35 protein-coding genes, 1 tRNA gene and 1 riboswitch are annotated in these 45,305 nt (G+C 38.6%); of the genes, 3 read left to right on the top strand and 33 right to left on the bottom strand.

Going from position 1 to position 45,305, the window contains the following annotated elements:
- Nucleotides 1-149 precede the first annotated feature (149 nt).
- From typA to moaC, 6 genes are all read right to left on the bottom strand, one after another.
- Entirely contained in the window at nt 150-1,961 is a 1,812-nt protein-coding gene (gene typA / locus EO120_RS06750; protein ID WP_127134725.1) for a translational GTPase TypA, read from the bottom strand.
- Between the two features lie 213 nt (nt 1,962-2,174).
- A complete protein-coding gene (locus EO120_RS06745) occupies nt 2,175-3,143 on the bottom strand; it encodes an epoxyqueuosine reductase (RefSeq protein ID WP_127134724.1) in 969 nt (322 codons plus the stop codon).
- 136 nt (nt 3,144-3,279) lie between these two features.
- Nucleotides 3,280-4,212, bottom strand: a complete 933-nt coding sequence (murB, locus tag EO120_RS06740; protein WP_127134723.1) for a UDP-N-acetylmuramate dehydrogenase — start codon at nt 4,210-4,212, stop codon at nt 3,280-3,282.
- Complete coding sequence (locus tag EO120_RS06735) at nt 4,184-4,552, bottom strand: YlbF/YmcA family competence regulator (protein WP_127134722.1); 369 nt, start codon at nt 4,550-4,552, stop codon at nt 4,184-4,186. Before EO120_RS06735 ends, murB begins: the two co-directional genes overlap by 29 nt.
- A 66-nt stretch (nt 4,553-4,618) precedes the next feature.
- A complete protein-coding gene (gene trmL, locus EO120_RS06730) occupies nt 4,619-5,104 on the bottom strand; it encodes a tRNA (uridine(34)/cytosine(34)/5-carboxymethylaminomethyluridine(34)-2'-O)-methyltransferase TrmL (protein WP_127134721.1) in 486 nt (161 codons plus the stop codon).
- 110 nt (nt 5,105-5,214) lie between these two features.
- On the bottom strand, nt 5,215-5,793 hold the full coding sequence (gene moaC / locus EO120_RS06725; protein ID WP_127134720.1) for a cyclic pyranopterin monophosphate synthase MoaC: 579 nt from the start codon (nt 5,791-5,793) through the stop codon (nt 5,215-5,217).
- A 181-nt stretch (nt 5,794-5,974) separates the two neighbouring features.
- Between moaC and EO120_RS06720 the strand changes: the two genes are divergently transcribed.
- A complete protein-coding gene (locus EO120_RS06720; protein WP_127134719.1) occupies nt 5,975-6,652 on the top strand; it encodes a metal-dependent hydrolase in 678 nt (225 codons plus the stop codon).
- A 117-nt stretch (nt 6,653-6,769) separates the two neighbouring features.
- Here the strand turns inward: EO120_RS06720 and EO120_RS06715 are convergent, their stop codons facing one another.
- From EO120_RS06715 to EO120_RS06620, 21 genes are all read right to left on the bottom strand, one after another.
- A complete protein-coding gene (locus tag EO120_RS06715) occupies nt 6,770-8,407 on the bottom strand; it encodes a vWA domain-containing protein (protein WP_127134718.1) in 1,638 nt (545 codons plus the stop codon).
- A 31-nt stretch (nt 8,408-8,438) separates the two neighbouring features.
- On the bottom strand, nt 8,439-9,530 hold the full coding sequence (locus EO120_RS06710; protein WP_127134717.1) for an AAA family ATPase: 1,092 nt from the start codon (nt 9,528-9,530) through the stop codon (nt 8,439-8,441).
- A 15-nt stretch (nt 9,531-9,545) separates the two neighbouring features.
- Complete coding sequence (locus EO120_RS06705; protein WP_127134716.1) at nt 9,546-10,352, bottom strand: hypothetical protein; 807 nt, start codon at nt 10,350-10,352, stop codon at nt 9,546-9,548.
- A gap of 112 nt (nt 10,353-10,464) precedes the next feature.
- Nucleotides 10,465-11,115, bottom strand: coding sequence for a potassium channel family protein (locus tag EO120_RS06700; RefSeq protein ID WP_127134715.1), 651 nt, complete (start codon nt 11,113-11,115; stop codon nt 10,465-10,467).
- Between the two features lie 34 nt (nt 11,116-11,149).
- A complete protein-coding gene (locus tag EO120_RS06695) occupies nt 11,150-12,511 on the bottom strand; it encodes a TrkH family potassium uptake protein (RefSeq protein ID WP_127134714.1) in 1,362 nt (453 codons plus the stop codon).
- A gap of 4 nt (nt 12,512-12,515) precedes the next feature.
- Nucleotides 12,516-13,514, bottom strand: coding sequence for a carbohydrate kinase family protein (locus tag EO120_RS06690; protein ID WP_127134713.1), 999 nt, complete (start codon nt 13,512-13,514; stop codon nt 12,516-12,518).
- 200 nt (nt 13,515-13,714) lie between these two features.
- Complete coding sequence (gene hutW / locus EO120_RS06685) at nt 13,715-15,355, bottom strand: heme anaerobic degradation radical SAM methyltransferase ChuW/HutW (RefSeq protein WP_127134712.1); 1,641 nt, start codon at nt 15,353-15,355, stop codon at nt 13,715-13,717.
- 19 nt (nt 15,356-15,374) lie between these two features.
- On the bottom strand, nt 15,375-15,893 hold the full coding sequence (locus EO120_RS06680) for a flavodoxin family protein (RefSeq protein WP_127134711.1): 519 nt from the start codon (nt 15,891-15,893) through the stop codon (nt 15,375-15,377).
- Nucleotides 15,894-15,918: 25 nt separating this feature from the next.
- Nucleotides 15,919-16,716, bottom strand: a complete 798-nt coding sequence (locus tag EO120_RS06675) for an energy transducer TonB (RefSeq protein ID WP_127134710.1) — start codon at nt 16,714-16,716, stop codon at nt 15,919-15,921.
- Nucleotides 16,717-16,718: 2 nt separating this feature from the next.
- Complete coding sequence (locus tag EO120_RS06670) at nt 16,719-17,126, bottom strand: ExbD/TolR family protein (protein ID WP_127134709.1); 408 nt, start codon at nt 17,124-17,126, stop codon at nt 16,719-16,721.
- A 2-nt stretch (nt 17,127-17,128) separates the two neighbouring features.
- Nucleotides 17,129-17,746, bottom strand: a complete 618-nt coding sequence (locus tag EO120_RS06665) for a MotA/TolQ/ExbB proton channel family protein (protein ID WP_127134708.1) — start codon at nt 17,744-17,746, stop codon at nt 17,129-17,131.
- A gap of 36 nt (nt 17,747-17,782) precedes the next feature.
- Nucleotides 17,783-22,849, bottom strand: coding sequence for a TonB-dependent receptor plug domain-containing protein (locus EO120_RS06660; RefSeq protein ID WP_127134707.1), 5,067 nt, complete (start codon nt 22,847-22,849; stop codon nt 17,783-17,785).
- 184 nt (nt 22,850-23,033) lie between these two features.
- A complete protein-coding gene (locus EO120_RS06655; RefSeq protein ID WP_164725730.1) occupies nt 23,034-28,058 on the bottom strand; it encodes a TonB-dependent receptor domain-containing protein in 5,025 nt (1,674 codons plus the stop codon).
- 232 nt (nt 28,059-28,290) lie between these two features.
- Nucleotides 28,291-29,181: an AraC family transcriptional regulator gene (locus EO120_RS06650; protein ID WP_127134705.1), complete on the bottom strand. Its 891-nt coding sequence runs from the start codon at nt 29,179-29,181 to the stop codon at nt 28,291-28,293.
- Between the two features lie 257 nt (nt 29,182-29,438).
- Entirely contained in the window at nt 29,439-29,834 is a 396-nt protein-coding gene (locus EO120_RS06645; RefSeq protein WP_127134704.1) for a YbaN family protein, read from the bottom strand.
- The gene (locus EO120_RS06640) at nt 29,834-31,201 is read right to left on the bottom strand and encodes a PTS ascorbate transporter subunit IIC (protein ID WP_127134703.1); all 1,368 of its coding nucleotides are present in this window, start codon (nt 31,199-31,201) and stop codon (nt 29,834-29,836) included. Before EO120_RS06640 ends, EO120_RS06645 begins: the two co-directional genes overlap by 1 nt.
- A 20-nt stretch (nt 31,202-31,221) precedes the next feature.
- Complete coding sequence (locus EO120_RS06635) at nt 31,222-31,497, bottom strand: PTS sugar transporter subunit IIB (RefSeq protein WP_005381928.1); 276 nt, start codon at nt 31,495-31,497, stop codon at nt 31,222-31,224.
- Between the two features lie 15 nt (nt 31,498-31,512).
- Entirely contained in the window at nt 31,513-31,968 is a 456-nt protein-coding gene (locus EO120_RS06630; protein ID WP_127134702.1) for a PTS sugar transporter subunit IIA, read from the bottom strand.
- Between the two features lie 254 nt (nt 31,969-32,222).
- On the bottom strand, nt 32,223-32,399 hold the full coding sequence (locus tag EO120_RS09170) for a hypothetical protein (protein WP_164725729.1): 177 nt from the start codon (nt 32,397-32,399) through the stop codon (nt 32,223-32,225).
- 102 nt (nt 32,400-32,501) lie between these two features.
- The gene (locus EO120_RS06625; protein ID WP_127134701.1) at nt 32,502-33,968 is read right to left on the bottom strand and encodes a [FeFe] hydrogenase, group A; all 1,467 of its coding nucleotides are present in this window, start codon (nt 33,966-33,968) and stop codon (nt 32,502-32,504) included.
- Nucleotides 33,969-34,159: 191 nt separating this feature from the next.
- Entirely contained in the window at nt 34,160-36,190 is a 2,031-nt protein-coding gene (locus EO120_RS06620; protein ID WP_127134700.1) for an ABC-F family ATP-binding cassette domain-containing protein, read from the bottom strand.
- A gap of 112 nt (nt 36,191-36,302) precedes the next feature.
- Between EO120_RS06620 and EO120_RS06615 the strand changes: the two genes are divergently transcribed.
- A complete protein-coding gene (locus tag EO120_RS06615) occupies nt 36,303-36,623 on the top strand; it encodes a hypothetical protein (RefSeq protein WP_127134699.1) in 321 nt (106 codons plus the stop codon).
- A 132-nt stretch (nt 36,624-36,755) separates the two neighbouring features.
- On the opposite strand, the gene EO120_RS06610 is transcribed toward EO120_RS06615, so the two are convergent.
- The 6 genes from EO120_RS06610 to EO120_RS06585 all read right to left on the bottom strand — a co-directional run bounded on the left by EO120_RS06610 (nt 36,756) and on the right by EO120_RS06585 (nt 44,232).
- Nucleotides 36,756-37,877, bottom strand: a complete 1,122-nt coding sequence (locus EO120_RS06610) for an MGDG synthase family glycosyltransferase (RefSeq protein ID WP_127134698.1) — start codon at nt 37,875-37,877, stop codon at nt 36,756-36,758.
- A gap of 175 nt (nt 37,878-38,052) precedes the next feature.
- The gene (locus EO120_RS06605; RefSeq protein WP_127134697.1) at nt 38,053-38,352 is read right to left on the bottom strand and encodes an HU family DNA-binding protein; all 300 of its coding nucleotides are present in this window, start codon (nt 38,350-38,352) and stop codon (nt 38,053-38,055) included.
- A gap of 53 nt (nt 38,353-38,405) precedes the next feature.
- A complete protein-coding gene (gene mazG / locus EO120_RS06600) occupies nt 38,406-39,188 on the bottom strand; it encodes a nucleoside triphosphate pyrophosphohydrolase (RefSeq protein ID WP_127134696.1) in 783 nt (260 codons plus the stop codon).
- Nucleotides 39,172-40,779, bottom strand: a complete 1,608-nt coding sequence (locus EO120_RS06595; RefSeq protein ID WP_127134695.1) for a putative polysaccharide biosynthesis protein — start codon at nt 40,777-40,779, stop codon at nt 39,172-39,174. Before EO120_RS06595 ends, mazG begins: the two co-directional genes overlap by 17 nt.
- The gene (gene mfd / locus EO120_RS06590) at nt 40,776-44,066 is read right to left on the bottom strand and encodes a transcription-repair coupling factor (RefSeq protein WP_127134694.1); all 3,291 of its coding nucleotides are present in this window, start codon (nt 44,064-44,066) and stop codon (nt 40,776-40,778) included. The genes EO120_RS06595 and mfd overlap by 4 nt, the downstream gene beginning before the upstream one ends.
- Before the next feature lie 81 nt (nt 44,067-44,147).
- Nucleotides 44,148-44,232, bottom strand: a tRNA-Leu gene (locus EO120_RS06585).
- Between the two features lie 328 nt (nt 44,233-44,560).
- Nucleotides 44,561-44,731: riboswitch (cobalamin riboswitch) on the bottom strand.
- A gap of 133 nt (nt 44,732-44,864) precedes the next feature.
- Between EO120_RS06585 and EO120_RS06580 the strand changes: the two genes are divergently transcribed.
- The gene (locus tag EO120_RS06580; protein ID WP_127134693.1) at nt 44,865-45,143 is read left to right on the top strand and encodes a helix-turn-helix transcriptional regulator; all 279 of its coding nucleotides are present in this window, start codon (nt 44,865-44,867) and stop codon (nt 45,141-45,143) included.
- Nucleotides 45,144-45,305: the final 162 nt, after the last annotated feature.

Below are 45,305 nucleotides of genomic sequence, written 5' to 3'. Positions count from 1 at the left end.
AGATTAAACCCTTATAACACTAGATATTTACTAGTATTACAAGGGTTTTTACACACACTTTTTGTCCTATAAGCCTATACAAAGAAAAGGACGCCTTTCGGCGTCCTTTCAGTATCAGTAATCCATTTATAGCAAAATAGATTCCGCTATTATTTTTTATTTTTAGCAGCTTTTGCACGAGCGTTACGATCGAGGATTGTTTTACGCATACGAATGCTTTCTGGTGTTACTTCTACCAATTCATCATCATTAATCCACTCAAGAGCTTGTTCCAAGGAGAAAATGCGAGGTGGTGTTAAACGAACAGCTTCGTCAGAGGAGCTGGAGCGCATGTTTGTAACATGTTTTTTCTTACATGGATTTACATCCATATCAAGTTCACGAGTATTTTCACCGATAACTTGTCCTGTATACACGTCTTGGTTAGGGCCAACAAACAATGTACCGCGGTCTTGAACAGAGTTCAAACCATATGGTGTAGTTTCACCATTTTCAAAAGCTACTAAAGCGCCACGAGTACGAGATGGGATTTCACCTTTGTATGGTGCATAGCCATGGAATACATGGTTCATAATACCATTACCTTTTGTAGCAGTTAAGAATTGAGCACGGAAGCCAATCAAACCACGGGCAGGAACAACGAATTCCATACGAAGGTAACCAGCTAATTCTACCATATTAGTTAATTCAGCTTTACGTTGACCAAGGTTTTCCATAACAGTACCCATAAATTCTTGTGGTACGTCGATAGTCAATGCTTCTAATGGTTCGCACAATTGGTCATTAATAGTTTTGAAAATTACACGCGGTTTACCTACTTGTAATTCATAACCTTCACGACGCATTGTTTCGATTAATACCGCCAAATGTAATTCGCCACGGCCAGATACTTTGAAAGCATCTGCAGAATCAGTTTCTTCTACTTTCATAGATACGTTTGTTTCTACTTCGCGGAACAAACGATCGCGCAAATGACGAGAAGTTACAAATTCACCTTCACGGCCTGCAAATGGAGAGTTATTTACGGAGAACACCATGGACAATGTTGGCTCGTCAATAGAGATAGTTGGTAATGCTTCTGGATTTTCAGCATCTGCAATTGTTTCACCAATGTTGATGTCATCGATACCAGCAAAAGCAATGATATCACCCATTTCAGCTTCGTCAGTTTCTACACGATTCAAACCATTATACGTATAAACGCGACCGATTTTACCTTTACGAGTGCTTTCGCCATTCATGATAGCTACTTGTTGATTGGTTTTCATTTTTCCGCGTACAATACGACCTACCGCAATTTTACCAATGAAATTATCATAATCAAGAGTAGTAATCATGAATTGAAGTGGACCTTCGTTATCCCCTTCTGGTGCAGGGATTTCTTCAATCAATGTTTTGAACAATGGATCCATGTTCACTGCTTCGTCATCCCAGTTTGTTTTGGACACGCCAGCACGAGCAGATGCGTACACTACAGGGAAGTCTAATTGATCATCATCGGCCTCAAGTTCCATGAACAATTCAAGAACTTCGTCTTCTACTTCTTTTACACGTTGATCTGGACGGTCAATTTTGTTGATAACTACGATTGGTTTCAATTTTTGTTCCAACGCTTTACGCAAAACGTATTTTGTTTGTGGCATTGGGCCTTCATAAGCATCTACAAGCAATAATACGCCATCTACCATGTTAAGAACACGTTCTACTTCACCACCGAAGTCAGCATGGCCTGGTGTATCAACGATGTTGATTTTAATGCCATCGTGCATAACAGCAGTATTTTTAGAAAGAATAGTAATCCCTCTTTCACGTTCAAGGTCATTAGAGTCCATTACGCGCTCTGCTACCTTTTCATTATCACGGAACACGTGACTTTGGCGTAATAATGCGTCTACCAACGTTGTTTTACCGTGGTCAACGTGAGCGATAATCGCTACATTTCGAAGATTTTCGCGAATCATAAGATCCTCCCTTTAATTCTGTCAGTATATTCTATATCACATAGTTACGATGTTAGTTTATTCACAAAATGTCGTACTACGTAGGTATATTCCCAAAATTGGCAACAGTTAATTATACTGCAACTAAATCAATCATGTCAAAGAAAAGAGCTATTTTAATAGTGCTAATCATGCCATCATGCTATGCACCATGCGTACAACCGATTGTAATTCTCATCTATTTCCAAAATGTTTCTTTCTATAGTGTAATACTCGTTTAACAGAAGAACGTAGTAATGGAATTTGCTCATTTTTTAGATGAAAGCAAAATTTGGGAATCATCTTCTCTATAATCTCATCATCAGAGGCTTTCAAAATATATTCCGGTTGTAACAATGGCTCTAATTCAGCTAATCCAGGAAATTCCTGTCCCACATTCCAAGCATGATCTCTATTAAAAGGACACACATCTTGACAATTATCACAGCCTATAATCCACTCTTCTAGCATATCATCGGTTACACCTTCTGGTAATTGACCATTACCAAAGGTATTAATGTAGGATACACAAGTTAACGGATTCATTATGAATGGTGCAGATAAAGAGTTAGTTTTACACCCTTGCTGACATAAGTTACAAGACTCTGGGCATGGTGGAATCTCTGTATCATGAATATATTTACAAGGCTTATCTATTAAATAAGCTACCAATTCATAATTAGAGCCTTTAGGTCCATAAAAGAAATTATTTTTTCTATAAATTCCTAGTCCGGCTGCTACAGAGGCAGCACGTAGAGGAATGACTCCAGCAGGCTTTGCTGTTTCACCACCAATAAATTGGATATTCTTACTATATAACCAAGTTTCAAAAGATTGTCTCCGTTTAGTTTCAACACCATCGGGGATATTGGCTAAAGATAGTAGTAATCCTTTTGCATATCGATTTTGAAGCGATACAGGAAACTTATAGTTTCCAAAATACTCAGTACAAACCACTATGGATTGTGCCCAAGGATAGTTTTCTTTTAATGCCAAAAAAGCTTTACTATGAGCGTATACCGTTTTACTTTCAGGTACATCTTCTAAACGCTTCGTTAGCCGTTCTTTATAAAAGTCAAGTACATCAAGAGGCACTATACCACAACTATCATAACCACATGCTAGTGCTTTATCATGAATCTCCTGTGCCAACAAAGTATTCATATTGTCGCCTCCTAATATAGATAAACTATATAATGATTATACTCTTTTAAAGACCATAAAAAGATTTCTTACGAATCCGTCTCACTAAAAAAGAGTAACAGTACATAAGAAATCTTGTAGTAGTATTTAGTTCGTATTAATCTTCACCAATCATACGTACTTCTGGTTCAAGATGCACCCCATGTTGGTCATACACGTGACGTTGCACTTCAGCAATTAAATCCAGTACATCCTTCGCACTAGCACTGCCCGTATTGATAACAAAACCGGCATGCTTATGAGATACTTGCGCATCTCCTACGGATAATCCTTTGAGGCCGGTTTGTTCAATTAACGTTCCCGCAAAATACCCTGGTGGGCGTTTAAAGGTAGATCCGGCACTAGCAAATTCCAAAGGTTGTTTGGACTCACGTTTTTCTGTAAGTTCATCCATACGCGCCTTAATAGCTGCTTTGTCTCCAGGTTTAAGAGTCATAATCACTTCACCAATAACTTCATTGTTATCATGGAATATACTATGACGATATGCAAAACCTAGATGCGATGCATCGTATTCTTTGATATTGCCTTGAAAGTCTACAGCTCGAACAGCCGTAACGACATTGCTCATTTCCCCATCATAAGCACCAGCATTCATAAATACAGCCCCCCCTAATGTGCCGGGAATGCCGATAGCAAATTCAAGTCCAGTCAAACCATTTACCCAAGCAAATTCGGATGCATCTTTTAACATATATCCAGAACCGATGCACAAGACATTATCATTGCACTCCATAACTTGCGTCATATGACGAACCGATACAACAGCACCGCGAATGCCACCATCTTTCACCAGAATGTTAGAACCGCAACCAATAATGGTAACAGGCACATCAAACTCGTGAATGGTGCGAAGAGCAAAGCTTAATTCGGCCATCGTCGTAGGTTCAATAAATACATCAGCAGGACCGCCAATTTTAAACGTCGTATGATACCGTAAATATTCCTCTTCTCGTACACGTGTACTTGGTAATTTTTCTAATAAAGCCGTTTGTAACGCCTTAATGTTGTGGTTGTTGTTTTTCCCCATGATCTAAAACTTTCATCCCCTCAGTGATTGGTTCGCTAATGATTTTGTAAATATCATTAGATACTTGACTCCAACGCATTTGTGCTTGCAAATAAGTAGCTGCTGCTGTATTTGCTTGAATTTGAGGCATTAATTCCTCTTGTTTCTTTTGTAAATCATCCGCTTCTGGCGCGCCAGATAACTTAGCATATTCCCATTGCATTTGTTGAGCCATAAATGTGCGCACCAACGCAGTTGCTTCCGCATCAGCCTTAACCGCTTCTTGCGCCTTCATCAAATCTTTGTACTCTTCAGATTCACGCATTGCATGTGCTAAATCATGAGCTTTATCGTAATTCATAATATTCCCCCTATTTCATATACCATTCTTTGTGAAAGCTAACTTTCACAAACATCATACATAATTTTACTTATGGCTAATCCAATTGCCTACTTCTTTCAAATCGGGATAATCCAATTGACGCATAGCCTCATAGGCAATAATAGCCACAGAATTAGACAAGTTCAAAGACCGTGCCTCTTCCACCATAGGAATCCGAACGCAAGTCTCTTCGTTACCTTCTAATAAACTTTCAGGTAACCCTCTAGTTTCAGGACCAAACACAAGCATATCACCAATTTCAAACTTCACATCAGAATGCACATGTTTAGCCTTCGTAGTAGCATAAAAATAACGACGTTCAGGATATTTCGCATATAATTCTTCTATATTCTCATGTACCTGTACATCTACCAAATGCCAATAATCAAGGCCTGCTCGTTTAACATGCTTATCGTCAATGGAAAAGCCTAGCGGTTTGATAAGATGCAAAGTCATATGGTTTGCCGCACAGAGGCGTGCAATATTACCGGTATTACCAGGAATCTCTGGTTCATATAATACAATTTCCATAATTCACCCTCTATTCTTATATCTATATTATTCTACCTAATCTAAAGTGTGTATTCAAGTAGTGAATTCTATTTTCCTAAGTGGAACAAAATAGTGCTATGCTACCAATCTCATTTACCGCTATTGCGAATAAAATGACCGTTCTTACCACCGTCTTTTTCTACAAGATACGTAGGACCTATAACCATCGTTTTATCAATAGCTTTGCACATATCATATACTGTAAGGAGACCTACTTGCACAGCGGTAAGAGCTTCCATTTCTACCCCCGTTTGACCAGTAGTTTTAACCGTAGCTATGATTTTGACAGCCTTTGTATGGGACTCATCATAACACGGAGTATACACGATAGAGAGCGAACTATTTTCATTCGTGCCCTGTTCACAAGATGTATGATTAATAACCCTATCAACATTATCTACCAACGTGCAATGCACTTCAACTTTAGTAAGCATCAAAGGATGGCAAAGGGGTATGAGATGGCTCGTTTGTTTAGCCCCCATAATCCCCGCCAATTGTGCTACGGAGAGAACATCGCCTTTCTTCATAGTGCCAGCAATAATTTTTTCATAAATAGCATCATTAATCGTAATAAAACCTTCTGCAATAGCGATACGCTCTGTTTGAGCCTTATGCGACACATCCACCATCCACGCGTTGCCTTGTTCATCAAAATGTGTTAAATCCATATGTACATCCTATTTTCTTATTCGTTATGCTAAATGCTAAAAAAATACTATGTTTTGAGTAACAAAATAGTTTATTTTCACAATAACGAAATATGTATAAATTCTCAATAATAGTTTTACTTTTTCTAATTCTATTATACAATATAATTAAATTAGTATATATGAGGAAGGAAGTGTTCCTATGAAAACAACATTAACTTATTTCGGTCATGCATGCTTTATGCTAACAAATGGTGATGTTTCCATGATTTTTGACCCATTTTTGACAGGCAATACATGGGACGTTGCTAAAAAAGAAGATATCAAATGTCAATATATCTTTGTTAGTCACGGTCACGATGATCACTACGGAGATACTGAATTCATCGCCAAAGCTAATGATGCGCTCGTCATCTCTACAGCTGAAGTTGCAGGCAAAGCTGCCGCTGCAGGTTGCCGTACACATGCTATGCACCTTGGTGGTAAATATGACTTTGAATTCGGTTCTGTTCGTATCACACCTGCCTTCCACGGTGCTGGCGTACCAGGTGGACACGCAGCAGGTTGCATCGTCAATTTCTTCGGCGACATCGTATACTTTGCCGGCGATACTGCTCTCTTCAGCGACATGAAATTATTGAACCGCTTTGGCGATATCGACTACGCACTTCTCCCTATCGGTGATAACTACACAATGGGCATTGAAGATGCAGCCCTTGCAGCAAGTTATATAAAAGCACGCATCTCCATCCCAATTCACTACAAAACATGGCCTGTTATCGACCGCGAACCAGGTGTATTCACCAGTCTAGTAGAAGGTAAATACAACCAAACTGCGGTTATTATTGATCCAGGAGCATCTATTGTTTTAAATAACTAATTAAGACGGTACGACAAAAATAACGAAAAAACCTTCCATCGGATTATTTAGAGCAAAAGGTGCGGAAGGAAACACCAAAAGGACGCAATTGCGTCCTTTTTTATTCAAAGCGTAACATTACTCTTGATTTGCCATGGAAAACCCAGAGCGATTGCTCATTCTCACGAATTCATCGATGTCTTGTGTTTCGTCAACGGCTACATAGCCCATTTCGCGAACTATGCCGTGTGGATTATGCAAAGATAACTTAGGCTCAGCCCCCGTAAGTACCCATAATACTTTATATCCTTTTGGCGATTCACGAAGACGGTCTTCGCCTTTCCCATCCGTAAAGTATACAAGTAAATCTACGTGATGTTGATTGGCTAAGGCAAAGACTGGCGAAAAGGCTGTTGATCCACGCACATCGAGTCGTGGTTTCACATCCTTTACGGATTCCATCGTATAGATACGACGTACTTCGTTATCACATTCCACAATGGTAATACGATGATTATAAGCATGAACAATTTGTAAGACTTGTTCTAAAGCATTTGTGAATTCTACATCTGTAATACTACCACTCATATCGAGGGCTACCCACACATTCGCCTTATGCTGGCGTAATGTGCCAGATAATTCCAACCGTTCTGGCTGACGACGATTGCGACGCATCGTCGTTTTTTTATGTCCACTAGCCACCTTCCCCATCAACTTTTTAAGATAAAAATACCAAGGCAAGGAACATCGCGTCTTTTGGAATGTGTCGATAAGGCTTTTTACATAACCTTCCATATCCCCTTTTGATGCTTTGTTGATATAGCGTTCCGTAATTTTATCCATCGTCTCTGTATCAATAGTGTCAGACTCATCCCAAATATCATGGCTCGAATCAGCATTAAACTCCATTGCCACGATTTGACTGGAATCCTCAACAGATACAAAGAGATCTGGTTTTTCTTGCATTGCTTTATCAATAGCCTTTGCATAATATTCTAAAGTACGAAATCGCTTTAGTAAAAGACCATATCTTGCATTTACATTAGCGACGGTAATCGCATCTCGGTCAACATGTTCTAAATAATCGTTTACAACCATATCCATAGCCATGTGACTAGCTTTTTTATTAAACCGTTGACTAAGTTCTTTCACCCTCATCAAATGGGCTGATATAACATGCAATATTTCCCGCTTAATACCGTCTTTCATAACATCTGGCGGTTGTCGTAACATAATGAAAGGATTAACATATAACACATATCCCCCGCGTTTGAGGTTTACACCAAAAGCGCTGGTCATATCTAAACGTACACGATGCGTCATTTGTAGATAAAAATAACCAAAGAATTGATCCTCATCGAACAGTAGACTATTTACATCGTGTAAGATATGCCATAAACGCTGTTCATATCCATCAACTAACACATGTTGCGTCAATACATCGAGATTTGCGCCTGCTCCCTCATGAAGCTCCGTTAAGCCCTTGCCTATAGTACCAATATGACTATCCGACATATTGTGATTCACCATATCTACAGCAATTTCTTCCGCATGTTGCTTATATACTGGATGTTCATCTACATATGCTAAATAACGCGCGTATAGTTGCTCATACAACGCATCCGCATCACGAGCAATCCGATTACGCTTTCTATGCCATCTATCTAGCTCCTTGATAGCCGCTTCATCATAGCGCCCAGTCTTCTCCCATCCGTCGATATGAGTAAGCAGGTCAGACGCATCTCGAATATCATCTTTATCTAAATTTCGATTCATAATTTCTACCTGTCATATACGCTTTCATGAATTAACGATTGGCTTCAAAAAACGTTTCTATAAAGAGATCATCTTCGATAGCATAACTATACACATGGACATATGTGTTACGTAAATCTTTCATAACAGCAATACGCAGATCGCCTGGATACAATGCAATGAACTCGATAAAGTGATGAACTTCTTCTGCATTGCTATTGCGATTTAAGCGATATAGCATATTTTTAGCCGCTACATAGAGACGAGTTGGGCTTTCACCATTAACACGTTCTTGCAAGGACATAATGGCACCTGGCTTATGCACAGCCGCTAACACATCATCAAAAGAAATCAATGGTACTTGTTCAGTGTCAACAAAATTAACAAAGGCTTCCGCAATAAGTTTACCTACATTACCGCGAATCACATTTTGGAATACATCACGGCTGTAACCACCCGCCTTATAAATACTATAAATATGAGATATCCGTTCAAACGAACGAGGTGTAGCATCGATATCATCTTCATGACGTTGATTTAAATAATCTGGATAAGAGGAAATGAATTCCACAACCTTATCTTCAATGTCTGCGGAAATAGCCCAGTCAATCCACTGCATATAATCCGATTCCATATAGAGCCATACAAAACGGTTTTGTTGAGCTGGATCCATATCAATCGTTTGATAGTCAAAGGAATCCTCTGGATTCATAGCTGCAATGATACGCACATCATCACTTAAAGCAAATCCATTGATTTCTCGATTCAAAATCAAGTTCATTAATTCTTGTTGCACCGCATGTTCTGCACGATTGATTTCATCGATAAACAGCAATACATGACGACCTGCATTAACAGCGCGTGACACATGTTCCAAGGTATGATGTACAGCATATACAGTCGTTTTAATTTCTTTAACCGTACCGTCACTATCTTTATGTAATACGGTTTCCACCGTAGGCAAGCCTCCTATTTCCCCTTCTTTTAAAAGATTGCCATCAATGGTGACGAGTTCCCAGTCATGAACCTCTGCAACGCGTGCTGCTAACGATGTTTTACCAATCCCTGTTTCGCCGACGAGCAATGGCACTTGATTAGCGGCTAGCACTAATTCCACACTAGCCATTGTATCTGTAAAATTCATTATGACTCCTTTTTCTTAATATAGTAAATACTGATCAATAGCAATTTTCTTTGCCTGTATAGACCCATATACATCAACTAATAACAATATATCGATAGGCCATGTTGACTGGCGTCCACCAATGACAGGGTTGCTTACGAGTTCCCGTACATAACGAGCTTCTACAGCTGGATTTGCAATCATTTCAATTATAATGTTTCTAACCATATCGACAGTCAAACCCAGTTGTTTCGGTACATAACCAAGTATTAACGTAGAGACCTTCAACAGCTCTACCACTGTATCTAAATCCAAATCCGTAATTTGACGCATAGCCTGCGGATTTTGTAAGACTGCGGCTTTCAAAATATCCACTGTCGGTTGCGGGATATAACGCAATGCCAAATAGTTAGATTCTACAGCCGCCATTTTAACCCGATCTGATGGATTGGCAATATATTGCAATACATCATATTGTTTTTTTACAGCCGTTAACTGTAATTCCTCTGATGAATTCTTAATGTATCGAATGACCCACCCCGATTGTTCTAAGGCAATGCGAATCACCTCATCCGATGGATTTTGAATATACTCAAGAACCGCCCAATCTTGTTTTACCAATGCAATCAATAATTTGTCACTTGGATTCTCCACATATTGAATAGCTCGTGGCGATTGTGTTAATGCAGTTTCAATCACTCGCTCAGTAGGATTTTTAATGTACTGTAATAGCATTCCATTCTGTTCCACACAGGCTAACTGCATTCCCTCTGTAGAATTAGGGATATTGCGAATACCATGTGGATTGTTTTTGAGAGCTACTATATATTGTTCTTCTGTCATACTATCCTTCATTTCTATCTAAAAAGGCCATACAAATACGTATGACCTATACTGAATTCTATTTTATTATATCATATTTTTTCGATGTATTTATATTTCTTTCGTATACTAACTACTTAGTTAACTCATCTAAATCAGAATTATTCCCAATTACGAGTAATTTATCTTCTTCTGAAAGTATAGCCGTCGGATCTGGTGGCACATCCAACCCCGTACTTCTTCTAACGCCTACTGCATTAAGATTATATTGCTCACGCAATTTAGAATCCTTTAAACAAGTCCCTACTAAGAAGGAAGGCATACTTATTTCAATAAGGCTAATATTCTTAGATAATTGTAAATAGTCCATCACATGGTCTCGAGTCAATGATTGAACAAGTCGCAATGCCATATCATATTCAGGGTAAATAGCCTGATCTACCCCTATTTTTTGAAGCATTTTACCTTGCAAACTATTTTCGGCCTTAGCCACAACTTTAGATATATGCATTTCCTTAAGCAGCATGGAGGTCATCAAATTCGCTTGTATATTACCTCCAATAGCTACAATGACCATATCAAATTGACTTAATGCCAGTGCCTTTATCGCTTCTTCATCAGTTGTATCTGCTACAATGGCATGTGTAAGATAAGGCGATATTTTTTGTACAATATCTGGATTGATATCTACACCTAGCACTTCATGATTCATGGCTGCTAACATCTTGGCAATAATCATGCCAAATCTACCAAGACCTATAACGGCTATTGTTTTTTGTTTCATTATGTACCTCTTTTAAATTGATGGTAATTTATTATTATAACATTACATTCTCTTCTGCATAGGAAATTGGCTTATTCGGCTTCGTACGTAATGCCCAAGTTCCGATAATAGTCATAACCCCTACACGGCCTGTAAACATAACTAATATAAGAACCCATTTACTACTTTCAGATAAATCAGGTGTAATCCCCGTCGTAAGCCCCACCGTACCAAATGCGGACGTAACCTCAAACAGTAATCGAATGAAATCAAATGATTCATTCCATGCTAAATAACACGTAGCTAACAATACTAATAATATAGAAAGAAAAATAATCCCATTCGCCTTAAGAACAGTGACCATAGATATTCTCCGTCCAAATACCTCTACATCTGAGCGGTTATTAAATAATGTACACGACGCTAAAATGGCAACCATAACGGTACTGATTTTAACACCACCCCCCGTCGAGTTTGGACCAGCCCCAATAAACATGAGAATAATACTGACAAACAATGTAATCGGATGCAGTTGACTATAATCAATAGTCGCTATTCCTGCAGTACGAGGTGTAACCGATTGAAAGAAGGCCGCCATCACCTTATCCAACACTGGTAGAGGGGCTAAGGTATTTGGATTAGCCCATTCTACACCGAGGAATACAATAAAGCCTAGTGCAATCAGCACTATCGTACCTATGAGCATTAGCTTAGTATGCAGTTTTAAATCAACAAAACGTCTCACCTTGCGATGAGACCATATATCGAAAGTCGCTAAATAACCAAAGCCGCCGATAATGATAAGAACTACCGTATTTATATTAAATAATACATCACCTACCATTTTATAAGGCAAATTATTGTCAAAGAATACAAATCCTGCATTGCAAAATGTAGAAATGGCTTGCATAAAACCTATATAAAACGAATCGCCACCTATATATGGATATAGTTGGATAGCATATAAAATGCCTCCTATACATTCAATAACCAATGTATAAATAGTCAATTTTTTCGTCACCTGGAGAAGGCCCTTCATCCCATCGTGACCTACATCTTCTGAAAGTAATAATCGATTCTTAAGACCTACCCGTTTCCCCAACAATAAAGCAACAATAGTTGTAAATGATACAATGCCAAGTCCGCCTAACTGTATGAGGATTACCATGACAATCTTGCCAAACAAGGACCAATGATAATAGGTGTCCACAGTAGCGAGTCCTGTAACGGACACACAAGAAACGGCTGTAAAAGCCGCATCAACTAGCGAGGTTTCTTGTCCCTGTGCACTGGCTATAGGCAACATGAGAAAAATAGTCCCCACCGTCATGACCACTAAAAAGCTAAGTGCCAATAATCGATATGGATTCTGTTGCATATATCGTTGCACATGATGAGGTCTATGTTCTTGCCACATATATCTACTCCAATCCAGCTAGGTTAAGTACTGTTTCTAATGAGGGCAAAGCGCTCCGTCCACCTATGCCCTGTGTATTGAGAGCAGACACAGCAGATGCAAAAATGGCAGCAGACTCTAATTGTTTATAGTCTAAAGATCGTAATATATCTATAGGCTTTATAGATTCATCATTCGATGCATTTACTTGGCGAATCGACGCAGCAAGTTTCGATAAGAATGCACCATGAAAACTATCCCCTGCACCAGTCGTATCTACTACATTATCTTGTGGAAATGGTTGACATCGATATGCCGTTCCATCAGGCCATACAAAATAACTGCCATTTGCTCCATCGGTAACGCCTGCTATTAAAGCACCTCTATCATGAATGACACGACAAGCCTCTTCTAAATTAGTAGTCCCTGTATATTTTTCCGCATAGTCGCGAGCCACAATAACGACATGGGACGATTCGCTAATAGGTTTCATATCATCATCGTATCGTTGAGCACCACCATCTAAGGAAATTATAGTTCCACAGGAATTGGCTAACTCAATAGCCGTGCGCATCAATCGACGATGGCGTCCATTAATATGTAATATGGCTGACTGTTCTATTAATTCCCTATATGCTTCACAAAACTCTGGCTCAGACGCCGTAGAGCGTTCAAAAAATACAGCTCGTTCCCCTGTTGCGGCTTTTACAAGAATCGTTGCAGTTCCGCTCTTAGCATTTGCAGCAACTTGGATAGTCTCTGTATTGACATTGTATTTATGAAAGTCCTCTAAAATATAGCGTCCAACCATATCATCGCCGATACGGTCAATCATGACCGTGCTCGATCCATATTTACCTGCTGTAGCTAGTGCAGTCGCCACCGGTCCGCCTCCATCTGTCGTAGAGGATATGACTTGTTGCACCTCACGTCCTGCGGGAAAATGATGAACTACGATAAATCGATCGAGGGTACTAGCTCCAATGCCAACTATATCTATCATTTCATTAAGAAATGTATTCATACAAACCTCCTAATACCTTGTATAACTATATTTACAGAATACATTTCTACAAACAAAAAGTAAACCCTAAACCACACTATATTCCTACTAAACTAAGTAATCTAGTGTAAAGAATATATCGTAATCTAGGGTTTTAATACTAAGATAAAACGTACCTGTCAATGTTTGTAGTTATTTATATGAGAGGTTGTTAAGGATAATTAGGACATCATACGTTCCATCATGTATTCAATTTCATCAGCACTCAAATTATACATGGCTTGTATCATGCGGTTAGCTGATTCACCAGAAGCACCACTCTTAGCAATTTCCTCTTTTGCTTTTGCGATAAGCGCTTCTTTACGTTGTACCTCTGTATCTTCATCTGTTGGTACAGAAATATTAGCCTTACCTTGACCAATACCACGCACCTCTTGATTTGGATTTTCTTTTGATGTTGTTTTCGTATCTTGAGCAGCTACAGATTCTAAGGCAAAGGAGTTTTTACCAGTCATAATATATTCCATCGCCTCCAAAGTGCTTTGTGTAATATTAACCGTCCAGAATTCACCAGCTGCCGTTAATTTATATAACAAACCATTATAAGTAACTAGCCCACGTTCTTCCCATAACTTATATAGCCAATGCAATTCACCTAAACGTGAATCCATAGCCACTAGTGTATTGATATTTAAATAACCTTGTTCTAACTGACTTACAACTTGATTGACAAATGGTTGTAAATCACTTTGCTTCATAAGTGCCATAAATGGTTTTTCACCGCGACTTACCATATCTTCATATGGTTTCAGAGCGCGATGTAACATCATACCATAACAATCCACATTGCCGCCGGCACCACTGCCAAATGGGAACATCGGTACACCCGCTTTAGCCAACATATTATATAAACTACGTTCACGATTATTGGCGCTCCAGTGTGCAGAACTCAATCTACGATAGGCACGAGCCTCTAAGTAAGTGCGACCAAATTCAAACATTTCACCTTGCATAGCAGTTGTCGCAGCTGGCGGCACCTTACCACTAACAATATCACGATTCAGATCACTACCGTCGAATACATTCAATTGATACAAATCAGCCCCATCAACGCCAGAGCTGACTAAATCGGCTAAATCTTGCTCCCAAACATCCATCGTTTGACCTGGTAATCCAAAGATTAAGTCGATAACAACGGAGCATTGACCATAGGACTTTAAGGTCGCTAAACGCTCCAATACAGTCTCTTTTGTATCTAATCGTCCTACCATTTGGCGTACCTTAGTATTAAATGACTGAACACCGATGGACATACGGTTAACTCCATTACTCATCCATACTTCAAGATTCTCTGGGATTAAATCATGGATACGACCTTCTAATGTAAGCTCATAGTCATTAGCTAATGGTAAATATTCCTTAATCGCTTTTAATAAACGCTCTGAATTTGCTGGAGATAAAGAGGTCGGTGTACCACCACCAATAAATACAGCGTGGATAAGCCCCTCCTTTAAGCGTGGGCTTTCACTAGCCAACTTAAGTTCGCCAATTAATCCATCAATATATTGGTCTTCAATATTCTGACTTGTACCATTTTGAAAGAATCCACAGTACGTGCATTTTGTCTTGCAGAATGGAATATGTATATAAGCACACTGCATTTGCCCCTTCTTAGGTGTACCACTCATTACAGTGTTCCATACGGCTTGCGATTCCTTCGGTGAAATTAAAGTCCCATTAAGGCCAGCATGAACAACGCGTTTATGAGGAAAAGCGCCACTCATAGGATTGTCACATTCCAATCCTAATTGCAAATTTCTTTGTTTTTCTGGAATCGATTCAAAAAAGCTTGCTAAACTCATACGTTTCCCCTTTCACCCATTAGCCTTGCAACTTTGCAAGCACAGATTTAGCAAACTCTTTCGCATTTGCAAAATCCTGTTCATCAGGATGTGTTTCTGCGGCTTTATGCAATGCATCCCGTTCAGGACTTTGACCATGTGCCGATCCTGGTGGGAACATTTTATACATCATCTCGATAACCTTAGGATCGATTTTACCTTGGCATACAAAACCATCTACAAGAGATTCTTGATTAGGTAATAATGTAGCTGCTTTTTCAATACTTTCACGAGCATGATCAGAATCAGCATACATACCTAATGTAGCAAAGAATATTACATGTTTATTAGTAAGCGTTTCAATCAACTTAGCCGCTTCTTTATTAGCTGTGCCTCGATCCACCCAAAAACCTACAAATACAGTGTCGTAATCCACTAAATTAGCAGGTGTCTCTTTTATCGGTACACAAGGTGTACCCTCTGGCATAACAGAGGCAATCGCCTCCGCTACGCTTTTTGTATTTCCTGTGAGGGAAGAATATAAAATAATAGTACTCATAGTAATCTCCTTACATTATGTCTAATTAATCATCGTCATCTGTGCCTTCAGATAGGTCAAATCGCACAGGAACAGTTACTGGTTGTACACCACCTGTTGGATTTGAATATGGTAATGCACGGCTTACGGCAGCCATAGCTTCTTCTCTCAACAATGGATCATCACCTGAGCTAACATATTGTTCAACTGCATTACCATCTGTATCAATACGTACAAATACGTAAATTGTTTCATGAACCTCTCTATGTTGACGAATATATTGTTGAGGAATTACCTTGTGATTGTTTACAGCGTTATAAAATCCTAGCTCATCAAAAGCAACATGGGCTCTACCATATCCATTGCCAGAACCTTTGCCCGTACCTGATCCTTCACCTTCGCCTTCACCATCGCCAACACCAGTTCCTATTCCAGTGCCATAACCTCCACCTTCGCCACCACCAGAACCTGCTCCATTACCAGAACCTCCGCTTTCAGCAGATATATCTGATTTATTTTCACTACCCTTGCTTGGGACATCTACCGCATCAGGAATATCCGTCGCTGTAGATGGTTCTACATTCGCTACTACAGCCTTTGTCCTTGCCGACATTTCATCTGCAGACAATGGCTTTGGAAATAGAGATGATCTATCACCGCCGCCACCACCAGCGTGACCACTACCGCCATCATCGAGCACACTTTGGGTGAGATCGACTTCATAGGTTTCTTGCTCTTGAATAGCCGGAACAACTACGAAAAAAATAACGGTAATAAAGAGAATAATTAGATGAACTACGGCGGATATTATGGCTGCTTTTTTCCATGATATGCCTAATCCCATAGTTATCCTTTCTGTTCTGCTGCAATAGCTAAGCGTTTAATGCCCGCTTGTTTAAGCATGTCCATAATCGCTACTACTTGTCCATGTGCTGAACGTTTATCCGCTTGCAATATAACACTAGCATTTGGGTTTTGTGCAATTCGTTCTTTTACCATTACTTCTGCTGCATCAATGCTCATTGAAACATTATCAATCGTAATATGACCTTCGGCATCTAAAGTAAGCACCACCGGTAATTGAGCAGGTACAGATGCTGTTGTAGCCTGTGGCAACTGTACAGATAATGCCTTTTGAGCAACAGTTTGTAAGCTATTCATCATGAAAAATACCAATAAGAAAAATATGATATCAATCATAGGGATAATCATGAATTCAGGCTTAGATTTCATACGAAAACTTTGTAGATTCATAGTTATTTCCACCCTTCTCGTTTTGCGGTAATAATATTAACGCACATATTTTCTATTTGATTGATAATAGAATCCAAACGATGACTAAAGAATGTATACACGATAAAGGCTATGATTGCTACACATAAGCCAGATGCCGTTGCGATGAGGGCTTCCCCTACACCACCAGTAATGGCAGATGCACCAGCACCAGAATCAAGGATACTAAAGGAACCAATCATACCTGTTACAGTACCAAGTAGACCCAACAATGGAGAAATTGTAACGGTTGCACTTAAGTAGTCCATATATTTTCTGAAACCTACTGCATCAACCCCCATTTGATCAGAGAATGCCGTTTTCATACCTTCTTCAGTGTCACCATTTGCCAAACCAGCTTCAGCAATACGACTTGCAATGGATGGGTTTTCTTTAATTATCTTTTTAATTTCATCCCATTTTTGTAATTTTGCATACTCATTAACCGCATGGGTCACTAAATAGGTTTTTCCTGCATATTTACGATAGTAGAAAGCGCGTTCTACAGCGATAGCAATGACCATAAGAGACAAGAATAATAATGGATACATTACATACCCGCCACTATGAAATAAGTGAATGACATAATTTAGATTTTCCATATTAATAAACCTTTCTATCTGTTTACAGACTGCACATTAGAACCTATAGGTGCCTTGAATTCTTGCATAATCGCCTAACTTAAAGCTTTCACTACCATATAAAGTATCTCGTTTATTTGTGCCCTTCGCATCAAATGTATAGAAGGCTTCAAGGAGTAAATCCTTGCGCGGTACATATCCAGCACCGAATGTAAAGCTACGAATACCATCGAGGTAACGATCTGGTACAGCACCTGTACCATTACCACCGAGGAATGAGCCGTGAGCAAAATATTTATAATCGATGAATGCATTCCAGGATTTAGGAACATCTAGATCCGAACGACCAATATCAAGTCGTGCCATCCAGAAGTGTGGTGTACCACCCATTTGATGTCCTTTAATAGTGAAGTCTGCAGTTCCACGTTCATGATCATATACCGTATTACCATTCATGTAGCGACCAAACTTCGATCTGTTTTGACCATAATCTAAAGTAAATACTGCACTTTCACCGATTTGATATTTAGCGCCAATGCCAAATACATTTGCTATATTAGAGAAGCTTTGTTCATCATTGCCATTACCATTAGCATTTAAGAATGTACGTTTACTACCATTAAAGGAGCGTAAGTACCATGCTTGTAAGCCAAGACGATTTCCAATTTGCTTTTTCACTTGGACAAAGGCTGCCGTTTCAATAGGTGGAATTGTATCTTTTTCAAGAACAACACCTTCTGTTTCAATAATATTACCAATAATTTTACCGATGGCTTCACGAGGTAACTTATTTTCACCTTCTGCATCATGTACAACTTTTTCTAAATTATATAGATAGTTAAACATTGCAGGAGTCATGCCCCAACCATATTCTGATCCACCAGCGCCCCAGTCGCTAGAGGACAATGTAAAGTTCTTCTTATAAATATCATCTTTAGCGTTATAATCGCTAAATACATAGCTTCCGCTATCATATTTATAAGTCTTAGCACCTAGGAACCCAGTAAATTCATAATTATTTGCCGGTTGTCCGAAATAATCATACGATTGTTTAAACGTGCCGTCAGCTTGTTTAACCCAAACAACATCAAGCTCGCTATGATTATAGTTACTCCAGTTATCTGTAGCATTATATTTTGCAATAGCGGCAACAGCCTCGTTAATTTCCGCACTATGATTATCCATATACTCTTTTGGATTTAGTAGAGCCTCTTTATTATCGCTAGATATGATAAGCCCTTTTGCTTGCTCTTTTAAAGATTCAGGGTACAAGGAAGATGTCACATTGTACATTAAATCACCAGTCTTATAAAGTTTCTCCCCTGTCTGCTTATTAGTAATCTCATACATTGCATAACCACCAGAAGGTATAGCAAGAGAGAATTGTTTCTCAGCCATATCTGAAGGATATGCTTTGGTAAGAATATCTTGTAATCGACTCATGATTTGGGCTTGTTTTTGTTGAGTCTCTGCTAATTTAGTGTTAGCTTTTTCAATGTCTTGATCCCGATTTGGATTACTCCAATTTAAATTTAATGTTGCTTTATAAGCATCATATTCATCTTGTAACTCTTTAAGTTGTTGATAGAAATAAATGCTATCAGTCTTACCTTTATAAGTGGACTCATAAATACCCGTAGGACTATCTGGTGCTGCAGCATCTTTCGAACCCTTTGCCTCTCCATCAGAGCCTGCTTTAGTTGCATTATTGATATCATACGGATAATCATCGCGGTTAATACCAATTAATTCCGCTGCAGTTGGCGGTCTACTAATCGCTTTATGCACCACATGTGTATACGCAGAGTCACTAATACCAGTATTGTGTTTAAAGTTCCCTACCCCAACACGTACTTGTGTATCATTACCAGTCCATACAACACGAGCTCCATCATAGGATTGACCGAACCAATAACCGCTTACACCCATAGGTTCATTCAAGCGTCCTACAGAAATATCCCATTTTTTAACATGTCTAGTAAGATTAACCGTATCAAGACGTTGATGATTAAATCCTTTCGACTCAGATTTAGTCCAACTTGTATCGACACCGCTCATACCAGTCATGCTACCGATAACAGAGAGATTAGTGAACGGATTAAGACGAGCGTCAAAGCCAAGACGGATACGCTGTTCAAAACTATGACGATTGGCATCGTACAAATTCACTTTTGCAGAACCGATAGCTGAGTTTGCACGGAATGGAGATTGTGGACGATTTGTACCATCGTGAGACATCCAGCGTGCACGATAATCACCGATAAATGTGACACCACGTTCCTTCGTTGTATCAAAATCAGGACGAACAAAATCTGTTAGTTTAATAACGTCAGATACATTTTGTACTTCGGTTTCATTACTAGATGCACCATTCGTTCCACCACCATTTACATGAGCCCCTTGATTAGCATCTTTGCCAGTTGGCGAAGTCTTAGCATCGCCACCGCCAAATTTAAGGTTCACGCCGATACGATATACACGTTCTTGTGTTGCTCTATCATCATCTCGATGATTAAAGATATTATTAATACCAAAATACATCATCGCATTCTTATTAAATCGTTTTTGGACCATCAAGTTCCAAATGCCAAATGTTTTCTTTTGGTAAACTTGCTTTTTATATACGCCTGCATCACCGGATAAAATATCTGGCCAGTAGTTGCCACCATTGTTTAATGTATTACTATCAAGCATATTAATGTAATAATCGCCCCAGATGGAACCATTCCAACCAGTTTTTGGATTATCATAGGTAACACCAATATCTACCTTGTGTACTGGTTTATCCAATAATTGACGAGGCATAGTTGGATCGCTCTTATTAATGGCATGTAAATAGGTATATCCTAATTTACCAGACCAGTATTTACCAAACTTTTGTTGAACTTCGGCTTGAAGGCCTGTAATTTCAGCCATACCGATATTCTTAAAGCTGTAAATCATATCCGGAGCCCGTTGGTATTTTGCATCACCTTTCAAGTATGGTGCAAAATCTTGGAATTCACCAGTAAAGTAAACCGACATATAGTTTTTAATGCGGTTATGGAAAACACCCACACGAGCATAGGTATTTTTATTTTCACCTTCTAAGCTCATATCAATATTGAATGATTTTTCAGGTTTTAAATTAGGATTACCTGCCCAATACCAACCGAGCTTTGCAACACCAATACCTACCGGATTAGATGCATACATTTCCCAATTATACCATAATTCGCCCATACCAGGTTCAGTATAACCAGTACCAACATTGGCCTTAAATCGACGATGAGGATTGCCTTTCACATTATATGTCATCCCCATTGAAACGGATAAATTAGAACCAAACAAGCTACTATTATCTAGTCGGATGATAGGAACAAATGTAAGGTTCTTATTCACTTGCCAAGTATCAGAGATATAGGCATTCATCTTGCGAATCGTACCAGAACCAGTAGTCAGTCGTTGATCTCGATTTCGGTACTCTTCTAAAAATGCTTTACCATTTAATTTAGGTGCTTTTTTACGCATTTCAGGATCACTAGACTCACCGTATTTAAAGTAGTCACCTACGATATTGGATCGAGTTGCTGCCATCTCTGGATTTTCAGCTTCTAATCGGGCTTTTAATGCATTATAGCGGCTTCTAAACTCTTCAGTAATCGGTAGATTATTTGGTGCCGTACTAGACCAAGAGCTAATCGCCCCTTGTGACAAACCATAATTTACATAATCATCATATGTAATCCCAGGTTTCTGAGTGTCTGTTTCTGCACCGTAATATTCATAATCCATATCCCATTGAGGCATTCCATTACTAGATTTAATAAATTTATAGTCATGAATATGAGAATATACCCTAACGCTGTTATCGCCCTTACGTCTTACAAGACGGTCTAACTTATCTACGAGTAGACTCTTATCGTATTCCCAAGGATCAATATACATGGTACTCGTATTTGGAGAACTCTTTAATCGGCTACCAGAACCTTCTTCACGAGCATAGCTTACACCATAGCTAAGACGGTGTTTATTATTAAGCTGTGTATTTGCATTAAGACGAAGATTCAGCTGCCTATGGTCAATATTATCAATATATCTTAACTCATTAGAACCTTCATAAGAGGAGCGACCAGTGTAGTTAATAAGTGCTACATCATCCTCTTTAATACGTGAGTAATTAGTTTCTATAGTCCAATCACTTTTACCTACTTTTGCATTCCAAGCCAAGTTTATCGTATTACGTCCTGCAGTACGTTTGAAATGTTGTTGTGGTTCTAAATCGGAGTCAGAGTGTTTAATATCACGCACAAGATCTTCCGTATATCGGTTAACACGCATTTCAAATTTATTGTTCTTATTCGCTTCATAGGTTGCTACAAGTCCAATATCGGAGGCATCACCAAAATAGCGAAGCACATTCGGTTTAAAATTATGTTTAAAATAATCGAATGCCATCCCCGATGCCCTACGATTAACAGATGCAAGAACAGGCATTAAATCGCGTTTACTACCAGATAAACCAACCTTTAATTTACCCATCTGCCCCGAATCAGCTCGAATATAAAAGTTTTGGAATGGGAATATATCGCCATCACTTTTACGGCGCATCCCTTCTGCATTCAATTGCAATGTTGGTGTTTTAAGAGCCTTCTTAGTGATGATATTAACAACACCGCCAACAGCATCTGAGCCGTACTTAGCACTGGCAGCACCTTGAATGACCTCAATGCGTTCCACATTTTCAGCGCCTAATCGTTGTACTTCATCTGCTGCACCAGAATATTTATCAAAATCACCCAGTACTGGTTGTCCATCTACAAGAATCAATGTATGACGCGCTTCAGCACCACGAATGGATACGCCAACACGGCCCATAGCATCTACGGTTCTAGAGACACCTGTTTGAGTAAATATAATATCTTCGACAGACTTCGCCTGTTTTTTCTCAATCTCTTTTTTAGTAATGATTTGCACTTGCTGTGGATTTAATTTTCCTTCTTCTTCTGCCCATGTACCTTTGACATGAACAACATCTGTAGTGACAGTCGCATTATCTGCCCAAACCACTAAAGGCGCACTAAGCCACAAGGCAACTGCACTAGACAAAATTATGCTACGCTTTGTATGTCCCCACCGGGTCATTGTGCCCTCCTAAATTTCTAACTAAACATATGACTTGTATCTCCCACACAAAATTAAAAAGATACACTTCACCAACATATAATGACATTGAATATCATTCACATTTTAATGTTAGCAAAGTGTATCTTGCATATCTACTCCGAATAGACCAAAAATATACGTTTTGGACAAATCGGACTATTTTTTAGAATTTATACGTCATTTGGAAACGAGTATAATTCCCAAGTTTGAAGTTTTCAGATCCATATAATGTGTCTCGTTTATTGATCCCTTTTGCATCAAATGTATAGAATGCTTGTAAAAGTAGATCTTTAGTTGGTACATAGCCCCCACCAAATGTAAAGCTCTTAATGCCATCTAAATAACGATCAGGTACAGCTTCGGTGCCATTTCCGCCGAAGAAGGAACCATGTCCGAAGTACTTATAATCCACATAAGCATTCCAAGAACCTGGTTTATTCATATCTACACGACCTACATCGAATCGCAATGCCCAGAAATGAGGTGTCCCACCTACATCGCGACCTTTAATATCGAATTGAGATGAACCAGCCTTATGTTCATAATGAGTATTGCCATTCATGAAGCGACCATAGTCACTACGGTTTTGACCATAGTCGAAGGAAATGCTTGCATTATGATTTAATTGATACTTAGCACCTACACCAAATACATTAGCCACATTGTTAAACTCATGTGCTTCTGTAGCATTACCATTCGCCGTATAGAAACGATAGTCGCTACCACCAAAGGAGCGTAAGTACCAAGCAGCTAAACCAAGGCGAGGCGTTACCATATGTTTAACTTGAACATAGGCAGCTTTATCAATTGGTGGTACTGTATCTTGTTGTAATACAACACCTGTCGTTGGGATAACATTACCTGTGTATTTACCTAATGCTTCTCTAGGCAATCTACTATACCCATCAGCCTTTTCAAGAAGACGAGTCAAACCATTGAAATAGGACGCTAGTAATTGTGGATAATGATCGCTATTTTTTACGTTAATAACATTAGATAAGCCATAATCTTTAACATCAACAGAGTTAACTTTATAAATATTATTTTCTAGTCCATCAAAAGCATTATCTTCGAAGCTAATTGTATAGGTAGCATCTTTGTTAAAGATAAGGGTTGCACGTTCTTGAGCCGTTTTACGATACGCGGCCTCAATAGCAGCTTTATTTTTATTGTACCAATTAGTTAAGAATGTTTTACCATTATCCGCTAATACAGAAGTATCACTTAATTTAACTTCAAATAGTGGATCATTTTCAGTTAAACCAATTTTACCTGCAGTAATCTTAGTATTGATTGTGCCTTCATCAGGAACCCATTGTTCAGTGTCCTCATCGTAACGCTTATCTTTATAAACGAACTTAACATTGACTTCTGGCATTTCAAGCAATACTTTTTGCCTATCTGCATCAGCACCATAAGCTTTTACCACGATTTCTTGCATACGACGAACTACATCAAACTGAGCATCTCTCAATGATTCACGCTCTTTTGCAACGCGTGCCTCAACATCTGGCAATTGAGTTTGTAGTTTTGCAAGATCTGCTTTTAATGGAGCTAATTGATCAGCTGGTAACTCATCAATAAACTCTTTCCACCAGATATCGGAATTAAGATCATCAATTTTTTGTTTCAATGCCTTAACTTCGCCTTCTAAGGCACCTTCTTTATCACGCAATGCCTTCAATTGTTGGTAGAAATTAATAGTATTCCCTGCGTTTGGTACGATGAGTTCCTTATTGGCACCGTCCGAATCCATAGTAACACCTAAGAATTCCTCCACCGTTGGAACCCGTTTAAAATGCGTATAAATAGCATGAGTATAAGCACTGTCGCTAATTCCCGTACTATGTTTAAAGGTCCCCACACCGATACGGACTTGAGTATTCTTATTCGTCCAAACACTACGAAGGCCGTCATATTCTTTATTAAACCAATAACCTGTAACCCCCATAGATTCAGTAATACGACCAACACTTTGATCCCATTTAGAACCGTGATGTGTTACATCTAGTTCTTCGAGACGTTGATGATCAAAACCTTTAGAGCCTTCTGTTTCATGACTGCTATCTACACCAGCTTGGCCAGAAGCACTACCCACAACACGTACATTCGTATTATCGTTAATACGAGCATCGACACCGACACGTATACGTTGATTCAAGCCATGTTCCTTGCGATCCGCCAGATTCTTTGCGGCCTCGTCGGATACGTAACTTGTAGTCGTCACTCGCGTAGCAGGACGATCGGATCCGAGATGACTGTCATTACGTACACGATAATCACCTACAAGTTCCATACCTCGTTTTCTGTCTGTATCGAAAGGACGCGTAATAAAATCCTGCAGCATAACCGGAGGTAACGATTCAAACTGCTCCTTCGTAAGTTTCGTTTTACTTTCACCTGAACCGAAACCGAATTTCATATTTAATCCGATACGATATACTCGAGCCGATAAAGCCCGATCATCATCACGATGATTAAAGAGATTATCAATACCGAAATAGATTCGCGAATCCTTATCAATCTTCTTTTGAATCATCAAATTCCATATGCCGTAAGTTTTATGTTCATACATATCGGCGGTTTTTCTATTATTCAAATTATATCTGATAACGGAACGATCGGAATTATTAGGATCAATATAAGATACCATATAATTACCGCCACCAGACAAGGAGTTACTATCCAGCATATGAATATAATAATCGCCCCACAGACTACCGCTCCATCCGCTAGCCTTATCCTCAAAATCCACACCGATATCCACTTTATGACGAGGTTTATCCAGTAATTCACGAGGCATATCTTTATCGCTCTTATTAAGCGCTCGTAAATACGTATATCCCAAACGTGCCTTCCAGTGCTTATTCAAAGTTTGTTTAACTTCAAATTGAAGTCCCGTAATTTGGGCCTTGCCGATATTACGGAAACTGTAAATCATATCTGGTGCATGAGCAAATTTCGCCGCTCCATATGTGGTAGATTCAACATACTGAGGATAAAAATCCATCAAATATCCCGTATTGTAAATCGACATATAATTCCGAATATTATTATGGAATACGGTTACTTTACCATAGGTATTTTTATTTTCCCCTTCCAAAGAGAGGTCGAAATTCATGGATTTCTCTGGTTTAAGGTTCGGATTTCCGACCCAATACCAACCTAATCGGGCTTCACCGCCACCGATTGTGGCATTTGTAATATTCGGACCATACATTTCCCAGTTATAATACAGCTCGCCCATACCAGGTTCCGTATAACTGGTACCCACATTAGCCTTTAATCTGCGGTGTACATTTCCATGTACATTATGAGTCATGCCGAAATTAAACGACCAGTTGGAGCCAAATAAATCACTATGATCCAGCCTTATAATTGGTGATAAAGTAGTATTTTTATTAACCTGCCACGTATCCTGAATAAAGAAATTCTGTTTCTTGATCTCCGCACGTCCTGCGGTCTGTTGATTAACGCGTTTTAAATACTCTTCTTTAAAATAAGCTCCGTTTAATTTCAACTTCGTAGAATCAAAATCCGGTACGGCACCATAGTAAAAGCTCGGTAAATATGCATCATAAAGTGCTGGATAATACTTACCGTTTTCATCTTTTCGGCCCTCCTTATTAAAATGATAGTCTTCAATAAATTCTTTATTCTCCGCTAATAAACGTTTAGCAAACTGCTGATATCGCGCATAAGCTTCAGGATTCCGTTTTTTCAGCGTACGCTCTGTCACGGGACCGTCCACAAGCCCCATTGCGGCCGCTGAATCAATTCCCGCCTGGGGATCCACATATTGAAGATATTCTTCGTAAGTAAATTCCGGCAATGTATTTGGCTTGCTTTTATCTCCGTTATACCATTCTTTCTCCTTATTCCACTGCTCTACACCGGCCTCGTTTTTTCTGAAAGAATGGTCATAAATTGTGGATGAAGGAACACCGTTTTTTACCGCCAGACTTTTATCGTAATCCCAGGGATCGATATGCCGTTTATAAGTATGAGGCGCATTTTTTAGTCTGCTACCTTCGCCTGTCTCCCGTATAAACCCCATGCCATAAGACAAGAGATGTTTCTTATTGACTTGTGTATCTGCCCCGAGTGTTATGCTCCATTGACGATGATCTACATTATCCACATAGTTTAATGTATTTTTTCCTTCATAGGTACTGTTCCCATAGTCACTAGTTAATGTTACATCATCTTCTTTGGTCCGCGTATAATTCAGTTCCGCTTTCCACGAACTCTTATTGTCCTGACCAGTATACGTCAAATTAAGATTATTCCTATCTAAATCCCGTTTGTAATGAACCTGGGGTTCCAAATAAGAAGTACTGCGCTTTACATATCGTTCCAAGTCTTCATTATACCTATCGATACGGACTCCCAAAGACTGTTTATCATTAATATCATACGTAGCGGCCAAACCTATATTGGAATTTGTACCGTAATATCGTAGGGAATTCTTTAAAAACCCGTGGTCTTCATCATTGGTCATAGCGCTGATACGACGCCGCTCGCTAGCATAAATAGGCATAATATCACGTTTACTACCGTGAATATTAACTTTTAACTTACCTAATAAGCCAGAATCAGCGCGCATAAAGAAATTGGAAAACGGTACGATATCACCGTCGCCTTTAGTTCTACGACCTTCCGCATTAAACTGAAGGCCAGCGGTCTTACGCGGTTTATTGGTAATAACATTGATAACACCACCGATGGCGTCGGATCCGTATTTAGCACTGGCTGCACCTTGAATAATTTCTATACGTTCCACATTTTCTGTACCGAGACGCTGTAATTCATCACCGGCGCCTTGATATTTGGCAAGGTCGCCCATCACAGGCTGTCCATCCACAAGAATCAAGGTATGACGCGGATCCGCACCACGGATAGATACACCGACGCGCCCCATCGAATCAACGGTTCTGGATACACCAGTTTCGGAAAATACAATATCTTCTACGGATTTTGCCTGCTTTTTGACAATATCCTTCTTCGTAATAATCGTCGTCTGTTGAGACTCTTGTTTTGCCTGCTCTTCAGCCCATGTACCGCGAACATGAACCACATCGGTTGTTACAGTCGCATTATCCGCCATAACTACCGGCATTTGCAACCAGCACGCTACTGCGCAGGATAGTATAACATATCTCCTTGCCCGCACCCAACTCCTATTCATTAAATTTCCTCCAGACATATATTTAACCATGCATATAAAAATACACTTTACCACCACAACTAAATGATATTGAAAATCATTTACATATTTAATGGTAGCAAAGTGTATTATACATATCTACTCCGAATAGACCAAAAACATACGTTTCGGACAATATTTAATTTTCATAGACTATCAAACCTAGCCTAAAGCACAAAATTTCTATCTAGAATAATATAAAGCTCCAAATTATTTAAACCTTACGATAAGCACTTGGCGTTACACCAGTAGCCTCTTTAAATGCACCCGTAAACTTACTACCATTCTCATACCCTACCGCATTAGCGATTTCTAAAATAGACTGATCTGAGTCTTGAAGCAATCTCTTCGCCGCATTAATACGACATTCTTTTAGATATTGATGTATGGTTGTACCAAATACACCTTTAAAGCAACGTTTCAGGGTAGATGTAGGAATATCAAACTGTTCAGACAAGGAATCAATAGTAATACGCTTCATATACTGTGTCGATACATATTCACATACAGCTTTTACAATATCAACTTGCTGCTTTCTATAGGTATTTCTTTTTTCATTATTAGCTGTAGATATAACAGATAACAATAAAAAGATTTCAATCACTTTTAATTTAAAATAGTGCTCCTTTATTTGATCTGGTACATTATATAAACTAGAAAAAATGTGACGAACAGTTTCCGTTTCTTCCATCATCATACCAAAATCAGAATGCTCACAAAACCGATTGGCCAGCTCAGTCAAATCAATTCGAGAATCACTAACAAGTGCATCTAATACGGGTTGTGCCTTTTCAACATCTACTAATAATACAATTCCTTTAAATAATTTTGTAGGGAAGTAATTTTCATGTTGGTAAGCGGAGCGTGTATGCCACCCTAACGACATATCCCCTGGGCCCATATATAAATACTCTCCAGATGTGAACTTGCACTCAATGCGCCCTTCTTCACAGTGATTTATAGCAAACGTCTTGGTATGTGATTTAGCATAAAATTGAATCGTCTCTTGCTTCACATCTAAGAACATCAAATCGATACCGTCAAATATCGTATGTCTTGACATAGATGTTCCAGCATGTGAAACCGCATGATTATGTGGATTCATACTATCACCATATACACAAATACTATAAACATAAACGTTAATATTATATTATAATATACTTATTGATAGTCATTGTCAACTTCTAATTAGTAATAATTCATTTTAAATTTAAAAACACAAGCTAGTTCGTTTTAGTAATATAAAACAATTAAGATCTTCGTTGAGAGTTATTCTAGTGTACTATAAAATAAGCCTCATAAATTAAACTACAACAATTTAATTCATGAGGCTATATTCAAAACTAAGAATATAAGTTCCTATTTTTTTGTTTTAATAATAAAAGCTAATGCTATGACATGCGCTACCCATATAATGCCCATAACCATTAGAGCAATAGGCATATCTTGACTAAAATAGGCACCAACCGCCATTATGGCACTAACGGATACGAGAATGGACAACTTTGCCCGCAACGTCAATGCTTTATCGCGTTCATACGCACCAACCGTCTTTTTATATAATTGGGACTCTAAAAACATTCTGTGAAAGCGTTCAGATCCACGTGCTAAACAAAATAGGGTCAGCATATAAAAAGGAACTGTTGGCAAGATGGGTAATACGATACCTGCTGTACCAAGGCAAAAACTTATAGTACCAATGGTCAAAAATATATATCGAATTACTACATTACTATGTTGCTCAGTTGTTTTCATTACTCCTCTTCTACGTAGTTAATAACTTTCCCTTTTGTTTTAATAAAATTAGGAATAAATAAAACAAGGGCTGCAATAACAACGACACCATAAATACCAGCCATACCAATCCATTCAAAGGCATTACCTAATACGAGACCCATTACGGCAAAGTCAGCATCACCGAATGTTGTATTTTGGAAACCTAATTGACCTAGAACTGGCAATGCTAACGCTGGCAAGAATGTAATTGCCAAACCGTTAAGGAATGCACCTACTGCAGCACCACGACGACCGCCTGTAGCGTTGCCATAAATACCTGCTGTTGCACCACAGAAGAAATGTGGTACAAGACCAGGAATGATAAGTACGCCACCTATAGCACCTAGAATAAGCATACCGATGATACCGCCGATAAAGGAACTAATAAAGCCTAATACAACGGCTGTTGGTGCATAGGTAAAGAATACAGCACAATCTACTGCTGGAATTGCATTAGGAATGATTTTTGTGGCAATACCTTGGAAAGCAGGAATCAAATCACCTAAGATCATACGAACGCCGGAATATACGATAGCCACACCTACAGAAAAGTTCATAGCGCTCATAACCGCAAATAGGTATGGACTCATAGAATCGGATAAAGTTGCTACAAATTCAGAGCCCGCAGCAATAGCTGCGATTAAATAAAATACGATCATAGTCAATGCAGTAGATAACGTAGAATCACGCAAGAACCCCCATTTCTCAGGAATTTCAATATCTTCTGTACTTTCCTCTGCTTTACCTACATATTTTGCTACCCAAGCAGATAGATAATAACCTAAACTACCAAAATGGCCCAAGGCAATTTCATCTCCATCGGTAACTTTAGAAGTATAACTTTGACCGATAGCTGGAGAAATAGCAGACCAAGCGCCCATTAAGAAACCACCTACAAGAATTAATTCAATACCAGATAAACCTACAGTACCAAGCACAGCAGACATTAAACAAGCCATAAATAAGCTATGATGACCTGTAAGGAATACATACTTAAATTTAGTGAAACGAGCAATTAATAAATTCATCAATAAGCCTACAACGAGAATAGACATCGTTTCAACACCAAGTACCTTTTGCGCTACCGCCACGATAGCTTCATTATTTGGTACAACACCTGTAATATGGAATCCGTGTTCAATCATTTTTCCAAGTGGATCAAGATTGCTAACGATAACACCAGCACCAGCAGCAAGCATTAAATAACCAAGAATTGGCTTTAACGTACCTGTCATAATTTTATGAAATGGTCGTTTTAAAGCGATTAAACCTACACAGGACATAATACCAATCAATAAGGCTGGCTGACTCAATACATCTCGTAAGAATTCTAATATCATTTCCATAGAATTATCTCCCCTATGAATTACTTAGCGATTTGTTGTAATCGTTCCAAAATATCTTCTTTAATTTTCTTTTTATTAATATAACTACGTACAATAGCTACATCTTTGTCTTCAAATTGTTCTGCCAGTTCTTTTACAGTTACAATTAAATCGGCCTTACGACCTTGAGCCGCGTTAAAATCGATTGATTCTACTTGTGCTTCGATATTATTTTCAGCACAAATTTCTTCGATTTTCATTTTTAACATCAAACTAGAACCAATACCATTACCACATACAGTTAAAATGGAAATCATAGTCCACCTCCAAAATTACACTTCATCAAGATGTTCAAATAAAAAGGCTTGTACATCTTCAATACTTTCAAAATTTACCGCTGCATCAAGAAACTCTTCATCCTCAAATAGAGTTGCAATATCGGTAAGCAATTGAATATGTTCATCCTTATGCGGCGCACATAAAAATACAGCTACTGATACGGGATCATTTTCTAGACTACCAAAATCAATAGGCTTTTCTAAGGTTACTAGAGCCGTACCTACGTGCTTAACTCCCATTTCTGGACGCGCATGAGGCATAGCAAGACCTGGTGCCAATACGATGTATGGCCCCATGTCACGAACTACATCAATCATAGCCTCAGTATATGTAGGCTCCGTAAAGCCAGCATCGACCATGAGCTGACCACCATGACGAATCACATCTTCCCATGTCTCAGCCGGATAATGAAATGACACATTATCCTCTGATAATAAGTCTTGTAACAAACTAACACCTCCTATACAACTTATATATCCCTATTATAGCGATACATAAATGAAATGCCTATAGGTAATTATAATAATTATAAAAACAAATGAGAAAATAACAGATTTTCATACCAGTAGATGTTATAAAGCAAAAAAATTAGACCCTTTCGGGTCCAATTTTTTATATTCACACAGCAGATTAAGAGTATGTGTCTCTAATGAAGACGAGAAATATATTATAAATAATATATAAATAGATGCTGTGCCAATAACTATATATCTAACGGTAATGATTTAGGTCGATACCGTTCATCAGTGCGAGACTTAATAGCTTCAATCAAAGGTCGTATAACACGATATTCATCATCGGTTAAACGAAATGTTCGTCCAATGCGCTTAAAAGGCAATTTCTTACGTCCACTGCAAACCTTCACTACTTCGTTATCCATAATACTACCTCTATCATTAGATAAGGATACACGTTTCTCTTACACTTAGAATTATACGTTAGTTTATACAGTTTATCAAGAGTAAATATTCAAGTTATAAAATTAATTATTTTCTGATGCCGCTTTTGCCGCTTCTGCTGCTTTTTTCAAATTAGGTACAGATGTTGGACAAGTTTCCGGTGTGCAAGCACCATTTGGGCCTAAATCCTCAGCTCTGCTCACAAAATGGGTATGCAACATATGATGTGCTTTTTCACTCATTGGCTTACCCTCAAAAAACTCTGCATAAAGTGCTTTGATTTCTGGATTATCGCAACATGTTTTAATTTTCACTTCGCTATCACGATTATACAACGATGCAATACGCGCTTCACGAGCTTTATCGGCCATCGGTAATTTCACACGTGGTTGACCACCACCACCGATACAGCCACCGCGACAAGCCATAACTTCGATGAAATCATAATGGATATTTTCTGCACGCATGCGCTCAATAAATTTACGCATATTACCTGTGCCGTGTACAGCTGCAACATGTAATGTTTTATCACCAATAATTACGTCTGCTTCACGAGCACCATCCATACCACGAATTGCTTCAAATGGAATCAAGGAATTTGGTGCATCTTCACCAGTTACCATTTCATAAGCTGCACGCATAGCCGCTTCCATAACACCGCCAGTATTACCAAAGATAATACCACCGCCAGAAGCTTCGCCCATCAATGGGTCAAATGCGGAATCTTCTAACTCATCGAAGTTCACATCTTCTGCGCGCAACCATTTTGCCAATTCACGTGTAGTAATACAGTAATCTGTATCGCGCATAGATGGTTCATTCCAATATTCTGCGGAAGCATTCATTTCATCGCGACGAATTTCAAACTTCTTAGCCGTACAAGGTGTAACAGACACAGCGACGATTTGTTTTGCATCAAGATTCATTTTTTCTGCAAAATATGTTTTTTGCGTTGGTGCTTGCATGGAGATTGGGCTCTTAGCAGTAGACAAGTTTGGCAAAAATTCTGGATAAAATGTTTCAGCAAACTTAACCCATGCTGGACAACAAGATGTGAATTGTGGCAATTCGCCAGATCCGTTTACAACACGTTCAATCAATTCGCTGGCTTCTTCCATGATAGTCATATCAGCGCCAAAGTTTGTATCTAATACATAATCGCCACCTAATTTACGAAGGGCTGCCACCATTTTACCTTCTACAAATGTTCCCATGTCCATACCGAACTCTTCGCCTAAACCTACACGAACAGCTGGTGCAGTTTGGAACACCACAATTTTATCTGGATCTGCAATAGCAGCCTTTACTTCGTCAATTTCAGAACGTTCATTAATGGAATCGAATGGGCAAATAGATGCACATTGACCACAATGAATACAAATCGGATGATCCCCATTTGTTGTCAAATCATAATAATCGAATACGCCCATATCTACAGCACAGGCCTTACGACATAAAGAACAGTTTTTACATTTAGATAAATCTTGTACAAGAGCGATATTGCCTTCTTCAATAGGCACACGGCGATCTAAAAATTCGTACTTACTCATTGTTCCTCCTACTTAGGTAACGTTGTTATCGTTAATCTAGGAAATTATACTACAAATTGTAAATTTTATCAATCATTCCAAAATCAATTTCCATACGAAATAGAAATTAGAAAATGATGGTTCATACTGATATTTTATATTACCTAAAAACAAGTCTCTCTAAAGCCACTTAATCGATTTATTAATGAATACTACAATCTATCTTCTAATTCAATCCATCTTTCTGTAAGATTATCTAATTGTGCCTGTGCATTCTCGCGTTCAGTCATAAGCGATTGAATTTGCTCATAATCAGTCCCCGCTTGTCCAATCATAACATCTAAACCCTTAATAAGATGCTCTAGTTTAGGCAACTCTTCCAATATAGATGCATACTCCGACTCTTCTGCTTTGTTGAGGGCTTTTTTAACAGGTTCTAAATCCTGATTTTCATCTGGTTCCATTTGAGTATAATATATCGATTGTTCACTATTAATAGTTTGTAAACTTTCAGTACCTGTCAGTTGTCCTATACCAGTTGATATATTGGCACTATACGATGCTTCAGACTTACCACCTTGTGATTCTTCTATATCACGCTCTATATTTGGCACGTAAAATGGAGAATTTGAGATTTCACTATGTTCAGCCTTATAATCGGAATACGAGCCATGTACAATATCAATATGACCATCACCAGTAAAGACAAACAATTTATCTACCACACGATCTAGGAAATAGCGATCATGACAAACAGTAACAATGACACCACTAAAGGAATCGAGAAAATCTTCTAGTACTTCTAAAGTTGGAATATCTAAATCATTGGTCGGTTCATCTAACAAAAGCACATTAGGCGCACCCATTAATAGTTTTAACAGATACAATCGGCGACGCTCGCCACCAGATAGTTTACGAATCGGAACACCATGTAGTTCAGGAGTAAACAAAAACCGTTCTAACATTTGACCTGCACTCAAGGTAGATCCATCTCCTAGCACCATGTACGAATGATCCTCTCGAATATAGTCAAGAACGCGCATATCTTCATCAAAAGAAGGCAGTTCCTGTTTAAAATGAGCAATGCGTACCGTTTCCCCTTTACCAATAGTCCCACTAGATGGTTTATAGATACCATCCAAAATATTCATAAATGTCGATTTCCCTACTCCATTTGGCCCCACAATACCAATGCGGTCGTGGCGCACCACATGATAGGTAAAATCTCGGATTATAGGGCGCTGCTCAAAATTAAAACTGAGATGCTCTATATCAAATATAGTTTTACCTAGTCGTGTTTTTAAAACAATAGGGTCTAATTGATCAGTCCGTCTGATTTTTTCCATATTTTTGAGGTTCTCATAGCGCTGTAGTCTCGCCTTTTGCTTTGTACTACGCGCCTGTGCTCCTCGGCGTACCCATTCAACCTCCCGTTTTAGAAATTGACGACGTTTTTCTTCTGTAGCCGCTTGTTTCGCTTCTCTATCTGCCTTATTCGCCACATATGTTTCATAATTCCCCTCATATTCATACATACGGCGATTAGACAATTCTAAAATACCTGTGCATACAGAATCTAAAAAATACCTATCATGAGTACTGATGAGCAATCCTCCTGGACGATTCCGCAAATAAGTTTCAAGCCACTCGATACTATTCTCATCTAAATGATTTGTAGGCTCATCCAATAACAATAAATCACAAGGATATAGCAAAGCTTGCCCCAATGCAAGACGACGTTTTTGTCCCCCTGATAAGAACTCTACTTGTTGATGTACATTGGGAAATCCTAATTTATTCAGGATAATACGAGCCTCTTGTTCGACTTGCCACCCATTTTGCTGATCCATCTCCTCTAATCGCTGCATATATTGGCGTTCAATCGCTAAATCATGAATATTTGCCGACTGCATACCTTCATAGCGTATGCGAGCCAACTCATAGGCTTTTACCAATTGCAACCGCGGATGTGCCCCATCCAAAATAGCTGTTAATACACTATCTTCACCATTAAATTTTGGGGTTTGTGCCAAATAATATACCTGGGCCTTGCCATTTCGTTCAATATGCCCAGAATCAGCTTCCATTTGATTAGACAATATTTTTAAAAATGTAGATTTGCCAGTTCCATTGATACCAACCAATCCCAATCGCTTTTGATTAGTAAAAGTGATTGATACATCAGTAAATAATAATCGTGTACCATATGATTTTTCTATGTGTTGTAAACTAATAACATTCATTGCAATACTCCTCAACTGTGCTTATGGTATCTATTATACTACGAACGGTATTGACAGTCATAGAAGGACCTCAGTAGAATACATATATAGCGACGATAGTAAGGAGGATTTTATGACACACGATACAGTATTAGCTTTTTATGATGAGCTCGGTTTTGAACTTATTGATTTTGATGGTTATGATACATTATTTATCGAATTATTAGATGATGGTTCCTATGCCACCGTATCCGATGATGATGGACACATTCCTGAAAGTCTCAACACGGATATCGTATTTAATATATATGACGATAATGACTCCTTCCAATGGAGCGTTACCTTACATGATTCTCACCAATTACAAGAATTAATGATTTCTGCAGAAAGTATCGACCACTTACTCTGCACTTTACAAAATATCCGACAAGAAAATATTGAAGAATTTCAGTAATAAAACTTACCTTTGAAACTCATCCTATAAAAGCAAAAGAGTCATGCTAGATTAGACCTTAATGTTAAGCTTAGATAAAACTAACATTAATCATTTGTTCACTAGCATGACTCTTTCTATATTATATTACGATTATTTTAAATCCCTATCTAATACACGTATTAATTCATTTACTATATTAGCAGCCCCATCTACGTGCCACTGTCGAGCCGTTTCAGACATTTGTTGCAACCGATTGGGATTAATTAACAACGCAGCTACAACGTCTTCTAAATTATGAATATCTCGAGCCCAACGTGCACAGCCACGGTTTTCTAGCAGCTCTGCATTAGCTACCTCTTGGCCTGGAATAGCATTGAAAAATACCATAGGCAATCCAATAGTAACGGCTTCCATGCACGTAAGTGCACCCGGTTTTGTAACTAATAATGTGGTGGAGCTCATCAATTCCGATATATTCGACGTATATCCATATACAGTGGTCTTTGTTTTCATTTTCCCACTCAGTGTTACCAATGATTCATAAAGTGATGTATTCTGTCCTGCTACAACGGTAATTTCATCAATAGAGGATACCGCATCAAGATGCTGTAATGCAATTTCCAAAGACCCTAAACCTAAACCGCCCCCCATAACGAGAACCTTAATAGGTTTCTTCATTTCATAATGTGTAATGGCATCTTTAAAGAAAGATCGGCGCACAGGGATACCTGATACGTGAATTTTATCAGCTTCAATACCGACTTGCGTCATTTCTGACACCATACCTTCTGTAGCAACAAAATAAGTATCTACTTGAGGATATAACCAAAACTGATGACTGCTAAAATCCGTTAAAATGGCTACAATAGGCATCTGAATATGACCTTGTCGTTTTAAAATACATGCTGCACCACAAGGAAATGGATGGGTAAATACCATTACATCTGGATTTTCCTGTTGTATAAGCTTGAGCATACGGCTTTTTAACAAATAAGACAGCACTGTCTGCATGACAGTTCCCTTACGCTCGCCTTTAGAGGCACGATAAATCAAATCATAGAGCATAGGAAACAAATCAATCATCTTAATATAGGTACCTTTGATAATATGCTCCAATGACAATGTTTCGGTATCCAAAAAATCTACATGACTAATGGTAGCCTGTGGCTCCTTTTCTTTCCAATATTCTTCTATAGCTCTGGCTGCCTGCATATGTCCACTACCAATAGAGGCAGACACAATGAGGACCTTTCGGGAATATTCGTTGTTCATAATCAATCCTTTCATTGTGATTATACCATAGTTGAATTAGTGAGAATATCCCTTCTAGGAAGTTTCCTCCAACCATCATACCGATAGAATCTAATCCCTCTAGTCTATTGATATATTGAGTCCTATAAAGCAAAAAAAGAGACCTCAACGAGGTCTCCTAAAAATCTATATTAGATTATTTTTTGCGTTTTTTTGCAGGAGCTGCGTTAACTTGTTCTTTCAAACCTTTACCAGCTTTGAATGCAGGGGATTTGGATGCAGCAATTGTAATAACTTCACCGCTTTGTGGGTTGCGACCTTCACGAGCAGCGCGTTCACGGATTTCAAAAGTACCGAAACCGATTACTTGTACTTTACCGCCAGTAGCTAATTCTTCTGCAATTGTATCGAACACAGCTTTTACTGCTTTTTCAGCGTCTTTTTTTGTTAATTCAGTTTTTTGTGCAACACTTGCAATTAATTCTGTTTTATTCATGACAGAACCTCCTTTAAATTACAATACCTCGAGATTACTAACTCACCTCTTGGTTACTTTTCCTGCACCTTAGCCTCCTCCCAAAAAGCATCCAGCTCAGCTAATGAAAAGTCTTCCCATGAGCGATCACTTTTGTTAACACAAGCTTCTACATGTGAAAAACGCTGTCGGAACTTAGTGTTTGTGCGATTCAGTGCATTTTCACCGCTTATTTTATACCATCTAAATAGATTAATCAAGGAAAAAAGCACATCTCCAGCCTCGCTTTCCATATTTTCTCTATCATTTTCAGCTACGGCTACCTTAAATTCGTCAATTTCTTCGTTCACTTTTTCCCAAATCGGATCGAGCTCCTTCCAGTCAAATCCTAGCTTTCCAGCCTTATCTTGCAATTTCTGAGCAGCCATTAATGATGGCAATCCTTTTGAAACACCATCTAATACAGATTTTCGTATATTTTTATTTTCTTGTGCTTTTAATTCATCCCAAGTGTATGTTTTTTCATTATCATTCATCTTATTTTTATCTACAAATACCTTCGGATGACGACGAATCATTTTCGCTGACACATCATTAATAACATCTTGTAATGTAAAATGTCCATGTTCTTCGGCTAACTGACTGTGGAAAACGACTTGTAATAATACATCACCTAATTCTTCACGCAAATTAGCCATATCTTTATTGTCGATAGCATCTATCACTTCATAAGTTTCTTCGATAAAATAAGGACGCAAGGACTCATGAGTTTGTTGCCTATCCCAAGAACACCCTTCAGGGCTACGCAAAATATCTACTACGTCAACTAATGGATTTATATCAATATTGCTTTTCATATAAACGCCCTTCCTCTTTGTCACGTTTTTTCTGTAATCGTTTGCCTATAATTGGAAAATGATAGATATCATCTTTCACAATCGCCTTCGTAAGCCACAAAGATACGCCATAAACTACAATAGCAACTACAATAGCAGCAGCTACCGATGGACCATTACCTAATAGTTCTACTAAGAACGTATAGGTCACTTGTGTAGCACCTCCCATAGCCATGGCAGATACAAGAATTTTCAATAATTCCTTCGCTTTCACAATAGAGCCAACGTATTTTCTTACAAACCAGATATTAATGCCTCCAGCGATGGCAAAATTTAAATTCGTTGCCCATGCAGCACCGTTAATACCTAATTCGATAGATCCTGTCAATTGATAGTCTAATACAGCTTTCACTACAAGACCGATACAAATAGAAACCAACGGTATTACTGTACGTCCTAACCCTTGTAAAATACCTGCTGTAATTTGCTGCCACCCAAGAAAAATGATGCTCAAACTAATAACAGCAATAACTGGTCCTGCGTGAGGCGTAGCATAAATTAATAAAGAAATTGGTGTGGCTAATACAGAAAGGCCGATACAGGCGGGTATGGTAAACAAATTGGCAATTTTCATTGCCGTCCTAGATCGTTTAATAATCTGAGTGATATCATGCATAGCATGAGCTTCGGATACAGCAGGTACTAAGCTAGCAGCCAATGATGTGGTCAATATAATCGGTAATCCAATCAAGGAGGTTGCCATGCCTGTTAAATACCCAAATTGTGTAGTCGCTTCGTGCAAATAATACCCTATATCCATTAGTCGTTTAGGTACAATAAAGGTGTCAATAAGAGATACCATAGGAAGCATAATATTAGCCATAGATACAGGAATAGCTAAAGCAAATAGTCGCTTAATAACAGCACAATTCGACTCCATAAGGGCCGATTCATTTTGCTCAGCTATTAATTGTTGACGTGCCTTACGTTGCCGATAATAAAAATATACTAGCACTACTAATCCTGCTAACACGCCCGGAAATGTAGCAAATGTAGCACCGCCAGCTGCAAAATGCAAACCTTGATCTATAAAATAGTAGGCTAATCCTACCATAGATCCAACTCGAAATATTTGCTCAAAGACTTGACTAGTCCCGGTAGGTACCATGTATTGGAACCCTTGGAAATACCCTCTAAAACAGCTAAGTATGGTAACGACTACGATGGCTGGTGCCAACAATTGAATCGGCATCAGCGCCCTAGGATCAGTGATAATCTGCCATTGAATAAGCCATTTTGCACTAGCATATAAACCAATACTAAATACAATCCCCACTAAGGTTAACACCTTTAAGGACATGCGAAATACTTGATTAACACCGCGAATATCATGATTTGCCAGTTTTTCAGCAATCATGATCGAAATAGCCACAGGAATACCAGCAGCAGAAATGCTGACAATAATTTGATAAATGGGATAGGCCATCATATACAAACCTATACCTTCACCGCCTAATATGCGCGCAATTAATACCTTGCTAAAAGCACCAATAACCTTGACGATGATACCAGCTATAGTTAAAATCATAGCACCCTTTAAAAATCGGTTCATAGGCCCTCCTCTGAAGTTTTAGATAATTCCTTCATTACTTGTTCCGTAATAGATAGGATAGACCCTTTGAGTCCAACTAACGCCACCTGTAATGTAGCTGGTTTCGTATCTAAAAACTTCATGTGCTTCCACATCACTTCACTAACAGCGCCCATATCCCAGTATGCCATTTTCGAATCATCGTGCCAATGGATATTGAGTTCTTCCCCCCTACGAGCAATACTTTTTATCCCCAGTAATCGAGCTTGCTCTTTAATACGAGCAATACGCAATAATCGATCTACAGGCTCTGTAGGTGTGCCAAAACGGTCGATAAGCTCATCTGTCATATCATCTAATTGCGCCTTTGTTTTTATTTGTAATAACCGTTGATAAATAGAGATTTTACGAGCACTATCCTTGATATACGCATCATCAATAAATGCATCTACCTCGAGATCGATGGCTGGATCAGGTGAAGTATCTTTTACTACCTCTTTATTTTGTGCTTTTGCGATAGCTTCTTCTAACATAGATACGTACATACCGAACCCGACAGCCGCAATATTACCATGTTGTTGAGCCCCCAATAGGTTTCCAGCACCGCGAATCTCTAAATCACGCATAGCCAATTTAAACCCTGCCCCTAACTCTGTAAACTCTTCTATAGCTTTTAAACGCTTTTCTGCAGCCTCTGAAAGCATTTTATCAGGTCTATACATGAAATAGGCATATGCACGGCGTCTAGAACGTCCTACACGCCCTCTCATTTGGTATAACTGTGAAAGCCCTAAATGATCTGCATCATAAATAATAATTGTGTTCGCATTAGGCACATCAAGGCCCGTTTCAATAATACTAGTGCTAAGCAATACATCATAATGGCCTTCATAGAAATCAGTCATAATTTCTTCAATTTGACGGCCAGTCATTTGACCATGAGCAATGGCATAGCGTAAATCAGGCAATGCTGCTTCTAATAATTCACCCATATGCTCTATAGAGGCGACCCGATTATATACGAAATATACTTGTCCTCCCCGTGCTAATTCGCGTTTTATCGCATCTGCTACAAGGTTCATATCGTATTCCACAACATAAGTTTGTATAGGTAACCGCTCTTCTGGTGGTGTACTAATGACAGACATTTCTCGAACCCCTACAAGGGACATATGCAAAGTACGAGGTATCGGTGTAGCACTTAATGTGAGTACATCGATATGATTAGCCCATTCTTTCCATTTTTCCTTTTGTGCTACCCCAAATCGTTGTTCTTCATCTACCACGAGAAATCCTAAGTCTTTAAACTTGATCTTTTTATTTAATAGCGAGTGGGTGCCGATTAATACATCTACAGAACCTGCTTCCACACCTTTAACAACTTCTTTTTTCTCCGTCGTCGACCTAAATCGGTTGATAACCTCTACCTTGACACCAAATGGATTAAATCGATTTAAAAAGGTTTGATAATGCTGTTGTGCCAATACCGTAGTAGGTACTAATACAGCCACTTGTTTACCACTCATAACAGCTTTAAACACGGCACGCATAGCCACTTCTGTTTTACCAAAACCAACATCACCAGCCAATAATCTATCCATTGGTATAGGTCGTTCCATAGATTCTTTAATTTCTCGAACAGCTTGTAATTGGTCTTCCGTCTCTTCATAAGGAAAAGTGTCTTCGAATTCTTGTTGCCATGGTTGATCTGGTAAAAAAGCAAAACCTTCTGCCACTTCACGCTTAGCGTACAATTCAACCAGCTTATCGGCTAAATCATCAATAGCCTTCTTAGCTTTTGTAACTACTTTGCGCCAATCACTACCGCCCATTTTATGGATACGCGGTACATCACCTTCATTGCCAATATATTTTTGTAACTGATCTAGATTACTGGCAGGCAAAAATAATCGATCCGTCCCCGCATAGGCAATCTCAATGTAATCACGATGAATACCTTCTGTTTCAATCGTTTTAAGTCCAATATATTTGCCTATTCCATGCTGACTATGAACTACATAATCACCAATGGTCAAATCCGTGAAATAATTTATTTCCTGCCCTTTTTTAGGTTTATTACGCAATTTACGCTTTTGCTGTCCATAGATATTACCTTCTACCACAACAGCAAGTTTACTATGAGGTAACTCAAAACCATCAGTAAGAAGACCTTGCATAATGAGCACCGTATTGGGCTCATAATCAAAGCTTTCACTAAACCTATAGGCAATACCATCTATTTCTAAAGACCGTTCAACACCTTCTCGACGCTGTTGATTATTGAGAACTAACACCACTTGATGTTCTAGCTTCTGCCATTGTTTAATTTCATCCATTAATAACGGAATTTGGCGCTCAAAACTAGTCATCGTTTTCCCTTGAATACCTATGGAAGTAAATCCACTAAGACCAATAGAGCGCTGTTGCATAAAAGTAAAGGCTACTTGTACTTTTCCCTCTACAGAGCGTTGCAATTCATTCCAATCACAATGTCCTTGACGATGAGCCACATCTTCTTTTAAAAACTTCTTTAATGATTCTTGAATACGACCTGGCTCATCAAAAATAATGAGACCCTCTGCTGCATAAGATAATAATGTACTATTGGACTCCGTATCATTAATATAAAATGGTGTTATCGTATAAGAATCAATTTGCTCCGTAGATCGTTGGCTTTCAATAGAAAAATATCGCATCGTATCAACTTCATCACCAAAGAATTCTATACGAATTGGTTTATCGCTATTAACAGGATAGATATCTAAAATATCTCCACGCACAGCAAAATGACCACGTTGTTCCACCTGGTCTACTCGTTCATATCCAATATGTACTAATGTTTCTAATAATACATCTCGCTCGATAGTCTGTGAAAGCTCGATATACACGCTAGCATGTTTTAAATACTGAGGACTCACCACATATTGTGATGCCTCTTCAGCATTTGCAATTACCACCACCGGTTTCTGCCACGCCAATTGACTGAGAGCGCGCATTTGATTACCTTGGTTCTCTAGGCTACGTGCTACAGTCGTAAAGTCTACACGATCCGTTATAGGAAAAGAAAGTACCTCTATATGAGGCCAGAAAAAAGCTAAATCACGCTCCCACATCTCTTTGTGTTCCTTATCATGGACAACAATAATCGTTGGTCCTACTTGGTCGGAAGAAATGGCTCGACTAAGAAGAAATGACTTTTGAGATCCACTTAATCCGTAGATAGCAGATTTTCCTTTAGCCGTAAACGCCTTTAGCCCATCTACAATAGATGGGTTCTGTGAAAGCACTGTATCAAATGAAATTGTCATAGTGCACCATATATAATAAAAAAGCCTTGTAAGCCTGTTCATTCCAGCTTTACAAGACATACTATCTATTTAATTAGAATGTGGTGCGGGAGAAGGGACTTGAACCCCCACGCCGTAAGGCGCCAGATCCTAAGTCTGGTGCGTCTGCCAATTCCGCCACTCCCGCGTACCAACTGAAATAATAATACCACTTATTACATATATCGTCAATCATTTTTCAAATGAAATATTGATGAACGAAAAAGAAATGGTCCCAACAACTGTTTAAAACCAGATACTGGGACCATCTCTTTTTGGATGATGATGAATAAATGCATGCCCTACATTTACAAAAAATATATTAACAACATAACAAAAGCCATGTTGGTAATACCAAAAGGTATAATCCACCATGACCACGACATTCAAAATTTCTTATTATTAATAAAAAATCCTTTTTACATGCACGTAAAAAGGGAGTCTCTAACTTCTCCTCCCTATCACTCGTAGGTCAAATGGTGAATGTTGAATAGGCAGTTCTCCTGACTCGGCATCATCGCTTATCTAGCCTTCCCAGTTTCCCAGTGACTTAATTAGACTCGCTCAACCATACAGTGGCGGGACCGTGCTGGCCTTTAACCAGCTTCTCTATTATGCTTTTCAGCACCTATTCCCAAATATGTAATTGTCTATGCATTTATAGTACCACTACAACATATAATAGTCAAATATATTTTCATAAAATATTCAATACTATTATTTATAGTGAAATAACTAACAACTATCATGTATAATAATAGTTAAGAATGGAGGTATTATATGTATATCGGAGACATCATAAAAGACTATCGTACAAATCATCAACAATCTATAGAGGATTTCGCCAAAGCGTCCTCCCTTTCAGTATCTGAAATTGAAACCTTAGAAGCTAATTATGAAAGCAATAATGGAACTCCAGTTTCAGTATCAATTCGACAAATCAAAGGGATTGCACAAGCAATGAATATACCTATGCCAGTATTAATGACCCAGATTCCGTCTGATCAACAAATTATTGTACAAGTAGTGGCTGAGTCAGATCAACCACATGCAAAATAGAAGATATTACAGCAAGTATTTCAACAACAGCAAGCGGTTTCAGTGAGTGTTCATAACAGCACCAGTAAACCGCTTTTATTCGTTTTTGGGTTATAGGACAAAAAGTGTGTGTGACTAATCCCAATAAGTTGGAAAATTTGTAGACATATGTAGCTCATTCCA

It is taken from the genome of Veillonella caviae (assembly GCF_003992125.1).
In the GTDB taxonomy this organism is placed as follows: Bacteria; Bacillota; Negativicutes; order Veillonellales; family Veillonellaceae; genus Veillonella; species Veillonella caviae.
The sequence above is the reverse complement of the archived record's forward strand: the minus strand, read 5'-3'. Positions and strand labels throughout refer to the sequence as shown.

Coding starts and splice junctions, on each gene's coding strand:
- EO120_RS06745 (WP_127134724.1), bottom strand. CDS start 3,143: ATGAATACTTTGTTGGCACAGGAGATTCATGATAAAGCACTAGCATGT.
- EO120_RS06670 (WP_127134709.1), bottom strand. CDS start 17,126: ATGAATCTACAAAGTTTTCGTATGAAATCTAAGCCTGAATTCATGATT.
- EO120_RS06620 (WP_127134700.1), bottom strand. CDS start 36,190: ATGAATGTTATTAGTTTACAACACATAGAAAAATCATATGGTACACGA.
- EO120_RS06720 (WP_127134719.1), top strand. CDS start 5,975: ATGAAAACAACATTAACTTATTTCGGTCATGCATGCTTTATGCTAACA.
- EO120_RS06615 (WP_127134699.1), top strand. CDS start 36,303: ATGACACACGATACAGTATTAGCTTTTTATGATGAGCTCGGTTTTGAA.
- EO120_RS06660 (WP_127134707.1), bottom strand. CDS start 22,849: ATGACCCGGTGGGGACATACAAAGCGTAGCATAATTTTGTCTAGTGCA.
- EO120_RS06695 (WP_127134714.1), bottom strand. CDS start 12,511: ATGTGGCAAGAACATAGACCTCATCATGTGCAACGATATATGCAACAG.
- EO120_RS06610 (WP_127134698.1), bottom strand. CDS start 37,877: ATGAACAACGAATATTCCCGAAAGGTCCTCATTGTGTCTGCCTCTATT.
- mfd (WP_127134694.1), bottom strand. CDS start 44,066: ATGACAATTTCATTTGATACAGTGCTTTCACAGAACCCATCTATTGTA.
- trmL (WP_127134721.1), bottom strand. CDS start 5,104: ATGGAAATTGTATTATATGAACCAGAGATTCCTGGTAATACCGGTAAT.
- EO120_RS06690 (WP_127134713.1), bottom strand. CDS start 13,514: ATGAATACATTTCTTAATGAAATGATAGATATAGTTGGCATTGGAGCT.
- EO120_RS06715 (WP_127134718.1), bottom strand. CDS start 8,407: ATGAATCGAAATTTAGATAAAGATGATATTCGAGATGCGTCTGACCTG.
- EO120_RS06665 (WP_127134708.1), bottom strand. CDS start 17,746: ATGGAAAATCTAAATTATGTCATTCACTTATTTCATAGTGGCGGGTAT.
- murB (WP_127134723.1), bottom strand. CDS start 4,212: ATGGGGAAAAACAACAACCACAACATTAAGGCGTTACAAACGGCTTTA.
- EO120_RS06700 (WP_127134715.1), bottom strand. CDS start 11,115: ATGAAACAAAAAACAATAGCCGTTATAGGTCTTGGTAGATTTGGCATG.
- typA (WP_127134725.1), bottom strand. CDS start 1,961: ATGATTCGCGAAAATCTTCGAAATGTAGCGATTATCGCTCACGTTGAC.
- EO120_RS06710 (WP_127134717.1), bottom strand. CDS start 9,530: ATGAATTTTACAGATACAATGGCTAGTGTGGAATTAGTGCTAGCCGCT.
- hutW (WP_127134712.1), bottom strand. CDS start 15,355: ATGAGTTTAGCAAGCTTTTTTGAATCGATTCCAGAAAAACAAAGAAAT.
- EO120_RS06645 (WP_127134704.1), bottom strand. CDS start 29,834: ATGAAAACAACTGAGCAACATAGTAATGTAGTAATTCGATATATATTT.
- EO120_RS06655 (WP_164725730.1), bottom strand. CDS start 28,058: ATGAATAGGAGTTGGGTGCGGGCAAGGAGATATGTTATACTATCCTGC.
- EO120_RS06680 (WP_127134711.1), bottom strand. CDS start 15,893: ATGAGTACTATTATTTTATATTCTTCCCTCACAGGAAATACAAAAAGC.
- EO120_RS09170 (WP_164725729.1), bottom strand. CDS start 32,399: ATGGATAACGAAGTAGTGAAGGTTTGCAGTGGACGTAAGAAATTGCCT.
- EO120_RS06650 (WP_127134705.1), bottom strand. CDS start 29,181: ATGAATCCACATAATCATGCGGTTTCACATGCTGGAACATCTATGTCA.
- EO120_RS06735 (WP_127134722.1), bottom strand. CDS start 4,552: ATGAATTACGATAAAGCTCATGATTTAGCACATGCAATGCGTGAATCT.
- EO120_RS06605 (WP_127134697.1), bottom strand. CDS start 38,352: ATGAATAAAACAGAATTAATTGCAAGTGTTGCACAAAAAACTGAATTA.
- EO120_RS06625 (WP_127134701.1), bottom strand. CDS start 33,968: ATGAGTAAGTACGAATTTTTAGATCGCCGTGTGCCTATTGAAGAAGGC.
- EO120_RS06675 (WP_127134710.1), bottom strand. CDS start 16,716: ATGGGATTAGGCATATCATGGAAAAAAGCAGCCATAATATCCGCCGTA.
- mazG (WP_127134696.1), bottom strand. CDS start 39,188: ATGAAAAGCAATATTGATATAAATCCATTAGTTGACGTAGTAGATATT.
- EO120_RS06635 (WP_005381928.1), bottom strand. CDS start 31,497: ATGATTTCCATTTTAACTGTATGTGGTAATGGTATTGGTTCTAGTTTG.
- EO120_RS06595 (WP_127134695.1), bottom strand. CDS start 40,779: ATGAACCGATTTTTAAAGGGTGCTATGATTTTAACTATAGCTGGTATC.
- EO120_RS06705 (WP_127134716.1), bottom strand. CDS start 10,352: ATGACAGAAGAACAATATATAGTAGCTCTCAAAAACAATCCACATGGT.
- EO120_RS06640 (WP_127134703.1), bottom strand. CDS start 31,201: ATGGAAATGATATTAGAATTCTTACGAGATGTATTGAGTCAGCCAGCC.
- moaC (WP_127134720.1), bottom strand. CDS start 5,793: ATGGATTTAACACATTTTGATGAACAAGGCAACGCGTGGATGGTGGAT.
- EO120_RS06580 (WP_127134693.1), top strand. CDS start 44,865: ATGTATATCGGAGACATCATAAAAGACTATCGTACAAATCATCAACAA.